The sequence below is a fragment of the Serratia rubidaea genome (assembly GCF_016026735.1).
In the GTDB taxonomy this organism is placed as follows: Bacteria; Pseudomonadota; Gammaproteobacteria; order Enterobacterales; family Enterobacteriaceae; genus Serratia_B; species Serratia_B rubidaea.
Genome location: NZ_CP065640.1, coordinates 2,977,446 through 3,034,095, shown reverse-complemented (window position 1 = coordinate 3,034,095; position 56,650 = coordinate 2,977,446). Strand labels below are relative to the sequence as shown.

General features: G+C 59.2%; 51 protein-coding genes (2 of these 51 only partly in view). 25 read left to right on the top strand and 26 right to left on the bottom strand.

From position 1 onward, the window contains the following. The 4 genes in view from I6G83_RS14255 to I6G83_RS14240 are tightly spaced (at most 57 nt apart) and all read right to left on the bottom strand, a layout consistent with a single transcriptional unit that may run on beyond the window. A protein-coding gene (locus I6G83_RS14255) for a fimbrial protein (RefSeq protein ID WP_054304915.1) crosses the window boundary here: on the bottom strand, nucleotides 1-73 show its 5' end (the start). The gene continues 917 nt to the left of window position 1, outside the view; 73 of the gene's 990 nt are visible here — the first part of the coding sequence; it begins with the start codon at nucleotides 71-73; its stop codon lies beyond the left edge, outside the window. Beyond that, complete coding sequence (locus tag I6G83_RS14250; protein ID WP_054304916.1) at nucleotides 64-2,556, bottom strand: fimbria/pilus outer membrane usher protein; 2,493 nt, start codon at nucleotides 2,554-2,556, stop codon at nucleotides 64-66. Before I6G83_RS14250 ends, I6G83_RS14255 begins: the two co-directional genes overlap by 10 nt. 11 nt (nucleotides 2,557-2,567) lie before the next feature. Then, on the bottom strand, nucleotides 2,568-3,269 hold the full coding sequence (locus I6G83_RS14245) for a fimbrial biogenesis chaperone (protein WP_054304987.1): 702 nt from the start codon (nucleotides 3,267-3,269) through the stop codon (nucleotides 2,568-2,570). Nucleotides 3,270-3,326: 57 nt separating this feature from the next. Continuing rightward, nucleotides 3,327-3,923 (bottom strand): fimbrial protein, encoded by a 597-nt coding sequence (locus tag I6G83_RS14240; protein WP_054304917.1) that lies wholly within the window; start codon nucleotides 3,921-3,923, stop codon nucleotides 3,327-3,329. Between the two features lie 638 nt (nucleotides 3,924-4,561). Between I6G83_RS14240 and I6G83_RS14235 the strand changes: the two genes are divergently transcribed. From I6G83_RS14235 to I6G83_RS14225, 3 genes are all read left to right on the top strand, one after another. Further along, the gene (locus I6G83_RS14235) at nucleotides 4,562-5,278 is read left to right on the top strand and encodes an EAL domain-containing protein (RefSeq protein WP_015671591.1); all 717 of its coding nucleotides are present in this window, start codon (nucleotides 4,562-4,564) and stop codon (nucleotides 5,276-5,278) included. Between the two features lie 22 nt (nucleotides 5,279-5,300). Further along, on the top strand, nucleotides 5,301-5,891 hold the full coding sequence (locus I6G83_RS14230) for a helix-turn-helix transcriptional regulator (RefSeq protein ID WP_054304918.1): 591 nt from the start codon (nucleotides 5,301-5,303) through the stop codon (nucleotides 5,889-5,891). A 247-nt stretch (nucleotides 5,892-6,138) separates the two neighbouring features. After that, nucleotides 6,139-7,761: an FMN-binding glutamate synthase family protein gene (locus I6G83_RS14225; protein WP_054304919.1), complete on the top strand. Its 1,623-nt coding sequence runs from the start codon at nucleotides 6,139-6,141 to the stop codon at nucleotides 7,759-7,761. Nucleotides 7,762-7,818: 57 nt separating this feature from the next. On the opposite strand, the gene betA is transcribed toward I6G83_RS14225, so the two are convergent. From betA to betI, 3 genes are all read right to left on the bottom strand, one after another. After that, nucleotides 7,819-9,486: a choline dehydrogenase gene (gene betA / locus I6G83_RS14220; RefSeq protein WP_054304920.1), complete on the bottom strand. Its 1,668-nt coding sequence runs from the start codon at nucleotides 9,484-9,486 to the stop codon at nucleotides 7,819-7,821. Nucleotides 9,487-9,635: 149 nt separating this feature from the next. Continuing rightward, nucleotides 9,636-11,108: a betaine-aldehyde dehydrogenase gene (gene betB, locus I6G83_RS14215; protein WP_015671587.1), complete on the bottom strand. Its 1,473-nt coding sequence runs from the start codon at nucleotides 11,106-11,108 to the stop codon at nucleotides 9,636-9,638. A gap of 23 nt (nucleotides 11,109-11,131) precedes the next feature. After that, nucleotides 11,132-11,728 (bottom strand): transcriptional regulator BetI, encoded by a 597-nt coding sequence (gene betI, locus I6G83_RS14210; protein ID WP_054304921.1) that lies wholly within the window; start codon nucleotides 11,726-11,728, stop codon nucleotides 11,132-11,134. Nucleotides 11,729-12,130: 402 nt separating this feature from the next. Here betI and I6G83_RS14205 point away from each other — a divergent pair, with 402 nt between their 5' ends. Next, the gene (locus tag I6G83_RS14205; protein WP_054304922.1) at nucleotides 12,131-14,170 is read left to right on the top strand and encodes a choline transporter; all 2,040 of its coding nucleotides are present in this window, start codon (nucleotides 12,131-12,133) and stop codon (nucleotides 14,168-14,170) included. Between the two features lie 46 nt (nucleotides 14,171-14,216). On the opposite strand, the gene I6G83_RS14200 is transcribed toward I6G83_RS14205, so the two are convergent. The 8 genes from I6G83_RS14200 to ygbI all read right to left on the bottom strand — a co-directional run bounded on the left by I6G83_RS14200 (nucleotide 14,217) and on the right by ygbI (nucleotide 23,723). After that, nucleotides 14,217-14,948 (bottom strand): fimbrial biogenesis chaperone, encoded by a 732-nt coding sequence (locus I6G83_RS14200; RefSeq protein ID WP_054304923.1) that lies wholly within the window; start codon nucleotides 14,946-14,948, stop codon nucleotides 14,217-14,219. Further along, a complete protein-coding gene (locus I6G83_RS14195; protein ID WP_225365466.1) occupies nucleotides 14,948-16,303 on the bottom strand; it encodes a fimbrial protein in 1,356 nt (451 codons plus the stop codon). Before I6G83_RS14195 ends, I6G83_RS14200 begins: the two co-directional genes overlap by 1 nt. A gap of 10 nt (nucleotides 16,304-16,313) precedes the next feature. Continuing rightward, a complete protein-coding gene (locus I6G83_RS14190) occupies nucleotides 16,314-18,911 on the bottom strand; it encodes a fimbria/pilus outer membrane usher protein (protein ID WP_054304924.1) in 2,598 nt (865 codons plus the stop codon). 38 nt (nucleotides 18,912-18,949) lie between these two features. Continuing rightward, complete coding sequence (locus I6G83_RS14185; protein ID WP_054304925.1) at nucleotides 18,950-19,684, bottom strand: fimbrial biogenesis chaperone; 735 nt, start codon at nucleotides 19,682-19,684, stop codon at nucleotides 18,950-18,952. Between the two features lie 51 nt (nucleotides 19,685-19,735). Continuing rightward, nucleotides 19,736-20,266, bottom strand: coding sequence for a fimbrial protein (locus tag I6G83_RS14180; protein ID WP_054304989.1), 531 nt, complete (start codon nucleotides 20,264-20,266; stop codon nucleotides 19,736-19,738). Between the two features lie 623 nt (nucleotides 20,267-20,889). Next, nucleotides 20,890-21,534: a response regulator transcription factor gene (locus I6G83_RS14175; RefSeq protein WP_054304926.1), complete on the bottom strand. Its 645-nt coding sequence runs from the start codon at nucleotides 21,532-21,534 to the stop codon at nucleotides 20,890-20,892. A 199-nt stretch (nucleotides 21,535-21,733) separates the two neighbouring features. Next, nucleotides 21,734-22,504 carry a winged helix-turn-helix domain-containing protein gene (locus I6G83_RS14170; protein ID WP_054304927.1) on the bottom strand — a complete coding sequence of 257 codons (771 nt, stop codon included), beginning with the start codon at nucleotides 22,502-22,504 and terminating at the stop codon, nucleotides 21,734-21,736. 454 nt (nucleotides 22,505-22,958) lie between these two features. Next, the gene (gene ygbI, locus I6G83_RS14165; RefSeq protein WP_054304928.1) at nucleotides 22,959-23,723 is read right to left on the bottom strand and encodes a DNA-binding transcriptional repressor YgbI; all 765 of its coding nucleotides are present in this window, start codon (nucleotides 23,721-23,723) and stop codon (nucleotides 22,959-22,961) included. A gap of 266 nt (nucleotides 23,724-23,989) precedes the next feature. Between ygbI and ltnD the strand changes: the two genes are divergently transcribed. From ltnD to I6G83_RS14135, 6 genes are all read left to right on the top strand, one after another. Further along, nucleotides 23,990-24,904 (top strand): L-threonate dehydrogenase, encoded by a 915-nt coding sequence (gene ltnD, locus I6G83_RS14160; protein WP_054304929.1) that lies wholly within the window; start codon nucleotides 23,990-23,992, stop codon nucleotides 24,902-24,904. Further along, a complete protein-coding gene (otnK, locus tag I6G83_RS14155) occupies nucleotides 24,904-26,163 on the top strand; it encodes a 3-oxo-tetronate kinase (RefSeq protein WP_082394630.1) in 1,260 nt (419 codons plus the stop codon). Before ltnD ends, otnK begins: the two co-directional genes overlap by 1 nt. Further along, on the top strand, nucleotides 26,160-26,792 hold the full coding sequence (gene otnC / locus I6G83_RS14150; RefSeq protein ID WP_015671574.1) for a 3-oxo-tetronate 4-phosphate decarboxylase: 633 nt from the start codon (nucleotides 26,160-26,162) through the stop codon (nucleotides 26,790-26,792). Before otnK ends, otnC begins: the two co-directional genes overlap by 4 nt. Nucleotides 26,793-26,794: 2 nt before the next feature. After that, complete coding sequence (locus I6G83_RS14145) at nucleotides 26,795-27,571, top strand: HPr family phosphocarrier protein (RefSeq protein ID WP_054304931.1); 777 nt, start codon at nucleotides 26,795-26,797, stop codon at nucleotides 27,569-27,571. A gap of 121 nt (nucleotides 27,572-27,692) precedes the next feature. Next, on the top strand, nucleotides 27,693-29,051 hold the full coding sequence (locus tag I6G83_RS14140; protein ID WP_054304932.1) for a GntP family transporter: 1,359 nt from the start codon (nucleotides 27,693-27,695) through the stop codon (nucleotides 29,049-29,051). Between the two features lie 72 nt (nucleotides 29,052-29,123). Further along, a complete protein-coding gene (locus tag I6G83_RS14135; protein WP_054304933.1) occupies nucleotides 29,124-29,663 on the top strand; it encodes a GNAT family N-acetyltransferase in 540 nt (179 codons plus the stop codon). Between the two features lie 84 nt (nucleotides 29,664-29,747). Here I6G83_RS14135 and ompX read toward each other — a convergent pair whose 3' ends face one another. Then, the gene (gene ompX / locus I6G83_RS14130; protein ID WP_015671570.1) at nucleotides 29,748-30,266 is read right to left on the bottom strand and encodes an outer membrane protein OmpX; all 519 of its coding nucleotides are present in this window, start codon (nucleotides 30,264-30,266) and stop codon (nucleotides 29,748-29,750) included. A 398-nt stretch (nucleotides 30,267-30,664) separates the two neighbouring features. On the opposite strand from ompX, the gene rhtA reads away from it, so the two are divergent. Together rhtA and nanQ are read left to right on the top strand one after the other, a co-directional pair. After that, complete coding sequence (gene rhtA, locus I6G83_RS14125) at nucleotides 30,665-31,552, top strand: threonine/homoserine exporter RhtA (RefSeq protein ID WP_054304934.1); 888 nt, start codon at nucleotides 30,665-30,667, stop codon at nucleotides 31,550-31,552. Between the two features lie 91 nt (nucleotides 31,553-31,643). Next, nucleotides 31,644-32,117, top strand: a complete 474-nt coding sequence (gene nanQ, locus I6G83_RS14120; protein WP_054304935.1) for an N-acetylneuraminate anomerase — start codon at nucleotides 31,644-31,646, stop codon at nucleotides 32,115-32,117. 47 nt (nucleotides 32,118-32,164) lie between these two features. On the opposite strand, the gene I6G83_RS14115 is transcribed toward nanQ, so the two are convergent. Then, nucleotides 32,165-33,373, bottom strand: a complete 1,209-nt coding sequence (locus I6G83_RS14115; protein WP_054304936.1) for an aldose 1-epimerase family protein — start codon at nucleotides 33,371-33,373, stop codon at nucleotides 32,165-32,167. A gap of 603 nt (nucleotides 33,374-33,976) precedes the next feature. Here I6G83_RS14115 and dps point away from each other — a divergent pair. From dps to glnQ, 5 genes are all read left to right on the top strand, one after another. Continuing rightward, nucleotides 33,977-34,480 carry a DNA starvation/stationary phase protection protein Dps gene (dps, locus tag I6G83_RS14110; RefSeq protein WP_054304937.1) on the top strand — a complete coding sequence of 168 codons (504 nt, stop codon included), beginning with the start codon at nucleotides 33,977-33,979 and terminating at the stop codon, nucleotides 34,478-34,480. An 88-nt stretch (nucleotides 34,481-34,568) separates the two neighbouring features. Next, entirely contained in the window at nucleotides 34,569-34,835 is a 267-nt protein-coding gene (locus I6G83_RS14105) for a DksA/TraR family C4-type zinc finger protein (protein WP_015671565.1), read from the top strand. Nucleotides 34,836-35,178: 343 nt separating this feature from the next. Continuing rightward, nucleotides 35,179-35,919 carry a glutamine ABC transporter substrate-binding protein GlnH gene (gene glnH, locus I6G83_RS14100; protein ID WP_015671564.1) on the top strand — a complete coding sequence of 247 codons (741 nt, stop codon included), beginning with the start codon at nucleotides 35,179-35,181 and terminating at the stop codon, nucleotides 35,917-35,919. 106 nt (nucleotides 35,920-36,025) lie between these two features. Then, complete coding sequence (glnP, locus tag I6G83_RS14095) at nucleotides 36,026-36,685, top strand: glutamine ABC transporter permease GlnP (protein ID WP_015671563.1); 660 nt, start codon at nucleotides 36,026-36,028, stop codon at nucleotides 36,683-36,685. After that, nucleotides 36,682-37,404: a glutamine ABC transporter ATP-binding protein GlnQ gene (glnQ, locus tag I6G83_RS14090; RefSeq protein WP_015671562.1), complete on the top strand. Its 723-nt coding sequence runs from the start codon at nucleotides 36,682-36,684 to the stop codon at nucleotides 37,402-37,404. Before glnP ends, glnQ begins: the two co-directional genes overlap by 4 nt. 50 nt (nucleotides 37,405-37,454) lie before the next feature. On the opposite strand, the gene I6G83_RS14085 is transcribed toward glnQ, so the two are convergent. Next, nucleotides 37,455-38,330 (bottom strand): LysR family transcriptional regulator, encoded by an 876-nt coding sequence (locus tag I6G83_RS14085; protein WP_054304938.1) that lies wholly within the window; start codon nucleotides 38,328-38,330, stop codon nucleotides 37,455-37,457. A gap of 89 nt (nucleotides 38,331-38,419) precedes the next feature. Here I6G83_RS14085 and I6G83_RS14080 point away from each other — a divergent pair, with 89 nt between their 5' ends. Next, complete coding sequence (locus I6G83_RS14080; RefSeq protein ID WP_054304939.1) at nucleotides 38,420-39,478, top strand: NAD(P)H-dependent flavin oxidoreductase; 1,059 nt, start codon at nucleotides 38,420-38,422, stop codon at nucleotides 39,476-39,478. A 19-nt stretch (nucleotides 39,479-39,497) separates the two neighbouring features. On the opposite strand, the gene I6G83_RS14075 is transcribed toward I6G83_RS14080, so the two are convergent. Together I6G83_RS14075 and rlmF are read right to left on the bottom strand one after the other, a co-directional pair. Then, nucleotides 39,498-40,811 carry a methyl-accepting chemotaxis protein gene (locus tag I6G83_RS14075; RefSeq protein ID WP_054304940.1) on the bottom strand — a complete coding sequence of 438 codons (1,314 nt, stop codon included), beginning with the start codon at nucleotides 40,809-40,811 and terminating at the stop codon, nucleotides 39,498-39,500. A 293-nt stretch (nucleotides 40,812-41,104) separates the two neighbouring features. Further along, nucleotides 41,105-42,070 (bottom strand): 23S rRNA (adenine(1618)-N(6))-methyltransferase RlmF, encoded by a 966-nt coding sequence (gene rlmF / locus I6G83_RS14070; protein WP_174545393.1) that lies wholly within the window; start codon nucleotides 42,068-42,070, stop codon nucleotides 41,105-41,107. 130 nt (nucleotides 42,071-42,200) lie between these two features. Between rlmF and I6G83_RS14065 the strand changes: the two genes are divergently transcribed. Further along, a complete protein-coding gene (locus I6G83_RS14065; RefSeq protein WP_054304942.1) occupies nucleotides 42,201-42,836 on the top strand; it encodes a flavin reductase family protein in 636 nt (211 codons plus the stop codon). Nucleotides 42,837-42,853: 17 nt separating this feature from the next. Here the strand turns inward: I6G83_RS14065 and I6G83_RS14060 are convergent, their stop codons facing one another. Then, nucleotides 42,854-44,707: a M3 family metallopeptidase gene (locus I6G83_RS14060; RefSeq protein ID WP_054304943.1), complete on the bottom strand. Its 1,854-nt coding sequence runs from the start codon at nucleotides 44,705-44,707 to the stop codon at nucleotides 42,854-42,856. A gap of 62 nt (nucleotides 44,708-44,769) precedes the next feature. Beyond that, the gene (gene ybiB / locus I6G83_RS14055; protein WP_054304944.1) at nucleotides 44,770-45,723 is read right to left on the bottom strand and encodes a DNA-binding protein YbiB; all 954 of its coding nucleotides are present in this window, start codon (nucleotides 45,721-45,723) and stop codon (nucleotides 44,770-44,772) included. 296 nt (nucleotides 45,724-46,019) lie between these two features. Here ybiB and I6G83_RS14050 point away from each other — a divergent pair, with 296 nt between their 5' ends. The 3 genes from I6G83_RS14050 to I6G83_RS14040 all read left to right on the top strand — a co-directional run bounded on the left by I6G83_RS14050 (nucleotide 46,020) and on the right by I6G83_RS14040 (nucleotide 49,357). Then, nucleotides 46,020-46,997, top strand: coding sequence for a DUF1852 domain-containing protein (locus tag I6G83_RS14050; protein WP_054304945.1), 978 nt, complete (start codon nucleotides 46,020-46,022; stop codon nucleotides 46,995-46,997). A gap of 29 nt (nucleotides 46,998-47,026) precedes the next feature. Next, nucleotides 47,027-48,049 (top strand): methionine synthase, encoded by a 1,023-nt coding sequence (locus I6G83_RS14045; protein WP_054304946.1) that lies wholly within the window; start codon nucleotides 47,027-47,029, stop codon nucleotides 48,047-48,049. 513 nt (nucleotides 48,050-48,562) lie between these two features. Then, entirely contained in the window at nucleotides 48,563-49,357 is a 795-nt protein-coding gene (locus tag I6G83_RS14040; protein ID WP_054304947.1) for a hypothetical protein, read from the top strand. A gap of 201 nt (nucleotides 49,358-49,558) precedes the next feature. Here the strand turns inward: I6G83_RS14040 and I6G83_RS14035 are convergent, their stop codons facing one another. Then, complete coding sequence (locus I6G83_RS14035; protein WP_054304948.1) at nucleotides 49,559-50,617, bottom strand: SDR family oxidoreductase; 1,059 nt, start codon at nucleotides 50,615-50,617, stop codon at nucleotides 49,559-49,561. A 97-nt stretch (nucleotides 50,618-50,714) separates the two neighbouring features. Between I6G83_RS14035 and I6G83_RS14030 the strand changes: the two genes are divergently transcribed. Next, nucleotides 50,715-51,602 carry a LysR family transcriptional regulator gene (locus I6G83_RS14030; protein WP_054304949.1) on the top strand — a complete coding sequence of 296 codons (888 nt, stop codon included), beginning with the start codon at nucleotides 50,715-50,717 and terminating at the stop codon, nucleotides 51,600-51,602. 8 nt (nucleotides 51,603-51,610) lie between these two features. On the opposite strand, the gene I6G83_RS14025 is transcribed toward I6G83_RS14030, so the two are convergent. Next, nucleotides 51,611-52,867 (bottom strand): alpha/beta fold hydrolase, encoded by a 1,257-nt coding sequence (locus tag I6G83_RS14025; protein ID WP_054304950.1) that lies wholly within the window; start codon nucleotides 52,865-52,867, stop codon nucleotides 51,611-51,613. Between the two features lie 111 nt (nucleotides 52,868-52,978). Between I6G83_RS14025 and I6G83_RS14020 the strand changes: the two genes are divergently transcribed. Continuing rightward, the gene (locus I6G83_RS14020) at nucleotides 52,979-53,869 is read left to right on the top strand and encodes a LysR family transcriptional regulator (RefSeq protein ID WP_054304951.1); all 891 of its coding nucleotides are present in this window, start codon (nucleotides 52,979-52,981) and stop codon (nucleotides 53,867-53,869) included. Between the two features lie 10 nt (nucleotides 53,870-53,879). On the opposite strand, the gene I6G83_RS14015 is transcribed toward I6G83_RS14020, so the two are convergent. Continuing rightward, complete coding sequence (locus I6G83_RS14015; RefSeq protein ID WP_054304952.1) at nucleotides 53,880-54,872, bottom strand: alpha/beta hydrolase; 993 nt, start codon at nucleotides 54,870-54,872, stop codon at nucleotides 53,880-53,882. A 14-nt stretch (nucleotides 54,873-54,886) separates the two neighbouring features. Continuing rightward, nucleotides 54,887-55,771 (bottom strand): MBL fold metallo-hydrolase, encoded by an 885-nt coding sequence (locus tag I6G83_RS14010; protein WP_054304953.1) that lies wholly within the window; start codon nucleotides 55,769-55,771, stop codon nucleotides 54,887-54,889. 141 nt (nucleotides 55,772-55,912) lie between these two features. Between I6G83_RS14010 and I6G83_RS14005 the strand changes: the two genes are divergently transcribed. Further along, nucleotides 55,913-56,650 carry the 5' portion of a LysR family transcriptional regulator gene (locus I6G83_RS14005; protein WP_152972169.1) on the top strand. The gene runs 147 nt beyond the window's last position, so only the first 738 of its 885 coding nucleotides appear in the window; its start codon is at nucleotides 55,913-55,915; its stop codon lies beyond the right edge, outside the window.

Below are 56,650 nucleotides of genomic sequence, written 5' to 3'. Positions count from 1 at the left end.
AGGCGGCATAGGCCTGCCCGGCGGCCAGGGCGGCGATCACCACCAGCCAACGACAGAGATTTTTTACTGACATACCGCATCCTTAGTTGAGGCCGGGCTCAGGGCGATGGCGCACTGGCCGTTGCTCCATGTGATCACCGCCCGCTTCGCGGTGTCCGAGGAGATAAACAGCGTGCTGCCCTGGCCGACCACGCCAATATATTTACCGTTTTCGTCGACGATATCCGCGCCGAACGGCAGCGGTTCGCCATTGCTCTGCCGCGCGCGCAGAGTCAGGTTCTTCTCAACGGTGGTGTTGAATTTCACCTTCACGACGCTGCCCTCATACGGCACCACCTGCGCGACGGTCTTATCAAAGTTGATGTCTTCCGAGCTGCCTTTCGGGTTGATTTCCACCGCGTTGATGCGGTACGGCCGCAGGTAAGGCAGCACCGCATAGCCGTTGCCGTCCACCCGGGTGCCCGGCGAGCCGGGCAGCATCGCGCCCTTGGCGTCTTTGGCTTCGATCAGCGCCATGGTGGTGCCGGTTTCCGGCGACAGCGTCACCCCACCGCTGTGCGCAATCAGCGAGCCGCTGGCGCCCAGACCGCTCTGACGGTAGCCCTCGCCCTGGCTGTAGCTGGCGGACAGCGTCGAATAAGGCGCACGATAGCTGCCGTTCAGGCCGACGTTGTGGTCGCCGCCGCGCGCCACCGAGGTGGTCACGCCGTAGCTCAGGTTGTTCTCTTCCCCGAAGGAGCCGTTCAGGCCCAGCTGCGAGTTGCCGAAGCGCGAGTTGTTAAAGACGGTGTTCGAATTCAGGTTCGCCCGGCGGTTTTCGCCGAAGTACAGCGGATAGCTGAAGTTCAGTGAAATACGGTCGTCTTTATTGTTGCCGCCGTTACTGGCCGAGTAGACGCGCTGCACGCCGAGGTTGTAGGTCATGCGGCCCCACATGTTGTTGTAGCTCAGCTGATACTGCTTCTCGGTGCCGCTGCGGTTCCAGTAGTCGGAGATGCGCCCGGTAAAGTAGAAGCCGCCCCAGCCCTCCGGCAGATCCTGGTTGACGGTGTAGCTGAAGCCGTTCTTCTCCCGCCAGATCTCGCGGTTATTGCCGCTCTTCTCCCGGTCGATGGTGTACAGCGCATCGCTCAGGTTGTAATAATCCTTGGTGGAGTAGCGGTACGCCGCCAGCACGATGCTGGTCTGCGTGCTGGAGAACATGCGGTTAAAGCTCAGGCGGAAGCTCTGGCCGGTTTTATCCTCATCCTTCAGCTTCAGGCGCGACTGCGTCATATCCAGCGACAGCGCGCCGATGCCGGTATTGATACCGCTGCCCAGCAGCACCGACTGATAGTCGTTAAAGCCGCTGACGCCGAAGTAGCCGGTGAACAGGTTATTTACGCCGTACTGATAGGTGCCCTGCACAATCGCCGGCTTGTTGCGCAGATCGTCGGCGTCGGCCTTACCGACGGCGAAGGTGTAGCGCATCATGCCCGGGCGCAGCAGCTGCGTTACCGACGAGTAAGGCACGTTGAACTTCTGCTCGGAGCCGTCGGCCTCTTTGATTGTCACTTCCAGATCGTTGCCATAACCGGACGGATAGACATCGTTGATGTTAAACGGCCCGGGCGGCACCGAGGTCTGATAAATGATATTGCCGCTCTGGCGCACGGTGACCAGGGCGTTGCTCTGCGCCACGCCGCGGATTTCTGGCGCATAGGAGCGCATGCCGTCCGGGAACATGTTGTCGTCGGTCGCCAGGTTCACCCCGCGCAGCCCGACGCTGTCGAAGAACTCGCCGTTGGTAAAGAACTGGCCGCCGGTAAAGATCGACTTCATCTGCGGGATCGGCCGCTGCAGGTAGGTCTGGTTGGAGTTCCAACGCGCACTGCCCCGCTGCTGCTGCCAGTTCAGGTTGCCGATATGTTTCAGCAGCCAGCCGTCGTAGGAGAAGCCCGCATTGATGCCCAGGTAAGCGCTGGAGTCATCCGAGCCCTGCGCGGCGGAAACATGGTTGTTGTAGTAGTTGGCGGTATAGGCCAAGTTCAGCGCCGGGATACCTTCATCCCAGAACTCCGGCGCGACGTAACCTTTGTACATGCGGTTTTCATAGATCTGCGGCACCGACAGATCCAGACGCAGCGAAGACTGATTAAAGCTGTCTTTCAGGTTGTCGTCCTGACGCCACTCGCTCAGGCGGCCGCAAAACTTCGGGTCTTTGCTCAGCGCCTCGTTGAGCTTCTCCACCGCCACGCCGAACTGCGACAGCATGCTGGCGGTGTAGCAGACGCCCAGTTTGGACTGCTTATCGCGGGTGATCTGCAGGTCATAGCGCCCGCGCCACTCGTCGTTGGTATAGACATCGACAGAGTAGGTGCCTTCGCTGATCGCCACGGTGCTAAAGCGCGTCAGGTCGACCTTTTCCTTGCTGCCGACGATAAAGCCATCGTTAAACTGATACAGCGGCTGTTGATTTTCCTGCGGCTCCGCCGCGCCGGCCGGAGCAATACAGGCCGAAACCACGATCGTCACAGAGAGCTTGCAACCCAATGCTTTTGGCACCCACTGTTTCATCTGAAATATCCCTATTTTACTGCGAGTTTAATGGCAACGTCTGAGCCGTAATCATTGATATTATTGATAACCAGGGTTTCGCCCGCGTTAAACGCCGATTTGGCTTTCAGCGTGTCGCTGCTTTGCGGCGCCAGCATCAGGGTGCGGTCATTCAGCGCCGTTTTGCCATCGCGTGAAACCTTGGTCACAGTGATATAAAACGGCGTCGGGTTAGTCAGCGTCAGGCCGTTGCCCGTCGCTTTCAGCACCAGCTGCTGCGGCGCGGCATCGCGGTTGCCCAGCCCGCTCGGGCGGTAGAAGAACTTGAAGCGTGAGCGAATCGCCAGCTGCAGGACGTTCTGCCCTTCCTGCTGGCGGCCGGCATTGCTTGGCGGGATCTCCAGAATATTCAGCCACCACAGGCTCTCTTTATTCGTCGCCAGGCCGGATTTATTCGCCAGCTTAATACGCAGGGTCTGGCCGCTTTTCGCGTCCACGCGGGAAATCGGCGGCGTAATTAAAAAAGGCGTGACGATAGTATCCGGCGTAGCGTTCGGGTCGCCGTTATCCAGCCAGGCTTGCGCCAGCGCCGGCCGATCAGCTGAGTTGGACAGCTGCACCGTTATTTCTCTTTCATTTCCCGGATAAATAAACCGCGTACCGTTAGCGATAATATTGTTGGCCGATGCAGAGAAACTGAAAATGAAACAGAAAAAAAGGGCAATAAATTTCATCATAACCTCAGAAATGAAAGCGGCAGACTCGCTGCCGCTTTTGTTCAGCAAAAATGATTACTGATAGGTAATTTCGTAAGTCGCGTAGCTGTTGACCACACCGCTGGTTACGGTGTCTGGGGTCGCAGTGGCGTAGCCTACGTAGTAGGTGAAGCGCTTGCCGCTGTCCAGGTCAGCAACGCTGGTGGCCGCTTTCTGGTTGGCATCGCCCGGGATGATTTTGTTGGTCAGGTTTTTCGCATCGTCAGCAGACAGCACCAGCTGGATGTTCTGCGCGCCGGTACCTTCGGTGTTAGCCAGGTAGCCAGCGGTGGTGCCGCTTGCGCCGGTCAGCAGGTTGCCGCCGGTCCAGTTAACGCCCAGTTTGTCTGCGCTAACGGCGGTATCGGCCGCCTGGCAGTTGGTCACGTCGATGGTGAAAGATTTTGGTTTCAGGTAAGTGTTGGCACCTGCGTTTTTCACTTCGTTCAGGCTTACCGGTGACAGGTAAACGCTGGCATCGCTGCCTTGACCGTTAACAGAAACAGTACAAGATACGTCGGTTACTTTACCGTAGAAGTCAACCTGACCGCCGCCAACATTTTCGGATGCAGCGTGTGCGGCAGACATTCCCAGAAAAGCGGTTGCTACTGCGGAGAGTAATACTTTGTTCATTGTAATATCCTATGTCGGAATTTATCGAAAATGATTGATATAGTCGTTAGTCCGCACAGAAGATTAAGGAATACAATCTTGCCGTCCCGTCACTATGCGTTAACTAAAATGGAAATGCTGACAGTCACCCGGGAAATACATTAAATATCCATATTTACAGGCAATATTTGTCACTACATAGGTAGAATTCCGAAGTTATAAACAACAGAATTACGAGGAATAGATTTAATTCCTTCGCTAACATGTTCCATTTCGGAAGTATCCTAGTCTCACAGCCCCAATAAATTAAAATCGTTTATAACATTCATAAACGCCCTCTTGATAGGAAAAATCTATCAACGATTAGCCATCGATCGATATTGACGATTCTAAAAGATAGGAATAGTCTGTATTTTCCGCGTGAGATAAACACAACTCACGACAAGTTAACGGTAAATCAGTGCATTATGGCAGGCGACCAAATGCGTACTTTTCTGATTTTAGCTGCACGTTAAAAAACAGGCATACATTTTGACACCCGTTTCAACAAGGGAAAGCCAAAGGCGGTAATAAATAAGAATCTTACTAATAAAATTGACCGCATTAATTATTAACCAGTTAAAAAACAATGAACTGTAATTCAATCCAAGGATTGGGAAATGAGTACTTCTTTTATAGAGAGAAATAACGGCATCTATTTTACCTTTCAGCCGATGTTCGCCAGAACGGGGCAGCTGATCGCCGTTGAATGCCTGTCGCGCTTTAGCCTCGACAGCGCGTTTGCTCATTTCTCGCCGGAACAGTTTTTCAAAAGTGCGGACGGCCTGACCCGCATTGAAATCCTGCTGGAGCAGGTCAGCCTGATTGAGAAATACCAGGCCTGGTTTCATCAGCATCAGGTGATCGTCACGCTGAACGTTGACGATCATTCACTGGCGTCATTAGCCAACAGCCAGTTCGCAGAAAGAATAAAGGCCATCCGCTGTATCCATTTTGAAATCAGCGAAAGCGCAACGCGCCTGATAAAAAACCGCGTCCATCTCGACCCGACGCTGGAGGGATATTCGTTTTGGCTGGATGATTTTGGTTCCGGCTATGCGGGCTTTTCCGCGCTTTATAACAGCCGTTTCCGTTTCGTTAAACTCGACCGTTTCCTGCTGTGGAACTTTATGCAAAGGCCGGGCGGCGAGGGTTTAATGCGCGCATTGCTGCGCTTCTTTTACCTGAATAATTATAAGGTCATTATCGAAGGCGTAGAAACGCCCGACCATAAAAGGTGGTTGAACGAAATGCCCTATTACGCACTGCAAGGAAAGCTGTGGAAAGAGTCCGACATCGGGGACTTGAATTCGCTTCTGACAGCTGAATACTTCTAACTTATTGTTGGGGTTAGCCCTTATGCCTAAAAATAATGTCCTGGTCATCAGCGAGTGTAAATACAGCTATGTCGGCCTGTCCGTGCTGTTGAAGAAGCATTACGGTCAATATGATATCCGCCTGTTTTCTGACTTTATGCACGGCGGCGCCAAGGCGGAGAAGATCGTCAAGCATGATATCGCGCTGATCTTCACCTCACAGAACCTGGAACAGAGCGTCAATGTTATCGAGAGCCTGGTCGCGATGCACAACGGCTATCGCAGCAACACGCGCATTGTGGTGTTCTATGACGATGAGCGGGTGGTGAACCTGTTGTCGGTGCTGGGGATCACGGTCGAACTGATCCCCGCGCGCATGCCGCTTTATTCGCTGCAAGAAAAATTGCAGCAGCTGTTTGAAAGCCGCACGCCCGGCGGCATCCGGGTGCAGAAAACCCGGGAACTCAGCCCGGCGGAAAGCGATGTGTTGTTCAATCTGCTGCGCGGCGACAGTCTGTTGCGCATCGCGCAAAAGCGCGGCACCCATCCCAAAACCATCTTTTCACAGAAATACAGCGCCATGCGCAAGCTGCGCCTGCGCAGCATGAGCAGCATTTTTGTTGCCGCCAAATAATCTGAAGGGGCGTTCCCGCGCCCCCTTCCTTCCTGCCCGCCCGTCTGATAAACGCGTCTTCTCCGCCGCCGACTAGGTTAAATTAATGTAACAACAGGTAAACAAGCAGTAACAGCCACATCCTGCCGCCGCAATTTGGTTACTCTTCCACCACGGGATTTCCCGCTGGCATGATGGCGCTTTCCGCTTTCTTCGCCGCTTCTATCAGCATTGTCGTCTGGATTAAAAATAAACATCAGGAGATGTTATGAAATCATCCTTATTCAGCCGTTATACCTGCTTTATGCTGAGCATTATCTTGGCGCTGGCCTTCTTTTTTATGGCCCTGGAGCAGCCCTGGTTCTGGCTGCCCGCCCTGTTTTTCATTGCCCTGACCGCGCTGGGCCTGTACGACCTCAGCCAGCAGCGCCACGCCATCTGCCGCAACTACCCGATCATTGGCCGGCTGCGTTTCTTCTTTGAATTTGTCCGCCCGGAACTGCGTCAGTATCTGCTGGAAGAAGATGACGAACAGATCCCCTTCTCACGCACCCAGCGTTCGCTGGTCTACCGCCGGGCGAAAAACCAGATGGGGGATAAACCCTTCGGCACCATTATCGACGTGTACAAAACCGGCTATGAGTGCATCGGCCACTCCATGTGCCCGGTGCCGGCCGCCGACCCTACCAGCTACCGCATCACCATCGGCGGCCCGGACTGCACCCAGCCCTATTCGGCCTCCATCTTCAATATTTCCGCCATGAGCTTCGGCGCGCTGTCCGCCAACGCCATCCGCGCGTTAAACCTTGGGGCGGCCAAAGGCAACTTCTACCACGACACCGGCGAAGGCAGTATCAGCCGCTACCACCGTGAGCACGGCGGCGATCTGGTCTGGGAGCTGGGCAGCGGCTATTTCGGCTGCCGCACCGCCGACGGCCAGTTCGATCCGCAGCGCTTCGCCGAGCAGGCCGCCAGCCCGCAGGTGCGCATGATTGAAATCAAGCTCAGCCAGGGCGCCAAGCCGGGTCACGGCGGCATTCTGCCGGCGAAAAAGGTAGATGCGGAAATCGCCGCCACCCGCGGCGTGCCGGAAGGACAGGACTGTATTTCCCCTTCATCACACAGCGCCTTCCGCACGCCGATCGAAATGATGCACTTTATCCAGCAGCTGCGGCAGCTCTCCGGCGGCAAACCGGTCGGCTTCAAGCTGTGCATCGGCCACCCGTGGGAGTTTGTCGCCATTGTTAAAGCGATGCTGCACACCGGCATTCTGCCGGACTTTATCGTGGTCGACGGCAAAGAGGGCGGCACCGGCGCGGCGCCGCTGGAACTGTCCAACTATATGGGCATGCCGCTGCGCGAGGGACTGCTGTTTGTGCACAATACGCTGGTCGGCTGCGGCCTGCGCGACCGCATCAAGATCGGCGCCAGCGGTAAAATCATCAGCGCCTTTGATATCGCCAGCGTGATGGCGCTCGGCGCCGACTGGGTGAACTCGGCGCGCGGCTTTATGTTCGCCGTGGGCTGCATTCAATCCCAGAGCTGCCACACCAACCACTGCCCGACCGGCGTCGCCACGCAGGATCCGCTGCGCCAGAAAGCGCTGGTGGTGCCGAATAAGGCGGAGCGGGTGTACCACTTCCACCAGAATACGGTGAAAGCGCTGGCCGAAATGCTGGCGGCGGCGGGCATCAGTCGTCCGGAACAGCTGACCGCGCACCATATGCTGCGCCGCATCACCTCGACGGAAATCAAGGTCTACGCCGATATCTACTACTACCTGGAGCCGGGGGCGCTGCTGGAGAAAGAGATTAAAAGTGAGTTTTACGCCCGCATGTGGCGCATGGCGACGCCGAGCAGCTTCGATCAGGCGGTCGCCCTGCCGGCCTAGCGTCAATACTGCGGGAGATAAAACCCGGCGCAGGGCGCGCCGGGTTAGGAGAGAGGATTACTGCTTGCGCACCGGCGCGTCGCCGGCCACGTAGTAATCCGCCGTACTGCGCGGCAGCGGCGTACGCTGACGGATGCGGTCGGCGATTTTCTCGGCGATCATAATGGTGGTGGCGTTCAGGTTGCCGGTGATGATCTGCGGCATAATGGAGGCATCCACCACGCGCAGCCCTTCCATACCGTGCACCCGTCCCTGACCGTCAACCACCGCCATCTCATCCTCACCCATTTTGCACGAGCAGGACGGGTGGAAGGCGGTTTCCGCATGTTCACGCACAAAGGCGTCCAACTGCTCGTCGGTCTGCACCTCCGGCCCCGGGCTGATTTCACGGCCGCGGTACTCATCCAGCGCCGGCTGCGCCATGATTTCGCGCGTGATGCGGATTGCATCGCGGAACTCCTGCCAGTCCTGTTCGGTCGCCATATAGTTGAACAGAATGCTCGGGTGCTGGCGCGGATCTTTCGACTTCACCTGCACCCGGCCGCGGCTCGGCGAACGCATGGAGCCGACGTGCGCCTGGAAGCCGTGCTCTTTCACCGCGTTGCTGCCGTTGTAGTTAATCGCCACCGGCAGGAAGTGGTACTGAATATTCGGCCACTCGAACTCTTTGCGGCTGCGGATAAAGCCGCCGGCCTCAAACTGGTTGCTGGCGCCGACGCCGGTGCCGTTGAACAGCCATTCCGCGCCGATTTTCGGCTGGTTGAACCATTGCAGCGCCGGGTACAGCGATACCGGTTTTTTACAGGCGTACTGCAGATACATCTCCAGGTGGTCCTGCAGGTTCTCGCCGACGCCCGGCAGATCGTGCACCACGTCGATATCCAGCTGTTTCAGCAACGCCGCCGGGCCGACGCCGGAGCGCTGCAGAATTTGCGGCGAGGCAATGGCGCCGGCGCACAGCAGCACTTCTTTACGCGCGCGCGCCGTATGCAGGTCGTTGCCGTCGCCCTTCAGGTAGCTGACGCCCACCGCGCGCTTACCGGCGAAATCGATACGATCGGTCAGCGCATGGGTGACAATGGTCAGGTTCGGCCGCGAACGCGCCTGGTCCAGGTAACCGCGCGCGGTGCTGGCGCGGCGCCCTTTCGGCGTGACGGTGCGGTCCATCGGCCCGAAGCCCTCCTGCTGATAGCCGTTCAGGTCGTCGGTGCGCGGATAGCCGGCCTGTACGCCCGCCTCCACCATCGCGTGGAACAGCTCGTTATTGCCGGCCTTCGGCGTGGTGACGCTGACCGGGCCGTCGCCGCCGTGGTAGTCGTTCGGCCCGATATCGCGGGTTTCCGCCTTGCGGAAGTACGGCAGACAGTCCAGGTAGCTCCAGTCTTCCAGACCCGGCGCCTTCGCCCAGTTGTCAAAATCCATCGCGTTGCCGCGAATGTAGCACATGCCGTTAATCAGCGAGGAGCCGCCCAGCCCCTTGCCGCGCCCGCACTCCATGCGGCGGTTGTTCATGTGCGGTTCCGGATCGGTTTCATACGCCCAGTTATAACGTCGCCCCTGCAACGGGAAGGCCAGCGCCGCGGGCATCTGCGTACGAAAATCCATCCGGTAATCCGGGCCGCCGGCTTCCAGCAGCAGGACGCTCACGTCGGCGTCTTCGGTTAAACGGGTGGCTAATACGTTACCGGCGGAACCGGCCCCGATAATGATGTAATCGTATTCCATCAATTATCTCCTTTCATTGATATAGCTGAGTGATGCAAACGGCCTGCCGGCCCGCATACTGTGCGGTCAAAATGGTGTTGCTTGACGTAAAAAGACGGGCATAGCCCGGGCATTCAGGCCGCAGCGCAGCCTGAATGCGACGGTGGGGATCAGAACACGGAACCGAAATCGCCCAGTTCAACCTGTACCGATTTGATTTGCGTGTAGTGTTCCAGCGTGGTCAGGCCGTTTTCACGACCGACGCCGGAGTGCTTGTAGCCGCCGACCGGCATTTCGGCCGGCGATTCGCCCCAGGTGTTAATCCAGCAGATGCCGGCTTCCAGCTGGTGGATCACCCGGTGGGCGCGCGCCAGATCGCGGGTCACCAGACCGGCCGCCAGGCCGTAGGTGGTGTCGTTGGCGCGCTTGATCACTTCCTCTTCGCTGTCGTAGCTGAGGATGCTCATCACCGGCCCGAAGATCTCTTCGCGCACGATTTCCATCTCGTCGCTGCAGTCGGTAAATACCGTCGGCGCCACGTAGGCGCCCTTGGCGAACTCGCCGTCGGTAACGCGTTCGCCGCCGCACAGCAGGCGCGCGCCGCTGTTTTTGCCGCTTTCAATAAAGCGCAGCACGGATTCCATATGCGGGAAGCTGACCAGCGGGCCGAAGTTGGTGTCCGGGTTGGTCGGGTCGCCCAGGCGGATGCGCTGCACGCGCTCGAGGATTTTGCTTTCAAACTGCGCCTTCAGCGCCGCCGGCACGAATACGCGCGTGCCGTTGGTGCACACCTGGCCGGAGCTGTAGAAGTTGGCCATCATGGCGATGTCCGCCGCGCGGTCCAGATCGGCATCGTCAAACACGATCAGCGGCGACTTGCCGCCCAGCTCCATGGTGACCTCTTTCAGCGTCGAGCTGGAAGCGTTGGCCATCACCTTTTTGCCGGTTTTCACCCCGCCGGTGAAGGAGACTTTGGCGATGCCCGGATGGTCGGTCAGGTACTGGCCCACTTCCGCGCCGCTGCCGGTCACCACGTTGAACACGCCGTCCGGCAGGCCGGCTTCGGTGTAGATTTCCGCCAGCTTCAGCGCCGTCAGCGAGGTGACTTCGCTCGGTTTGAAGATCATCGCGTTACCGGCGGCCAGCGCCGGCGCCGATTTCCACAGGGCGATCTGAATCGGATAGTTCCAGGCGCCGATGCCGGCCACCACGCCCAGCGGTTCGCGGCGGGTGTAAACAAATGAGGAATCGCGCAGCGGGATCTGCTGGCCTTCGATCGCCGGGATCAGGCCGGCGTAGTACTCCAGCACGTCGGCGCCGGTGACGATATCCACCGCGGTGGTTTCCGACAGCGCCTTCCCGGTATCGAGGGTTTCCAGCGCCGCCAGTTCATCGTTGCGCTCGCGCAGGATATCCACCGCGCGGCGCAGGATGCGCGAACGCTCCATCGCCGTCATCGCCGCCCAAACCTGCTGTCCGCTGGCTGCGCTCGCCACCGCACGGTTGACGTCTTCAGCGCTGGCGGCCTGCACTTCGGCAATCACTTCGCCGTTGGCCGGGTTCACTGCGTTGAAAGTTTTACCCTCGGTACTGTCTACATAGGCGCCATGGATATAGAGCTTCTGTAAGCCAAAACGGGACATAGGTTCTCCTTTTATTGCTGTCCTCAGGGCGGCGTATGCCCCCGGAGCTGAAACATAATGTATTCGTTGGTCAGCGCGATGGCCTTGGCCTGATTAAACTCGCTGCCGCGCAGCGCGCTGCGCAGCCACAGGCCGTCAATCAGGGCCGCCAGCCCTTTCGCCGCCAACCGCGCCTGCGCTTTAGGCAGTGCGCGCTGAAACTCGGCGCTCAGGTTGGAATACAGCCGGCGTCCGTTAACCTGCTGTAACCGGTTGAGCTGCGGCTGATGCAGGCTGCTGGCCCAAAAAGCCAGCCAGGTTTTCATCGCCGCGCTGTTGATCTGGCTGTCGTCAAAGTTGCCGGCGACAATCGCCTGCAGACGCGCAGCCGGACTCTGGTCGGTCTGTGCCTGTAACCGCCGCCGGACCGCTTCGCCCAGGTGGCTGATCAGATAGCGCATCGTCGCTTCCAGCAGGCCGTTCTTATCCTTGAAGTAATGACTGATGATGCCGTTCGACACGCCGGCCCGGCGCGCAATCTGCGCGATGGTGGCGTCGTGCATTCCGACATCGTTTACTGCGGCCAACGTGGCATCAATCAACTGCTGCCTTCTTATTGGCTGCATTCCTACTTTTGGCATGGCTCCGACTCTCAAAACAGGTCTTCTGTAAGGCGACGTTTCCTGAGCCAGTATGGCAGTTTTTAGCAAAAATTCAGAAACGCCGCAGGTCTATTAAACTTTTTTTTGATTGAACGTTCAATAAAAATTGCATATATTTTATTACCGCTTGGTTACTAAAATGTACTTTTCGGTTGTGGAACTGGCTGATTTTTGTGAGGTATTTAACAAACCTGACCAAAATCAGTGGCTGTAAGCGGTTCCCGCCGCGCAGTGTTTTTTGCTGCGCTAATAGTTGCGGCGGTAATTTTAAGAAAGCAAAGGTAATGATTGCCGTCGGGCTGTCTGCCGTATTTCGCCGGAGGTGAACGCCGCCGGCGGAAGGCTCGATTCTACTCAGTTGTTAAACACCAGAGGAAGACGATGACAACACACGACACCTCCTCAAAACCACAGCAGGACCGACTCAACCCTGTGGTTTTCTTCATCTCCGCGGGGCTGATCCTGGCCTTCTCGCTGATGACGATTTTCTTCACCGATCTATCCGGAACCTGGCTTACCCGCACCCTGAACTGGGTGTCCAAAACCTTTGGCTGGTACTACCTGCTGGCCGCCACCCTGTATATCGTCTTTGTGGTCTGTATCGCCGCCTCGCGTTTTGGCTCGATCAAACTCGGGCCGGAACAGTCCAAACCGGAATTCAGCCTGATGAGCTGGGCGGCGATGCTGTTTGCCGCCGGCATCGGTATCGACCTGATGTTCTTCTCGGTCGCCGAACCGGTGACGCAATATATGATGCCGCCGGAAGGCCAGGGCCAGACGCTGGAAGCCGCGCGCCAGGCGATGGTCTGGACGCTATTCCACTACGGCCTGACCGGCTGGGCGATGTACGCCCTGATGGGGATAGCGCTCGGCTACTTCAGCTACCGCTATAACCTGCCGCTGACCATCCGCTCGGCGCTGTACCCGATCTTCGGCAAGCGCATCAACGGCCCGATCGGCCACAGCGTGGATATCGCCGCGGTGGTCGGTACCATCTTCGGCATCGCCACCACCCTCGGCATCGGCGTGGTGCAGCTGAACTACGGGCTGAAGGTGCTGTTCGACCTGCCGGAAAACCTGACGGTGCAGGGCGCGCTGATCCTGCTGTCGGTGGTGATGGCTACCATCTCGGTCACCTCCGGGGTAAATAAAGGCATCCGCATTCTGTCGGAGCTGAACGTCTGGCTGGCGGTCGGCCTGATGGCGTTCGTCTTGTTCTTCGGCGACACCGAGTTCCTGCTCAACGCGCTAGTGCTCAACGTCGGCGATTACATCAACCGCTTTATGGGCATGACGCTCAACAGCTTCGCCTTTGACCGTCCGGTGGAGTGGATGAACAACTGGACGCTGTTCTTCTGGGCTTGGTGGGTCGCCTGGTCGCCGTTTGTCGGCCTGTTCCTGGCGCGTATCTCCCGCGGCCGCACCATCCGCCAGTTTGTGTTCGGTACGCTGATTATCCCGTTCGTGTTTACCCTGCTGTGGCTGTCAATCTTCGGCAACAGCGCGCTGTACCAGATTATCCACGGCAACACCGCGTTCGCTCAGGAAGTGATGCAGTATCCGGCGCACGGCTTCTACAGCCTGCTGGCGGAGTACCCGGCCTTCACCTTCAGCGCCTCGGTCGCCACCATCACCGGCCTGCTGTTTTACGTCACCTCGGCGGACTCCGGCTCGCTGGTGCTCGGCAACTTCACCTCGCGCCTGAGCGATATCAATAACGATGCGCCGAACTGGCTGCGTATTTTCTGGTCGATCACCATCGGCCTGCTGACCATCGGCATGCTGATGACCAACGGCGTCTCCGCACTGCAAAACGCCACGGTGATTATGGGGCTGCCGTTCAGCTTTGTGATCTTCTTCGTGATGGCCGGGCTGTATAAATCGCTGAAGGTCGAGGATTACCGCAAGGCCGGCGCGCTGAGCACCTCGGCGCCGACGCCGGCCTCCAGCAATGAAGTGCTGAACTGGAAGCAGCGCCTGTCGCGCGTGATGAACTACCCGGGCACCAAGTACACGCAGAAAATGCTGGACCGCGTCTGCCGCCCGGCAATGCAGGAAGTGGCGCGCGAGCTGGAGCTGCGCGGCGCGAAAGTGGAGTTCAGCGAAGTGCCGCCGGCGGAAGAGGAGCGCCTGCCGCACCTGGAGCTGCTGGTGCATCTGGGGGAAGAGCAGAACTTTATCTACCAGATCTGGCCGCGGCGCTATTCGGTGCCGGGCTTTACCTACCGCGCCCGCTCCGGTAAATCGCACTACTACCGGCTGGAAACCTTCCTGATGGAAGGCACCCGAGGCAACGACCTGATGGACTACAGCAAAGAGCAGGTGATTGGCGATATTCTCGACCAGTACGAAAAACACCTGAACTTCCTGCATATTCACCGCGAAGCGCCGGGTAATACCCTGACCTTCCCGGATATGTAACGCCGCCGCAGCGGCAACGATCCAAAGGCGCCGCAAGGCGCCTTTTTTATGGCTTCAGCACCGCGCTGCCGGTAACGCCCTGGCCATCGTCGTCGATCAACATATAGCTGACGCTCTCCGGCCGGCCGATGCTGCGCTCATCCACATCCAGCGTTTTGCTGGCGAACGGCGCCAGCATGCCGATCGCCAGCGCCGTCTGCCGGCAGCCGCCGTTCAGCTGCGCCTGGCCGTAGGTGGCGTACAGCGGCGTCGGGTTGCTTACCGTCAGCATCAGCCTGCCCGGCTGCCGCGCCAGGCTGAAACGCTGGTTGGCCGCCAGCCGCGCCGCCTTTTTCTGCAGCCCGTCCGGCCGGTAGAACAACTTCAGCTGCAACCGCACCGCCACCTTGAGCGCCGATACGGACGGCGGCAGACGCGCATCGGTCGGCGGGATCTCATACACGTTCAGCCAGTACAGCGATTCGCGATCCGCCGGCTGCGCCGCCTGCGTCGCCAGCAGGCGCAGGTTTTTCTTCTCGCCCGGCTCCAGCCGGAAAATACCCGGCAGCGGCATCACCGGCACCTCGCCCGCCGTTTCCGGCGTGCCGTCCGGCGCGCCGTCATCCACCCAGGTCTGCACCACCACCGGATAGTCATTGCCGTTGACCAGCAGCAGCGCACGCTCGCGGTCGCCGCCGGCAAACACCACCCGCGACGACTCGACAATCACCCCGGCACAGGCATCACCGGCCAGGCCGAGCAGCGCGCAAAGACAGAACGTCAGAGATTTCATCATCATTATTGCACCTGAATGATCACCTGCGCGCTGGCGCTGACGCTGCCGGCGGTGACCGTTTTCCCCGGCAGCGCCCGCAGCGTGGCGGTTAAGGTTTTACTGTAACTGGTCACCCCGTTGGTGACCGCGCCGGCGCTGGCGTCATCCAACACCGGATACCAGCCGGCGCGGTTGCCGGCGGCCACCGCGCCGCTCAGGGTGCTCAACAGGTTTAGCGTGGCGCCGCCGGGGCGGGAAATCTGAATGCCGACGCCGGTGGCGACGTTCCGATCGACGCCGTAGCCGTCCGACAGCAGATAGCTGACGCCGGAGCCGGCGGTGCCGACGCCTTCCGCCACCGCCGCGGCGGCGTTCGCCGGATTGACCAGAATCCCCATCGCCGTCTGGTTGGCGGCGATGCCGCTGGCAAACGCGCCGACGCCGGTGGTCGCCGGCGTGCCGGTCTGGCAATCGAACTGGATGGTGATCGGCATCTGGCGGGTTTCACCGGCGCGCAGCTGGGTGGCGGTAATCGGCGTAAAGCGCACCAGCGGCGTCACGTTGGTTACCGAGCAGGTGGCGGAGCGGCGAATATACAGCCGGTTATACAGGTTCACCGCACCGGGCCAGGCGGCGTACCAGCCGCTATAGTTAGAGAGTGAATCCGCGCCGACGCTCAGGGACGGCGACAGACCGCCGCCCTGAAAGGCGATATAGGTCGCCGGCTGCGACTGCGGATAAACGCCGGTGGCGGTCATCGGCCCGGTCGAGTTGCTCAGGCGAAACAGCTCCACCTTGGTGTCGCTGAAGTCCCTGGCCTTCACCAGGATCCAGCCCTGCGAGTCCGTCTCCAGATTGGTTAACGGCCGCGCCTTCCAGTAGCGGGAGTAATATTCGCCGGTCGCCAGATTGGTGGCCCGCAGCGCCATGCCGTTGGCGTAGGTGCGGTAGGTTTCCGGCAGGCCGGCCGCCGCCCCGACCTCCACCTTGCCGGCCCACTCCGAGTCGCCGTTGGTGGCATAGTATTCATACAGTTTGCCGGCCTCATCGGCGGTGCAGCGGAACAGGATCTGATCGGCGCTGTAGCTGCCGGAGCCGGCCTCCAGCGCGCTGACGGTGCCGCTGGCGATCAGCGTGCCGTCCGGCTGGAACAGGCTGTTATTGATATTCACCGTCGTCGGCAGCGTGCCGATCGAGCCGGAGGTGTCGGTCGAACCGCTCCAGGCGGCGCCGATGCCCTTGCTCGGATCGGTGTAATAGTTCGAACTGGCATTGGTGTTGGTGGCGGTGATCCGGTAGCAGGTCGCCTGCGCCTGACCGAGCCACAGGCTGCCGGCCAGCGTCAGCAGCACGGCGCGCGAGAGTATGTTCATCATCATTCTCCGTTCTTCACTGGCTCACGCAGGGCAGCGCCAGACGATAAAGCGACTGTTTCACAGCCTGACCGCGTAAATCGTACCGCAACGTGCACTGCGCGCCGGCCGACTCACCCCATTTCACCCGCAGCACGCCGCGTTGCTTCAGCGCCCGGGCATAGATCTGATTCCCCTGGCCGACCAGGCCGACCACCGCGTTACCCTCATCGTAAACGTTGGCGCCGAGCGGCAGCGCGCCGCCGGACGGGCTGAGTTTGATCAGCAGCGGGTAGCCTTCCAGCGTTTTGAAGCGCACTTTCACCGCCGCCCCGGCGTACGGCGCGATGCGCTGCTGATTCTCCGTCAGCTCGGCATTGACGTTCTCCGCCCCTTTGGCGTCCAGCGTGACGTCGTTATAACGGTAAGGCACCAGCGACGGCACAATGGCATAGCCGAACCGGTCGATCTTCGCCCCCATGCCGTTCATCACCTCCGCGCCGCTGACGCCTTCCGCCTCCACCAGCGCAAAGGTATCGCTCAGGTACGGCCCGAGGGTCACGCCGCCGGCATGCGCCACCAGCGCGCCGCGCGCGCTCAGGCCGCCCTGGGTGTAATGTTTGCCGTGGGACAGATTGGCCCCCAGCGTGGCGACCGCGGTCTGCTTGGTCAGATTGGCGCCGAAGCTGCTGCCGGCGCCGCCCGTGTCATAAGCGCCGTTCAGCGCGTAGCTCAGGCTCTGGTCATCACCCAGCGTGCCGGACAACGCCGACTGATAATGGCTATAGCCGCGATCGCCGCTCTGATGGCTGACGCCGGCCGACAGGATCGGCGGACGCGAGCCGCCGCCCAGCGGCAGCGACACCGACAGCATCACCACGTTCTGCGTCGTGCCGCCCGCCACGTAGCTCGCATCCTGCAGGCCATAGCGGGTGCTGCCGGTCTGCTGACGGCTGAGCGACAGGTTATAGCTCAGGCTGCGGTAGCTGTGCGAGTATGCCAGCTGGTATTGCGTGTCGCGCCCGCGGCCGCCGCGGTAGCTGCTGGTCGAGCCGGAAAAATAGAGCTGGCCGTACGCCCCCAGCCCCTGGCTGACGGTGGCGACAAACTGCTCGCTCTGCTGGTAGGTGCTGGAGCTCCAGACCGCATCGCGGTCACGCGCATTGCGCAGCCCCAGCACGTCGCCCAAATCGCGGTAGCCTTCGGTGGAATAGCGGTAGCCCGCCAGCGCCAGCGTGGTGTTGGTCGGGGTAAAGGTGCGGCTGTAGGTGGCGCCGACGCGCCAGCCGTCCAGCGTATCGCCCCACATATCGGCGCGCGAATACACCGCGTTGACGCCCAGCGCGCCGAAGCGGCTGGCGAGCACCGCGCCGCCGAGCAGCGCCTGATAGCCGTCGGCGATGCGCACGCCGCTGTTGGCGGTCAGCGCGTTGCTCAACCCGCTCTGGTAGCTGAGCTCGGCAAACAGATCGTCATTGTCGCCAAGGTTTCGCACCTGCCCGGCCGACAGATTGAAGCGCGCACGCCCCGGGCGCAGCGAATCCGGCACCGCCGAAAACGGTACGGTAAATGACGATACCCGGCCGTCGGCCTCCTGAATCTCCACCACCAGATCGCCCTGGTAACTGGTGGGATAGAGGTCATCAATCACAAAGGCGCCCGGCGCCACCGTGGTCTGATAAATCTGCGTGCCGGCCTGCGTAACGCTCACTTTGGCGGTGGTGGCGGCCACTCCGCGGATGGTCGGCGCATAGCCGCGCTGCGACTCCGGCAGCATGCGGTCGTCGGTTTCCAGCCGGACGCCGCGAAAGCCGAGGCTGCTGAACAGGCTGCCGGAGGTAAAGCTGTCCCCCAGCGTCAGCTGACTGTTGATCGCGGGCAGCGGCCGCTGCAGGTAGGTGCGCACCGATTTCCAGCTGCTGAGCGCGGCGCTGTGATCGCTGGTATAGCGGGTATAGCTCGACTGCTGACGCAGCTGCCACAGCCCCAGATTAAAGCCGCTGTTCAGCCCGAGATAGGTCGAGTCGCTGGTCGTGCCGCTGTTCTTGCTGCGGTAATAGTTGCTGTCGTAGTTGACGAACCCCAGCGTTTCGCCGGCGGACAGCTCGGCAAGCGGCACCGAGCCGCGCGCCGCACGCTTCATCAGCGCCTGCGGCACGGACACATCCAGCCGCAGACGGGCAAAATCAAAGCGGCTGCCGGCGCCAGCGACCTGCTGCTCCAGAGGCAGACAGGCATTGGCGGCCGTCGGGGCGGCGCGGCTTTTGATGCTGTCCGGTAAAATGCCGGCGGCGATCAGCGCGTCGCGGCTGAAACAGGGAACCACCGCATCCTGACCGGGCAACGCGGCAAACCTCAACGTCTGGCGGGAAAGAAAAGCGCCGTTGATAAAAATATCGACCTGATAGTCGCCCGGCGCCACCGTATGCGCGCGGTTAAAGCGGGCCAGGCTCTGCTGCCCGGCGCTGCCCACCAGCATACTGTCGTCAAATTCATACTGGCTGGCGGCGGCGGCCAGCGGCGTCAGCAGCCCGAGCGCCAACGCCAGCGGTTTCAGGCGCGCGCCGCAGCCGGGCATCACGCCTGGCGACGCACTCTCCCGTGCGCTGCCGGAATATGTGATTGTTGTTTGCATCCCTTCAGTCCCTTACGTGCAACACCGCAGCGCGCGTTTTACTGACTCAGGCGCGCTTCCGCCTTGATATGACCACCGTAGTCATTGACCAGGGTAAACGTGACTTTCTGCGCACCGGCCGGCGACAGCGTACGCTGCAACAGCGGCCAGCTGGCCTGCGACCTGGGGGCGATCATATCCGTCTTGAACGGCACGGACTGGTTGCCGACCTGCACCGCTGCGCCGATCACCGAGGCGTAATAGCTGGAATCGTTATAGGCGTTAAGCCGCCACTGCCCGCCCTGCTGACGCAGGGAAAAACGCAGCTGTCCGCCGACGCCGTCGGCGCTGCCCGGCAGGTTCTTCGGCCGATAGAAAATTTTCACCCGGTTGCGCAGCACCACCAGCATCTGGTTCTCCGCGCCGCTGACGGCGTTTTTCGGCGGGATCTGCGCCGAGTTCAGATAGAACACCGACTCGCGATCCTGCGGCAGATCCTTACCGGTAAACACCAGCCGGACCGACTGGCCGCTCTTCGGCTCGACGCGAAACAGCGCCGGCACCGTGACAAACGGCCCGTCGGCATTTTCCGGCGTCGACGACGGGTTATTCACGTCGGTCCACATCTGCATGACATAGGGGATATCCCCCTGATTGGTGAACTGCACGGTCTGCGACTGGGCGTCCGCCGGATAAATCACCCGGGTGTTCAGCATAACCACGCTGGCCATGGCCGATCCGGCCAGCAGCGCGCCGGTGAGACACAGCGACAAACAAAATCCCTTGATCGTCATATAAACTGCCTCGCAAAACCCCCTTCCGCACCGGCGGAAGGGGAAACACCATTACTGATACGATACGGCGTACTGCACGCTGCCCAGAACCGAACCGGCGGTCGCACCGCCTTCAGAGTAGTAACGCACGGCATAGTCGTAGGAGGCAGAGGTGGCGCCGGCCGCCAGGTTCAGCCCCGGCGCCCCCGCCTGGCCGCTCAGATCCAGCGGCGTAGCAGGGGTCGCCGGGTCAATCAGCTCCAGCGAAACGTTGGTCGCGCTGCCGGTATTGCCCATCCGGCCGTCGCTGGTCAGGTTGTTGGCCACGAATACCGTTTTAACGGCGGTGGCGTTTGCCGCATCGGCGGTACAGCCGGTCAGGCCAATGGTAAACGGCGTCTGGCCCGCGGTGGCGCCGGCGGTCGCCAGGTCAGCCTTGGATACCGTCGGCAGCAGCACCACCGGGGTGGAGGCATTGCCGTTAATGCTTACGGTACAGGTTTGGTCTGAGACTTCGCCCTGAAACTGAATGGTATTATTGGCTGCGGCGACGCCGGACAGGGTCATGGCGGCAACGGCGAGAGCGATTTTGGTGATAGTCATAGAATATAATTTCCCTTCAAGTTGAATATAAGGCGGGTCGTTGAACAATGTTCCCTTCCGCCGGTTCCTGGGGTCGTGCACTTTCCTTTGGCGACAGGCGGTTTATCCCCGCAACAGCACGCTGTACAGCGGGAAAAAACTGACTACATCGCGGCCGGCCAATCCTTGAAAATGCGTCAGGCGCCTTCGGTTGATTGGCCCGACTTGACGAGAAAAATCTTATATCGGAATCAGCCAAATAGATTCATTAACTATTAAATGGCAAATATTTAGTTTTAAACTCTAACATTAATGAAATTAACCCATTAATTAATAAATAAATGCTACCAATCGCATTTTCACCGTAGATTAATCTTCTGCTGTTTAGGTTTAATTAGCCGGTATATTGACCGTTTATCCGCCGCCTGCGGGCAGAGCCGCCCCCCGTGAATAACGCGCCTAAAATTCGGAGAACACTGGCATCATGACCAGATAACACTGGGCTACGACCGGTGTCAGAATGGTGATGTGGCGATACGGGATACGGGATACGGGATACGGGATACGGGATACGCAGAGGAAATTGCAGACGGCGGGGGAAACAAGATTAAACGGGGCTGCCAGCCCCGCACATTACCGGCCGCTCAGCACGGCCAGCGGGTACGCAGCGAGAGCAGCAGGTGGAGAAAGCCGCTTTGATTAAGGCCAAGCTTATGCATGATGTTCAGTTTATGCGTGCTCACCGTTTTATAGGAGCGGTAGGTGGCGGTCGCAATGCTTTTGGCGGAGAAGCCCGCCGCCATCAACGCCAGGATGCGCCATTCACAGCCGGACAAATGCCTGAACGCCCCGCTCCCCTGTTGGCCGGCAATACCGCGCCGGATGGTCGGGCTGAGATAGTGCATGGCATGGTGCGCCGCAGAGATACCGTCGAGGATCGCATCCAAACCGTCACGTTTGGACACCAGCACGCTATCCGCTATCGACGACAGCAGACGTAATACGCTGTAATTCTCAATATCCGTCAGTACTACCCAGGGCGTGTTCGGCCAAAAGGCTTTCTCGTGCAGGATAAAATAGAGGCCGTCATAGAGGCACTCCTGCGCGCCATACAGCTCCATAATCACCGTTTTCCTGGGTTGCTGCGACAGCGCCGCCTTCAGCTCGCTGAGGCTGGCAACCGGCTGCGTCGCCGCGCTCAACGGACGTAAAAATGCCTCCAGTCCCATGCCGACCCACGGCATCGCATCATATAAAATAAAATGATGGCCACATTCTTTATTTTTCATTTTTCCCTCGCGCGATAAAATTTATCGACTATGCTGCGGCGTCCTATTTTCACATAATAAATAAAGCATCTAAGAACAAATAACATATACCTGCAAAATTATTTGCCGTTTACGGCAGCCGCAATGTTAATTAATCGTTATGGTGTAATAATGAAAGAACGGCCGGTATGCTATTGCACCGCACAGGCTAAAACAGCAGCTACTCTTTTTGACTGTGGCAAATCTCAACGCGGTATTCACGTGCCACCCGGCATTTCAAAATAAACAGCCGGGAAACGCCTTTAATGTAGGTGCCCACCCGACTACTGCTGAGCAGCAGTAAATACTCGTCATTGCGGCACTGCTGCGGATGGGCGTTAATATACGCCAGCATATCGTTAACCTGCTCCGCATTGCCATTCATCGCGACGCGCGGCGCCGATAAAAACACCTTGCAGTTATTCACCTCGCCAATTAAACGTTCCTGTCTGACCGCACTGTTGCGATAGATCAGCCAGGTGCCGATGCAGATAACCAGCAACAGCAGCGCACCCAGCGCCACGCCGGGATGCCAACGCCGTCCGGCGGCCCACCGGAACAAGGCGCGCCCCCCATCCCGTTCCCCGGCTACGCTCTGGGGCGGCGTGATGGCCGCCTCTTCCTTCTCCAGCGTGATATTATGCGCCAGCATAAAGCCGACTTTGGGGACGGTAATAATGACCTCGTCATCAATACCCAACGTTTTTAACACCCGCCGTAATTTGCTCACGCACTGGTTGAGGTTATTATTGCTGGACACCATGCCATAATCATCCCACACCTTGCGGAATATCAGTTCCCGACTGACCTGCTCGCCGTGGTGGGCAATAAGTAAAAGCAATAGCCGCTTTGACGGGTTTGAAATAGCCAGGGATTCTTCCGGAAAATCCTCTAATCCCAGGCTGCCGCTGTCCGTATCGAAAAGAATCTGTCCATTAATTCTGTATTTCATATTGCCTACTATATTCAAGCATTCGCCGTTAGCAAAGAATGCTATACGGATGTTAACCAGAAACCACGTTAAATGCGTAACCTGCAGCGTTGATTATAAAATAAAAGGTTGCGTTCAAAATGAATAAAAGCGTGAATCCAATACCTTTTCTCGCCGTCGGTAACAATAGGAATTTTCTTGTCATTTTCGGTTAGAGTATACAAAGGCTGTCAGAATGGATATATTCAAAAGCCAATATCGGTAAAGTTAGTTTTTTATAGGGTATTTAATAAAATTTAAGCTAAAAAGTAAGGCAAACACCCGATTAACCATAAAGTTTAATGTAAATATCACGCACGACTTCACCAATTCAGCCCCGTACACAGCAGGAAAATGCGGCCGCGCCGGCCCGTATCCGCGCTGCCGCCGGCAGCGCGCCAAAGGTCGGGCCAGAAAGCACCAGGATATTGCCCGGCTATTCGCCGGTCATATGCAGAGTAATATTTGCCTGCTGAATAGCAGTCTGGGCGGCATCGGGCAGATAACTATCGGTAATAATGGCGTCAAACACCGCGATCGGCAGCGCCAGATAGGTGGCCACCTTGCCGTATTTAGAGGTGTCGCTCAGCAGAATGCGCCGCCGGCTGGCGTCGACAATGGCTTTTTTCACCGCCACCTTATCCTCGCTCGGCGTTGACAGGCCGCGCATGCTCCAGGATGAGGCGGAAATAAAGGCCAGATCGATAAACAGCTGGCGCAGCGCCTGCGCCGCAGCCTCGCCCACGCAGGAGCGGTTTTCCCGGCACACCGTGCCGCCGGTGTGGATCAGTTCGCACTGGCTGTTTTCCAGCAGGTAGGCCGCAATCACAAAATCATTGGTGACCACCGTTAAATCGCCGCGCTCGCCGATCTGCTTCGCCAGCGCCAGCGTGGTGGTGCCGGCATCCAGATAAATGCAGCTGTTGGCCGGGATCAGGCTGGCCGCCAGCGCGCCGATCGCCGCCTTCTGCTGGCTGAACATCCCTTCCTTATCCTGATGCGACGGCTCAATCGCCAGCCGCTCCGCCGCCTGCACCCCGCCGGATACCGCGATCACCGCCCCCTGCTCTTCCAGCTTCTGCAGATCGCGCCGGATGGTCATATGCGACACCGCCAGCCGTTCCGTCAGTTCGGCGATGCTGACCACGCCGCGCTCGGCAACCAGAGCCAGAATTTGTTGATGGCGTTCTACCGGGATCACAGGACTTCTCCTTACTGCTGATAATTATTGTGATTTTACGTCAATTTTCGTGCGCTGACAGCAAACGCCGCACAGAGGGTAAAAGTAGGTAAAAGCGATAACTTGTCAAATAAACAAATAATTAGCGCTTTTCCCCTGCAAATCCGTCGTTACTCACACAGTATTCATCGTTAATTTTTGTGAAGACGGTCACCTTACAGGCGCTTAAAAACGCTTACATTTAACACATGAGAACAAAATATCACTAAAATTAACACGGAGTCAGTATGACACAATCCGCCAACTACGCCGTCTGCATCGTGGGCCTCGGTTCCATGGGCATGGGCGCCGCACAGTCTTGCATCAACGCCGGCTTAACCACCTACGGCGTCGATCTCAATCCACAGGCACGCGCCGCCCTGGAGCAGGCGGGTGCCAAACAGGTGGCCGCCAGCGCCGATGCGTTTGCCGCCGAGCTGGACGCGGTGATGCTGCTGGTGGTGAATGCCGCCCAGGTCAAACAGATCCTGTTTGGCGAGCGCGGCCTGGCCGGCCAGCTGAAGCCCGGCACGCCGGTGATGGTCTCCTCAACCATTTCCGCCGCCGACGCCGCCGATATCGCCGAGCGGCTGGCCGCGCAGGGGCTGAGCATGCTGGACGCGCCGGTGTCCGGCGGTGCGGTGAAAGCCGCCGCCGGCGAGATGACGGTGATGGCCGCCGGCAGTGACGCCACCTTCGCCCGGCTGCAGCCGCTGCTCGACGCCGTGGCGGGGAAAGTGTACCGCGTCGGCGACGAAATCGGCCTCGGCGCAACGGTGAAAATCATTCACCAGCTGCTGGCCGGGGTGCATATCGCCGCCGGCGCCGAAGCGATGGCGCTGGCCGCCCGCGCCGGCATTCCGCTGGATGTGATGTACGACGTGGTCACCCACGCCGCCGGCAACTCCTGGATGTTTGAAAACCGCATGCGCCACGTGGTCGACGGTGACTATACGCCGAAATCGGCGGTGGATATCTTCGTCAAGGATCTGGGACTGGTGGCCGACACCGCCAAAGCGCTGCACTTCCCGCTGCCGCTGGCCTCCACCGCGCTGAATATGTTTACCTCCGCCAGCAACGCCGGCTACGGTAAAGAAGACGACAGCGCAGTGATCAAAATCTTCACCGGCATTGAACTGCCGCAAAAACAGGAGTTGCCATAATGTTGCTTGGCGTAATTGCTGATGATTTTACCGGCGCCACCGATATCGCCAGCTTTCTGGTGGAAAATGGCCTGTCGACGGTACAGCTGAACGGCGTACCGGACAGCGACGCCGCCGTCGACGCGCAGGCGGTGGTGATAAGCCTTAAATCGCGATCCTGCCCGGCAGAGCAGGCGGTCGCGCAGTCGCTGCAGGCGCTGGCCTGGCTGCAGCGCCAGGGCTGCCAACGGTTTTACTTCAAATATTGTTCCACCTTCGACAGCACCGCCCGCGGCAATATCGGTCCGGTGACCGATGCGCTGCTTGATGCGCTGGGGGAAAGCCAGACGGTGATTTCACCGGCGCTGCCGATCAACGGCCGCACCGTGTATCAGGGCTACCTGTTTGTGATGGATCAGCTGCTGTCCGAATCCGGCATGCGCAACCACCCGGTCACGCCGATGACCGACAGCAATCTGCTGCGGCTGATGGAAGCGCAGGCCGCCGGCCGCTGCGGGCTGATTGACGCCACCGTCATGGACGCCGGCGCCGACGGCGTACGCGCCCGCCTGCAGCAGCTGGCGCAGCAGGGCGTACGCTATGTGGTGCTCGATACGCTGAATGAACAACACCTGCTGACCCAGGGCGCGGCGCTGAAGGCGATGAAACTGGTCACCGGCGGCTCCGGCCTGGCGATCGGTCTGGCCCGCCAGTGGGCGCAGCCGGGCCAGACGCAGGCTCAGGCCGCCGGCGCGCCGCAGGGGGAGAAGGCCGTGGTGCTCTCCGGCTCCTGCTCCACCATGACCAATAAGCAGGTGGCCCGCTATCGCCAGCAGGCGGCAGCGCAGGCCATCGACGTGGCGCGCTGCATCGGCGAGGACGAACGCGCGCGCTATGCCCGCGAGCTGAGCGACTGGGTGCAGGCGCAGCGCGGCGATCTCGCGCCGCTGCTGTACGCCACCGCCGAGCCGGAGGCGCTGCGGCAGACGCAGCAGCAATACGGCGTGGACATCGCCAGTCAGGCGGTCGAGGCGCTGTTCGCCGCGCTGGTGCAGTTGCTGCATCAGGCCGGTTTCCGGCGCTTTATCGTCGCCGGCGGCGAAACCTCCGGCGTGGTGACGCAGGCGCTGGCTATCCGCGGCTTCCATATCGGCCCGTGCATTTCTCCCGGCGTACCCTGGGTGCGCGCCATTGAACAGCCGGTCTCTCTGGCGCTGAAATCCGGCAATTTCGGCGACGAAAACTTCTTTGCCCGAGCACAAACGGAGTTCCCGCTATGACGCATACCACCGAACAACAGGCGCGCGAAGAGATGGTGCGCCTCGGCGCCTCATTCTTCCAGCGCGGCTACGCCACCGGCTCGGCGGGCAACCTGTCGCTGCTGCTGCCGGACGGCAACCTGCTGGCCACGCCGACCGGCTCTTGCCTCGGCGAGCTGCAGGCGGAACGCCTGTCCAAGGTCAGCCTGCACGGCGAGTGGATCTCCGGCGACAAACCGTCAAAAGAGATCAGCTTCCACCGTGCGCTGTACCTGAATAACCCGGAGTGCAAAGCGGTGGTGCATCTGCACTGCACCTATCTGACCGCCCTCTCCTGCCTGCAGGGGCTGGACACCCGCAACGCCATCAAGCCTTTCACCCCTTATGTGGTGATGCGCGTCGGCCAGGTGCCGGTGGTGCCTTACTACCGGCCCGGCGACGAGCGGCTGGCCGAGGATCTGGCGCGGCTGGCGCCGTCCTACCGCGCCTTCCTGCTGGCTAACCACGGGCCGGTCGTTACCGGTAAGGACCTGCGCGCCGCCGCAGACAACACCGAAGAGATGGAGGACGCGGCGAAGCTGATTTTCACCCTCGGCGACCGCCCGATCCGCTATTTGACCGATGATGAAATTGCCGAGTTACGGAGCTGATGATGCCTAAATTTGCCGCCAATTTATCGATGATGTTTACCGAACTGCCGTTTCTGGAGCGCTTTGCCGCCGCGGCCGACGCCGGCTTTAAAGCGGTCGAGTACCTGTTCCCTTATGACTATCCCGCCGACCTGCTGGCGGAAAAGCTGCGCCGGCACGGTCTGCAGCAGGTGCTGTTCAACACCGCGCCGGGCGATGCCGCCGCCGGCGAGTGGGGTTTGGCGGCGCTGCCGGGGCGTGAAGCCGAGGCGCGCGCCGATATCGATCGCGCGCTGGAGTATGCGCTGGCGCTGGGCTGCCCCAGCGTGCACGTGATGGCCGGCGTGGTGCCCGCCGGCGCGGATCCGGCGGCCTATCGCACGGCCTTTATCAGCAACCTGCGCTATGCCGCCGACGCTTTCGCCCCGCACGGCATTAACGTGATGATTGAGGCGCTCAGCCCGCAGGTGAAACCGAACTACCTGTTTTCCAGCCAGCATCAGGCGGCGGCGCTGCAGGCGGAGGTCGACCGCCCTAACCTGTTTATCCAGTTCGACTTTTTCCACGCGCAACTGGTGGACGGCAATATCAGCGGCCTGCTGCAGGCGCTGGCCGGACGCTACGGCCATATCCAGATCGCCGGGGTGCCGGATCGTCACGAGCCGGACGACGGCGAGCTGAATTACCCCTGGCTGTTCGCCCAGCTGGACCGTCTCGGCTACGACGGCTGGATCGGCTGTGAATACCAGCCGCGCGCGGCCACCGACGCCGGGCTGGCGTGGGTCAGGCCCTATCTGTAACCGTTAACGCCAACCACACCCTATAACAATACGCGCGCCCGTATCGCCGGCTTCCCCGGCGAGCGCGGCGCCTGGACTTCTGTACCCCGCACAGACGGGGAACCTGCTTAAAGGCAACACCATGTCTACCACAATGTTACTGTTTATAGCGCTGGCCGGAGTGATGCTGCTCCTGCTGCTGGTCATCAAGGCCAAAGTCCAGCCGTTTATCGCGCTGCTGGCGGTCAGCCTGCTGGTGGCGCTGGCCGCCGGCATTCCGACTGGCGAAGTGATGGGCGTTATGACCGCCGGTATGGGTGGCGTGCTCGGTTCGGTCACCATTATTATCGGCCTCGGGGCGATGCTGGGCCGCATGATCGAGCATTCCGGCGGCGCGGAATCGCTGGCGCAGCGCTTCAGCCAGGCGCTGGGGCCAAAACGCACCGTCGCCGCGCTGACCATGGCGGCCTTTATTCTCGGCATCCCGGTGTTCTTCGACGTCGGCTTTATTATTCTGGCGCCTATTATTTACGGCTTCGCCAAGGTGGCGAAAGTGTCGCCGCTCAAATTCGGCCTGCCGATGGCCGGCGTGATGCTGACGGTGCACGTGGCGCTGCCGCCGCATCCCGGTCCGGTCGCGGCCGCCGGCCTGCTCGGCAGCGATATCGGCTGGCTGACCATTATCGGCCTGGCGATCTGCGTGCCGGTCGGCATTATCGGTTACTTCGTCGCCGGCTACCTGAACCGCAAGGCCTACCCGCTGTCGATCGAGGTGCTGGAGCAGCTGCAGCTGGCCGCGCCAGAGAGCAACGCGCCGATCAGCGATCGCCTCAACCCGCCGAGCGCCGGACTGATCGCCGCGCTGATTATCATCCCTATCGCCATTATCATGTCCGGCACCGTTTCCGCCACGCTGCTGGAACCCGGCTCCGGCCTGCGCGACACACTGTCGCTGCTGGGCGCGCCGGCGGTGGCGTTGATGATAGCGCTGGCGCTGGCCTATTACTTCCTGGCCGTGCGCCGCGGCTGGAGCCTGCAGCATACCAGCGACGTGATGGGCGCGGCGCTGCCGACCGCCGCGGTGGTGATTCTGGTGACCGGCGCCGGCGGGGTATTCGGCAAGGTGCTGGTGGAGTCCGGCGTCGGCAAGGCGCTGGCCGAGGTGCTGACCACCATCGGCCTGCCGCTGATCCCGGCGGCGTTTATCATCTCGCTGGCGCTGCGCGCCTCGCAGGGTTCGGCCACGGTGGCGATCCTGACCACCGGCGGGCTGCTGTCAGAGGCGGTCGGCGGGCTTAATCATCTCCAGCTGGTGCTGGTGACGCTGGCCACCTGTTTCGGCGGGCTGGGGCTGTCGCACGTTAACGACTCCGGTTTCTGGATCGTCACCAAATACCTCGGCCTGTCGGTCGCCGACGGACTGAAAACCTGGACGGTGCTGACCACCGTGCTCAGCGTCAGCGGCTTCCTGTTTACCTGGCTTTTGTGGCTGCTGATATAGCATACTGAATTCCTATTCTTTCCCCTGCGGACGCGCCGCGCGTGCGTCCGCACATTGCAGAGAGCAGGAACAATGAATTCACCCTTAGTGACCACCGCCCCCCGCCTCACCACCGAACGCCTGATTCTGGACGCTTACACCCTGGATGATTTCGACGCCATCGCGACGATGAGCGCCGATCCGCAGGTGATGCGCTATATTGGCGGCGGCGCCGGGCGCGACCGCGAAGAGAGCTGGGGACGCCTGCTGCGCTACCTCGGCCACTGGCAGCTGCTGGGTTATGGTTACTGGGCGGTGCGCGAGAAACACAGCGGCCAATTTATCGGCAGCCTCGGCTTCGCCAACTATCAGCGCGAGATCTCACCGCCGCTGGAGGCTCCGGAAATGGGCTGGCTATTGTGCAGCGCGGCCCAGGGCAAAGGCTACGCCACGGAGGCCCTGCGGGCGGCGCTGGCCTGGGGGAAGGACGCGCTGCCGGGCGGCAGAACGCAGTGCATTATCTCACCGCATAACCAGCCTTCAATCAGGGTGGCGCACAAGATTGGTTTTCGTGAAACCCACCGCGCCGAGTACCATCAGCGGACGGTGCTGGTGATGGAGCAGACGCTCTGAGCCGGATCGCAGGCAAAAAAAATCCGCCCGAGGGCGGATTTTTTGTCGTAAACGGCCGCCGGGGCGGGCCGCTAACGATAATTCTTAGAAACGGTAGCCTACGCCAACGCTCCAGATACCGATGTCGGTGTTGCGGATACGGCTCTGCTCGTAACCAACATCCAGAGCAACTTCCTGGATTGGGTTGAACTGCAGGCCAGCACCGTAGCTGAAGCCGTAGTCGCTGCTGCCGCCGCGACGAGAACCGTCTTGTGCGTTAGCAACGTTTTTACCGTAGCCCACACCGATCACGCCGTAGATGCTAGCCCAGTCGTTGAAACGGTAAGCAGGACCTGCAGTGATAGAGTTGTACTGAGCTTTGTTGTAAGTACCGTTCTCAGCGCGATCTTTCTCTACGTGAGTGAAAGAGCCGATCACACCCAGTGGGTTGTTGTCGAACTCGTAACGGTATTTCAGGTTGAAGCCGTCAGCTTTGTTAGCAACGCCTTGGAAATCGCCCTGAGCGTAGCCACCGGTTACGGTGCTCTGACCAGCGAACGCAGTACCTGCGGTCACTGCTAATACACAAGCTGCTACTGCTGAAAGACATGCAATTTTTTTCATAACCACCTCAAACGCGTTTTATTATTAAGTACATCCATTTGTCTATACGATGAAAATATAACAAAAATTAGCGTGAAACTCTGCCCCGATTTGAGTGTCTAACACTTGATATCGTGTAACAGAAGATTACAAGAACATTGTATCCGCTTCATTTCGCTTAATTTTCGGACGTATTCTATCCTCTAGCGTGACAAAAATCACCTATTTAATATCCAGATTTTTCTTAATAAAATGCGCACTTTTTGTGCTAACGCACCAGATTTACTTAAACAAACCGTTTAAAAATCGCCTCCGCACGCTTTTCGCAGACAGAACGTCGGCGATTCATTACACTGCAATCTGTCTCATTTTTCTCCGATCTCCCCCGTTGCGGGAATGCATAATTAAGGCTTAAAAGGATGTCTTCGTCGGTTTCTGCAAAAGCGTCTTCTATATTACTGCCGGTCTGTTTGCTGCTGGTCGCCATGGTGTCGATTCAGAGCGGCGCATCGTTGGCGAAAAGCCTGTTTCCCCTGGTCGGCGCCGAAGGGATCACCACGCTGCGTCTGTGCATCGGCACGCTGATTCTGTTTATCATCTTCCGCCCGTGGCGCATGCGTTTTTCCGCCGGCACCCGCCTGCCGCTGCTGGTTTACGGCCTGGCGCTGGGGGCGATGAACTATCTGTTTTATCTGTCGCTGCGCACCGTGCCGCTGGGCATTGCCGTGGCGCTGGAGTTCACCGGCCCGCTGGCGGTGGCGATGTTCTCATCCCGCCGGGCGATCGACTTCGTCTGGGTGGTGCTGGCCATCACCGGGCTGGTCTTTCTGCTGCCGCTCGGCGACGGCGTCAACAGCATCGATCCCCTTGGCGCCGCCTGTGCGCTGGGCGCCGGCGCCTGCTGGGCGGTGTATATTATTTTTGGTCAGAAAGCCGGCGGCGATCACGGTCCGGGCACCGTGGCGGTCGGTTCGCTAATCGCCACGCTGGTGTTCGCCCCTATCGGCGCCTGGCACACCGGCGCGGCGCTGCTTAATGTGGATATCCTGCCGCTGGCGCTGGGCGTCGCCATTTTATCCACCGCGCTGCCCTACTCGCTGGAGATTATTGCCCTGCCGAAGATTCCGGCGCGCACCTTCGGCACCCTGATGAGCCTGGAGCCGGCGATGGCGGCCTTTTCCGGCATGATTTTCCTTGGCGAACACCTGACGCAGGTGCAATGGCTGGCGCTGAGCGCCATTATTATCGCCTCCATGGGCGCAACGCTGACCATCAGGCCGAAACCACGTATTGAAAGCCTGCCTTAGATCATCGGATTGCGGACGGCTTAACTGTTTTTCGTCGATAAAATAGCCACAATAAGTATAGGAATTTTTATCGACGGAACGGAGAAGCTGAATGATCTTAAATAGTTTATTTAATCCCCGCTATGGACAGGGACTGTCTTCAGATCTGGCTGACATTCTGACTCAGGTGCGTCAGCAAGATCTGCCTAACCTGCCCCTGGGACGCCACGACATTGACGGCGATCGCATCTTTATGGAGGTGGTCGAACTGACCACCGAACCTGCCGAACAAAAACGCGCCGAGCTGCACTACCAGTATCTGGATATCCAGATACTGCTGAGCGGCGAAGAGCGCATCGACTACGGCCTGCCGGGCAGCGAGATCCACTGTGAGGCCTATCAACAGCAGCAGGATTACCAGCGGGCCGATATTCGCCGCCCGTGGCAGACGCTGCATATGACGCCCGGCATGTTCGTGCTGTTTTTCCCGTTTGAGCCCCACAAAACCGGCTGCCTGCTGCGCAGCCCGCAGCTGATTAAAAAAGCGATCGTCAAAGTTCACTATGAACAGCCGTATGATTTCTAACCCCCTCGCGTCAGGCCGGCCGTCACGCCGGCCTGACGCCGTCCTGCCTATTCCTCCGCAATCGGCTGTTCCCGCAGTTTGACCTCGCGGTCGCCCTGCAGCGCACTAACGCGCTCTGCGGCCTGCTTAACCTGCCGGGCGTTCTGCAGCAGGGTGTAGGTCAGCGTGAACTGCGTGCTCTGCCCCGGCGACAGCTGTTTGATACGCCCCTGCTCGCGCTCGATATGTACCGGATAGGCGTAATTGGTGCCGGGTTCGATGCCGGTGACATAGCCCTGCCGCTCGGTGTCGGTATTTTTCCACAGCGTCAGCAGCGGCAGCTGCCGGGTATTAAAGTCAATGGAGACGCCGCGATCGCCCTGACGATTGCTGAGCATCGCCAGCGTTTTTCCCTCGGCGTCGGCATAGGGCACAATATTGAACACCATCTCATCGAAGCCCTGGGTCGGCCCCTGATACTGCGACCAGTTCTTCAGCCCGGCGCGGGCATAGGCATTAAACGGTGAAATCTCCTTGATCGGCGCATTGAAGCGCGCCCCCTCTTCCAGCAGCGGTTTACCAAAATTGCTGTGGTAGATAATCTGGTAGTCCCGCGGATAGTCCGCACGGTTGGTCAGGCGGTCCTCAATGGTAAAGGCGCTGCTTCCCGGCACGTAGCGCAGCTCGGTCCAGGTTTCCAGATTGCTTTTCTTAAAGGTATTTTCCTTCAGCAAACCGCGGATGCGCACCGTATGCGGCGCCTGGTCATCAATCTCCACCAGCACTTTGGAAGCCGGCGTGTTGCCGGCGCGGCCGTGCAGCGTATAGAGCGTGCCGTCTTCAACGCCCGGGTGTCCGGTCCACTCAAAGCCGCAGCGCACCAGCATTTCATTAAAGCCGTCCAGCCAGCCCAGGCCGTTGCGGCTTTCCAGATTGATATAGGCCGGGTTCACCACCTCATCGACCGGCGAATCCCAGCCCAACCGCACGCCGCCGCCGTTAACATGCAAAATATCCATGCCGCGCGTCGGACTAAGCGCGATGGTCAGGCCGCCGGGACTGGTCAGGGTAATCACCTTGGAGCCTTCCTGTTTGCCGCCGTGCAGCACCTGCTGACGCAGGCTGAAGTCGGCGCCCGCCAGCTTCAGCTTGTGGCTGTCGGTTTGCCAGTTGCCCTGTTCAATGCCTTTTTCACTGTCGGTCAATACGATGGTTTGCGCGTTGGCATAGCCGGAAATCAAAGAGATAGCGACTGAAACTGCGGTTAGCGTCTTCATTATTCTGCCCTTGTGGTTAGCTGAAAGGTTTTAGCTAAAGCAGTGACAAAGTAGATTTTCACCGGCGCTGAAAATGCGAAGCGAGTCACTGTTCCAATCATGAGCCGTCGCCAAGGTTGCCAGACGTTATCTTCCGCAAACTTTATTGTGTATGTAAGTAGCCTGTTGCAGGTAAAGCGTGTCAAAAATCACTATCAAGCTGAACGGTGTCAGCGCGGTGTCACAGCCTGAGGTTGCCGCCGCACGCGGCACATAGAAAAGACCATCTCGAGGCATAAAAGCCCGCCCCAAGGGAGGCTTAAAAAACATCACCAGGGCGGTTAAAGACGGTGGAGAAATTTATCCGTTAATTATCAATACGTAATTAAACGCCGCCTCAAAGCGATGATTGAAGAAATAATCCCACGCCAGCAGAGTAAAAATAAAAATCCTTAATTATCAAACAATAACACCAACCTAAAAATTAACATTAATTTAACCTGCCCGCCTGCCACATAGCCCATACCTATTTAATCCATAGCCTTTATCAGCCAGTAAAATAACCCGGCGCTGCTATAATTATTTCGTAATAAATTTGGGACAACAATTTAAGAGGATATCTTTATGAGTACCGCAAAACTGGTGAAAACGAAATCTTCTGATCTGCTGTACACCCGCAATGATATGGATGAAAAAACCAAGCTGGCGACCATCAGCATCCTGAACCACCAGCTTACGCAGTTTATCGACCTGTCGCTGATCACCAAGCAGGCGCACTGGAACATGCGCGGCGCCAACTTTATCGCCGTGCATGAAATGCTTGACGGCTTCCGCACCGCGATTACCGATCACCTGGATATCTTCGCCGAGCGCGTAGTCCAGCTGGGCGGCACAGCGCTGGGCACCGTGCAGACCGTCAATGCGGCCACGCCGCTGCAAAGCTACCCGACGCATATCCACAGCGTGCAGGAACACCTGAAAGCGCTGGCCGACCGCTACGGCGTGGTGGCGAACGACATCCGCCAGGCCATCAGCGTCGTGGATGACGAAGATACCGCGGATATCTTTACCGCCGCCTCGCGCGATCTGGATAAATTCCTGTGGTTTATCGAGGCCAATCTCGAATAACCCCGGCCGCCTCCGGCGCACAACGCTTGAAATCGGCGAAAAAAACGCCATATTCTGTTGAGAAGCGTTTCACTGCAGGAGGTGGCTTATGGCAAGCGGATGGGCGGCAGACGGCGCGGTTCAGGATCAAATCGATTCCACCGTTGACGATGCCGTACAGCGCGCCCGGCAGGCGCTGGGGCACGGCGAAAGCGAGCATTACTGTCAGGAGTGCGGGGAAGAGATCCCGCTGGCGCGCCGCCAGGCGTTACAAGGCGTGCGCTACTGTCTGAACTGCCAGAGCGCGCTGGATAAAAAACACGCCGCCGGCAGTTTATACAACCGCCGCGGCAGCAAAGACAGCCAACTACGTTAATACCCGCCGGTCAGGGCCTCCTGACCGGTTTTTTTTGCGCTGCGACATCCCCTGCGTTGCGCCAAAAAGTTAGATTTAGTTATCAATATTGATGCCAAATTGTTAACTTTCGGTTGTTTTCTCACCAGTTTTTAGTTAATCATAAACCAACGCACCGATTGCAAGCGCCTGCACCTTAACGGGGCGCCGCGTGAGGGCGTACACATAATAACTCGCCGTAACGGCACAACATCACATCTTAACCCTTTGTTTTTATAGAAATCGCAGACGTGGCACGATTATTTCATAGCGATAATGCAATAAAAAAATGGGTCAACCACAACCTGTACAGGAAATTCCTCTCATGAAGTCACTGTTTAAAACCTCGCTGGCCGCCCTGTCGCTGGCCTTTGCCGTAAGTTCTCACGCAGCAGACAAACTGGTGGTCGCCACCGACACCGCCTTCGTTCCTTTCGAGTTCAAGCAGGGTAATCAGTACGTCGGTTTCGATATCGACCTGTGGGCCGCCATCGCCAAAGAGCTGAAGCTGGACTACACCCTGAAGCCGATGGACTTCGGCGGCATTATCCCGGCGCTGCAGACCAAAAACGTCGATCTGGCGCTGGCCGGCATCACCATTACCGAAGAGCGCCAGAAGGCCATCGACTTCTCCGACGGCTACTACCAAAGCGGCCTGCTGGTGATGGTCAACGCCGACAATAACGACGTGAAGAACGTCAACGACCTGAACGGCAAAGTGGTGGCGGTGAAGAGCGGCACCGGTTCGGTGGATTACGTGAAGGAGCATGTAAAAACCAAGGACCTGCGTCAGTTCCCGAATATTGACAACGCCTATATGGAGCTGGGCACCAAGCGCGCCGACGCGGTGCTGCACGATACGCCGAACATTCTGTACTTCATCAAGACCGCCGGCGCCGGCAAATTCAAAACGGTAGGCGACTCGCTGGAAGCGCAGCAGTACGGCATCGCCTTCCCGAAAGGCAGCGAGCTGCGCGAGAAGGTCAACGGCGCGCTGAAAACGCTGCGTGAAAACGGCACCTACAACCAAATCTATAAAAAATGGTTCGGTACCGAACCCAAATAATCACGTCTGACCGCGTGTTCATCGCACACGGCGCCGCCACCGCGCGGTCCGCCGTGTGCGGCTGTGTCTGATCCCCACCGTTGGGGAACACCGGGAGTAAAACACCATGCAGTTCGACTGGAGCGCCATCTGGCCCGCCCTGCCCATTCTGTTAGAAGGCGCCAAGATGACCCTGTGGATTTCGGTCCTCGGTCTGATCGGCGGCCTGATTATCGGCCTTGTCGCCGGTTTTGCCCGCACCTACGGCGGTTGGATCGCCAACCATATCGCCCTGGTGTTTATCGAAGTGATCCGCGGTACGCCGATCGTGGTGCAGGTGATGTTTATCTACTTCGCGCTGCCCATGGCCTTTACCGATCTGCGCATCGATCCGTTCACCGCCGCGGTGGTGACCATTATGATCAACTCCGGCGCCTACATTGCCGAGATCACCCGCGGTGCGGTGCTGTCGATCCATAACGGCTTTCGCGAGGCCGGTCTGGCGCTCGGCCTGTCGCGGCGTGAAACCATCCGCCATGTGATCATGCCGCTGGCGCTGCGCCGCATGCTGCCGCCGCTGGGCAACCAGTGGATTATCAGCATTAAGGACACCTCGCTGTTTATCGTTATCGGCGTCGCCGAGCTGACCCGTCAGGGGCAGGAAATCATCGCCGGCAACTTCCGCGCGCTGGAAATCTGGAGCGCCGTCGCCGTCATTTATCTGATCATCACGCTGGTGCTGAGCTTTGTGCTGCGTCGTCTGGAAAGAAGGATGAAAATCCTGTGATTGAATTTAACAACGTCTCCAAGCACTTCGGCCAAACCCAGGTGCTGCACGATATCGACCTGAAGATTAATCAGGGGGAAGTGGTGGTGATTATCGGGCCGTCCGGCTCCGGCAAATCCACCCTGCTGCGCTGCATCAATAAACTGGAGGAGATCACCCGCGGCGATCTGATCGTCGACGGTCTAAAGGTCAACGATCCGAACGTTGACGAGCGGCTGATCCGCCAGGAGGCGGGGATGGTGTTCCAGCAGTTCTACCTGTTCCCGCACCTGACGGCGCTGGAAAACGTCGCCTTCGGGCCGATCCGCGTACGCGGCCTGAGTAAAACCGACGCCGACCGGCTGGCGCGCGAGCTGCTGGCGAAAGTGGGACTGGCGGAGCGCGCGCATCACTACCCGTCCGAGCTGTCCGGCGGCCAGCAGCAGCGCGTGGCCATCGCCCGCGCGCTGGCGGTGAAGCCGAAAATGATGCTGTTTGATGAACCCACCTCCGCGCTCGATCCCGAGCTGCGCCACGAGGTGCTGAAGGTGATGCAGGATCTGGCCGAGGAAGGCATGACCATGGTGATCGTCACCCACGAGGTCGGCTTTGCCGAGAAGGTGGCCTCGCGGCTGATCTTTATCGACAAAGGCCGCATCGCGCAGGACGGCGATCCGCATCAGCTGATCAACCACCCGCCGAGCCAGCGTCTACAGGAGTTCCTGCAGCACGTTTCCTGAGGCAGGCTGCCACACCCGCGGGGCCGCTTTGCGGCCCCGTTATTTTGCCGCTAACTCCCGGCCCAGTCAGAGGTTGCCAGCAGCGTGCGGCGCATACTGTCAACGGCGGGCGAATGGCTCTCCGTCCGCCAGATAAACTGGGTGACGGCGCTGCCGGCGGGCGTAGCGGACAGCCCCGGCGGCAGTTGCAGCAGCTGCAGCACGCTTTGCGGCAGCAGGCAGCAGTAGTTGCCCGACGCGACGCAGGCCAGCATCGAGTGATAAGAGCCGACCGCCTGCACCTCGGGCGGCCGCTCCCCCTTCACGCCGGCAAGCAGGCGCAGGGCGATCTCCCGGTAGGTGCAGCCGTCAACGAAGGCGGCCAGTTTTCTGCTGGGCGCGGAGCCTTCCGCCGCCGCCGCCGACTGCAGCAGCATCAGCCGTTCGACAAACATCGGCTGGCAGGACAGCCCCTCGGGGCACAGCGCCTCGCCTTCCCCGTTAACCGGCAGCGCCACCAGCGCGCAGTCCAGCTCCCGGCTTTGCACCTTTTCCGTCAACTGGCGCGTCGGCAGCGTGGTAAAACTCAGCTGCACCGCCGGGCACGCCCGGCTGAAGGCCGCCAGCGGCTGCGACAACCGGCTGGCGGCGGCGCACTCCATCGCGCCAAACGCCAGCGCGCCGCCCGGATGATGGGGATGCAGGGACTGGCGCGCTTCCTCCGCCAGACTGAGAATTTTGTTGGCATACGCCAGGAATTTCTTGCCCTGCGGCGACAGCCGCAGCGTGCGGTTCTCGCGGATAAACAGCTGAACGTCCAGCTCCTCTTCAAGATGCTGAATACGCGTCGTAACGTTGGACTGCACCCGCCCCACCCGTCGGGCGGCGCGGTTAATGCTCAGCTCTTCCGCCACCACCCTGAAGATTTCCAGTGAAGTATGGTTCATCTTTCATTCTCATTTTGAAAACGATATTGATTTTTTAGTCTCTACACGAGATTTTATCTACCTTACCGTGAACTCAGGCAGGTGTAACGATGAAAAACGCTTTGTGTACCCGGCTTAATCTGCAGTACCCGCTGGTGCAGGCGCCGATGGCGGGCGTCTCCACCCCCGAACTGGCGGCGGCGGTCAGCAACGCCGGCGCGTTAGGCTCCATCAGCGTCGGCGCCGCCACGCCGGAGCAGGCGGAAGTGATGATCGGCAAAACGCAGGCCCTGACGGCCGGGCCGATTAACGTCAATGTGTTCTGCCACCCGCCGGTACAGCGCGATGCGGCGCTGGAACAGGCGTGGATTGAACGCTTCACGCCGCTGTTCCGCCAGTACGGCGCCGAACCGCCCGCCGGATTAAGCGAAATCTACCAGACGTTTCACGACAACGCGCGCATGCTGGAAGTGCTGTTAACCCTGTGCCCGGCGGTGGTCAGCTTCCATTTCGGCATCCCCTCCGCCGCGTTTATCGGCCAGTTAAAGGCGCGCGGCATCGTCACCTTTGCCAGCGCCACCACGCCGGCAGAGGCCAGACAGATCGCCGACAGTCAGATCGATTTTATTGTGGCGCAGGGCATTGAGGCCGGCGGGCACCGCGGCCAGTTTAATCTGCAGGAGGACGACTGCCGGTTAACCACCTTTACCCTGCTGCAGGCGATACGGCAGGTCACCGACGTGCCGGTGATTGCCGCCGGCGGCATTATGGACGGCGCGGGAATGGCCGCGATGCTGAAGCTGGGCGCGGCCGGCGTCCAACTGGGCACTGCGTTTATTCTGTGCCCGGAGTCCGCCGCCAATCCGGCTTACCGCCGCACTCTGCAAAGCCCGCAGGCCGCCCATACGGTGATGACCTCCGCCATCTCCGGCCGGCCGGCCAGGTGCATCAATAATGCGTTCTGCCAGTTTGCCCGCGACATCGCGCCGGACAGCATTCCGCCCTATCCGCTGACCTATGCGCTGGGCAAAGCGCTCGCCGCCGCCGCCGGCGCACAGGGCGAAGCGGGCTTCGGCGCCCAATGGGCCGGCCAGGGCGCCGCGCTGGCGCGGGAGATGCCCGCTGCGCGGCTGGTGCAAACCCTGGTGGCCGAGTGGCAGGCCGGCTGACCTCAACGACGCCCGCCCGTCAGCGGGCGTCCGTCAGCGTTTCTTCCTGCTTGACCGTGCGGAACGCCTGCATCAGCTTCACCACGTCCTGCATGCCCAGATTGACCTGATGGATCACCGCGCCGGCGTCGCGGGTCAGCGTCACGCCGCCGCCCGCCTGCGCCACGCAGGTCGCCATGCCGTCAATCGCCGCCGCCACGCCGTGCTGGATCGCCTTGGTCATGCCTTCAATCTCCACCGCCGCCTTGCGCGACTGTTCCGCCAGCGCACGCACCTCGCCGGCCACCACCGCAAAGCCGCGCCCGTGCTCCGCGGCGTGCGCCGCCTCAATCGCCGCGTTGATCGCCAGCAGGTTGGTCTGGGCGGCAATTTTCCGCATCGCCGCCACCAGCGTATCGATCTGCTGTGAATAGTCCCCCAGCTCGCCGATCAGCTGCGAGGTGTGCTGCGCCGCCGTTTCCACCTGCTGCATGCCGTCCACCGCCCGCTGCACGATGTCCGCCCCCTGCGCCGCGCTGCGGTCGGTATCCAGCGACAGCTGATGCACGTCGCGCATCAGCGCCTCCTCCTGCTGTTGCTGCTGCATCACACGGGTAATGTCCTGCGCGATCTTCACCACCTTCACCACCCGCCCTTCGTTATCCAGAATCGGGTTATAGCTGGCTTCCAGCCAGACCCGCGCGCCCTGCCGGTTCACCCGCTCAAACCGGCCGGTAATATACTCGCCGCGCGCCAGCCGCTGCCAATGCTGCTGATAGTCGGCGCTGGCGACATATTCGGCCGGGCACAGCATACGGTGCGACTGCCCGCGTGCCTCCGCCAGGCTATAGCCCATCAGCGCCAGCATATTGTCGTTGGCGTCTAAAATAACGCCCTGCGGGCTGAAGGTGATCATCGCCATCGAGCGGCTCAGCGCGGTCAGCAGGCTGACATGCTCCTGGTCACGCACGATGCGCGCGCTGACGTCGCTGGCAATCTTGATAATCTCGCACACCCGGCCGCGGCGGTCGAACACCGGCGTATAGGTGCCCTGCAGCCACAGCGGCTCGCCGTTTTTCCGTCGCCGCTGCACCGTGTCGCTAATCGCCTGCCCCTCGGCAAGCCGCTGCCAGTGCCGCCGGTAGTCCGCGCTGGCGGCATACGCCGCCTCACAAAAAATACGGTGCGGCTGGCCGACCACCTCCTGATGCGTATAACCCATCAGCTGTAGAAACAGATCGTTGGCGCGCAGTATCGTGCCGTCGGGAGTAAACGCGATGGTGGCAACGGCGCGTTCAATGGCGGCCAGCTCGGCAGCCTTGCGGGTGGTTAACTGTGTAAAACGTAACGGCATAAGTGGGACCCTTATTTTGCGGAATGATGAATATTCAGAACGCATTGCTATTTCCGCGCGTCGTTCCCACCACAACGCGCGCTGCCGGACGGAGAACACACCGTGTCGCCGCCGGCAGGGGAATCACCGGAAGTTGAATAATTGACAAAAGTTATTATTTAATAAGGAATTAGGCTGTCGCCTTTGTTATTTTTACCGATCGCGCTGAGCATAACGCAAGCCGGAAAAAAAGGAAGGAAAGTCAGGAAATTTCTTTGCGCCAGCGCGGCTGCCGGCGCATCAACAGGACGGGATCAGCGCCAGCGCTCGGCGGCCCAGGCGGCCTGCTGCTCCGCGGTGTGGAACGTCCAGGCGACAAAGCGGCTGATTTTTTGCCCCTGCGCCATCTCAACGGTGCGCACCTCCGCCGCCCCCGCCTGCCGCAGCGCCTGATACACCGCCGGCAGCGTGCTGCTTTTGGAGATCAGCGAGGTGAACCACAGGCAGTTTTGCGCCTTGCTGACGCTCTCCGCCACCATCGCGCAGACAAAAGCCTCTTCGCCCCCATCGCACCACAGTTCATTATTCTTACCGCCGAAGTTCTGCACCGGCTGCGCCGCCGGCTCGCCCTTGCCCAGCTTATGCAGCTTGCGCCGGGTGCTGGCGCGCGCCTCTTCGGCGGAGGCGTGGAACGGCGGGTTGCACAGCGTAGCGTCAAAGCGCTCGGCGGGGCCGATAATGCCGTCAAAGATCCGCGTCGGCTGCTTTTGCTGCCGCAGACGCACGCTGTTTTTCAGCGACGGGTTCATCGCAACGATCATTTTGGCCGACTGCAGCGCCCCGCTTTCCACCTCGGAGCCGGTAAAACGCCAGCCGTATTCACGTACGCCGACGATCGGGTAAATACAGTTGGCCCCGACGCCGATATCCAGGATCGCCACGCCCTTGCCGCGCGGGATCGCGCCGCCGTTGCCGGTCGCCAAGAGATCGGCTAGGTGATGCAGGTAGTCGGCGCGGCCGGGGATCGGCGGGCACAAATAGCCGGCCGGAATATCCCAGTGTTCAATGCCGTAAAAATGCTGCAGCAGGGCGCGGTTAAGCATTTTCACCGCCGCCGGATCGGCGAAGTCTATCGACAGGTCGCCCCACTGATTCGGCGCGACAAACGGCGCCAATGCCGGGCAGCTGGCGATAAGCTGCGGGAAATCATAGCGGGAACGGTGGCGGTTGCGGGGATGCAGGCCGTTTTTCTGCTGCGGAAAAGTTTTCTTTTTTTGCACCTGACGTACTCTTACTGGCGTGAACTGCGGCATAAGATAGCATATTCGCCGGGCAAACTTGCAGCCGGCGGGAAACGCGCCAGAATAAAGGGGTTTTAGCCGCCACTCAGCCCGGGAGAACACCGACAGTATGAGCAGTGAATCACGTTATTACTATGAACCCGCCGCCGGCCACGGCCTGCCGCACGATCCGCTGAACGCGATTGTCGGGCCGCGCCCGATCGGCTGGATCTCCTCCGTCAGCGCCGACGGGCAGCGCAACCTGGCGCCCTACAGCTTCTTTAACTGTTTTAACTACCGGCCGCCGATCATCGGCTTCGCCAGCTCCGGCTGGAAAGACAGCGTGGCCAATATTGTCGAAACCGGCGAATTCGTCTGGAACCTGGCGACCCGTCCGCTGGCCGAGGCGATGAACAACAGCTCGGCGTCGCTGCCGCGCCACGAGGATGAGTTCGCCTTCGCCGGTCTGACACCGCTGGCCGGCCGCAAGGTCAGGGCCGAACGGGTGGCGGAAAGTCCGGTGCACTTTGAGTGCCGGCTGAGCCAGTGCATCCAGCTGCAGAGCGCGGCCGGCGACAAGGTCGATACCTGGCTGGTGCTGGGGGAAGTGGTGGCGGTGCATATCGAGCGCTCGCTGCTGGATGAGCACGGCGTCTATCAGACCGCCGCCGCACAGCCGATCCTGCGCGCCGGCGGGCCGACGGCGTACTACGCCATCTCTGACAGCCACCGTTTTGATCTGGTGCGGCCGGACGCGCTGAAGTAGCGCGCCCGCCGCGCCGCTTACTGCCGCGCCTCTATCGCCGCGGCAAAGTCGCGGCACATCTGCGCATCGCCGTCGGCGTTGTCCGCCAGCACGCGATCGCCGTCCACCACGCGGATATGCGCCTCCAGGTTAAAATCCGCCGCCGGCTGCGGGCGCGCCGCCGCGGCCGCCATGCTCTGCTGCGCCGTCTGCCAGGCCTGCTCCACCGTCTGGTTGCAGGCCGCCGCCAGATAGTCCGAGTTAAAGCCTTCGCCGGTCAGGCTGCGCAGGGTGTCGTCGTGGCTGACGCCGTTGCCCGGCAGCCAGTAGTGATGCGCCAGATCGGGGCCGATAGCCGGGTTATCGGTCAGGTAGCCGTCGCGCTGCAGGAAGAAGTGCCGCGTCTGCTCCACCGCCATCAGCGCCAGCAGATAACCCTGATACGAACAGGCGGACTCCAGCGACAGCAGGTGCGGGATCGCCAGCGTCGGTCGCGGGCTGCCGCTGACGCCGAGGATCCGCTGCTCAACGTCGCGCGCCAGCTGCGTTATCGCCTGCGGCGTACGCTGCTCGTCATCCCACTGATACAGCGCCCACTCAAAGTACGGCACCAGCAGAATATGGCGCTCGTTAAAGGCGCGCATCGGCTGACGCGCATCGATGCCGGCCTTGATCAACGCGTCCGGCACCGCCTCGCCGGCGGCGTTTTTGGCATAGCGCTTCAGCCAGTCGGCGTCGTCCAGCAGGCTGTCGCAGAACATTGACTGGGTTTCCGCATAGGCCATCGAGGTGGGCGGGAACTCCTGCGAAAAGCACGGCGCGTTCTGGGCGATATTGGCAAAGTGCGCCGCGTGGCCGCCCTCGTGGAACAGGGTGTTCAGGCCGGAGGCGCCGCTGCCCACCTGCCCCGGCTGCGCCAGGCTGGTGAAGTTAATCTGCGCCGGCAGCCACTGCCCCTGCTGCACAAACGGCGGCACCGGGCCGTGCATAAAGCCGTTTTCATATTTGCCCGGCCGCACCAGCAGATCCAGATTTAACGCTGCGCCGCGGAAGCTGATATGCAGCCGCTTGAAGCTGTTGACCCAGCGCTCCAGCGACTGCGAGAACGGGAAGTACGGGTCGAGCTGGCGCGTGACGTCGCCGGCGCTGGCATAGCGGATATTCCACGGCTGCAGCGCCTGCTCGCCCTGCCGCTCCGCCAGCTGCCGCAGGCTGTTTGCGTTGGCCTCGCGGGTCTGCTGCTCGAAGCGATCGAGGATGGCGAACAACTGTTCCGGCGTCATACGCTCGGTTTTATTCACCTTGTAATCGAAGTAGTTGCGGTAGCCCATCTGGCGTGCAAAGCGGTTGCGCAGACCAATCAATTCCGGCAGGCCGTTGTGCAGCAGCCACTGCTCCAGATCGCGCAGCGCGTCTTGCGAACTGCGCCGGTACGCTTCATTTTCGTTGGTCGCCTGATTGGTCAGCAGCTCGCCCAGCGACGCCGCCACCCGCTCGCCCTGCGCGTTGAGGTGGGTGACCGGATAAGCTTTGCGGCGATCGAACAGATCGGACTCGGCGGCGATGATCTGATCCAGCAGCTGCTGCGCAGCGGGATCTTCCACCGCGTTGCAGTCAAAAAAGCGCAGCCAGCCGTTCAGGCCGTGCTGCAGCGCGCGCAGCGCCTCACTCGGCGTCTGGTTTTCCAGCTGCGCCAGCAGCTGACGGATCTCCGCCAGACGGCGCGGCTCGCCGATAAACCGCTTATAGGCGCTTTCCGCCGCGGTAAAGCGCGCCGACACGTCGTCCGCGCCGGTGCCCATATACTGCTGCCAGAACAGCTCTTCCTTGGTCTGGTGCACCCGCAGATAGTCCTGATTTAACTGATTAAAGTAATCGAGAGCCTGTTGCATAGCCGTCCTTCCTGTAGCGGAGCGGCGCCAATCCGCCCCGGAGGTGAAAAGTAAAATGGCCCTTACGCCAGCCGCGCCAGCCCCTGTTCCAGCGTTGCCGCCTGACCGGTGGCCACCAGACAGCAGGCCACCTGCAGCGCCAGTGCCTGCGGGATCGCCACCTCGCCAGCCAGGCAGCGCTCAATCCAGCGTGCGGTGGTCTCGGCGTCTTTCGCCGCCGGTAAGTCCGGCGTTTCATTCAGCGCCGGACGTTCCAGCAGCACGCGCTGTTCGCCGTCGGCGATAAAGTGAATCTGCGGGCAACGCTGCGGGTTGGCGTAGGCTTCGCCTTCGGTGCCGTGCATCAGCAGACCACGCGCGCCGATCTGGCGGAAAAACGACCCGACGCGGTCCACGTATTCCGGGTGGGAGACGCTGGCCAGACGCAGCACATCATGCTCGCCGAACGGCGTCGCCAGCTTGGCCAGCGTATGGGCGCTGTTGCGCACCCCCATGCGCCAGCGCAGGCCGAGCTGACGCTCCAGCGCCGGCGACAGCGCGGTGACCGGCATATACACCGCTTCACCGCCGTCGAGCCGTCGCTGCGCCGCGGCCGCATCTGCGGCTTCTTCAATCCCCAGCGCCCGGAAGATTTCCCCGCTGGTGACGCGGGTGGCGTCGTCCACCACGCCATGCACCACCACCGGCAGCCCGACCCGCGCCAGCAGCAGCGCCAGCAGCGGCGTCAGGTTGGCCTGCTTACGCGCGCCGTTGTAACTCGGCAGCACCACCGGCATCGGCCGCCCCGCCGGCGGCTGCAGCTGCGCCACCTGCTGCTGCATCGCCTGGTAGAAACCGATCATCTCTTCTTCCGCTTCGCCCTTGATGCGCAAAGCGATCAGCACGCCGCCCAGCTCCAGCTCCGGCACCTCACCGGCCAGCATCGCCTGGTACAGCTGACGCGCCGTTTCCCGGTCCAGACTGCGCGCGTGCAGCTTGCCGCGCCCTATTTCTTTGATAATTTTGCTGTAATCCATAAGGCTTTCCTTCAATGCGATGCTAATTAGCATACGCTATCTGCCGTGGCGCTCAACCTCCTCCATGCGCTGCGCGCGCGGTAAGAAAATGCCGGCTGCCAACGTGCGCCGGAACATGAAGATGACTCATGTTGTTATGAAATTAACTCGCTTTCACTCATCCCGGGGCTCTGGCATAAATTACTCAATATTAACGAATTGACAACATGACGGCTGATAAGCGGGAAACCAGCGCTCCCTGGCACCGCAGGCAACACCTTCAGCCCTCACGTCAGAACCCGGGATGCCAGATCACCATGAAGCAACAGTTTACCTTTACGATTAAGCGCAGCCAGTTTGATGAAAACTACAACCCTGCCGAAAGCACGCGTATTACCACCAACTTCGCCAATCTGGCCAGAGGGAAAAATCGTCAGGAAAACCTGCGCAATACGCTCACCATGATGAACAACCGTTGCAATAATCTGGCCTATTGGGATAACCCGAAAAGCGACCGCTATGCTATCGAGCTGGACATTATCTCCGTTGAGATGCACGTAGAGGGGAGCAGTGCGCCCTTCCCGGTGATTGAAATATTGCAAACCCATATCGTCGACAAGCAAACCAGCCAGCGTATTGCAGGCATTGTCGGCAATAATTTCTCGTCCTACGTGCGCGATTATGACTTCAGCGTGCTGCTGCTGGATCACAACAAAAACAAGGCTGACTTCAACATTCCGGAGAATTTCGGCGCGCTGCACGGGAACATCTTCAAATACTTCGTCAACTCACGCGAATATCAGGAAAACTTTAAAAAATCGCCGGTGATCTGTTTAAGTATCTCAAACAAAGACACCTATCACCGGACGGGCAATCAGCACCCGATATTGGGCATCGAGTACCGACAGGATCGCTCTTCGCTGACCGACCAATATTTCAACAAAATGGGCCTGCAGGTGCGCTATTTTATGCCGCCAAACAGCGTGGCGCCGTTGGCCTTCTACTTCTCCGGCGATTTGCTGAGTGATTACACCGATCTGGAGTTGATCGGCACCATCAGCACGATGGAGACGTTCCAAAAGATTTACCGCCCCGAGATTTACAATGCCAACTCAGCGGCCGGGCTGTGCTATCAGCCGAGCCTGAATAATCAGGATCATTCGCTGACCAAAATTGTCTATGACCGGGAAGAGCGCAGCCGACTGGCTATCGAGCAGGGAAAATTTACCGAAGAGCACTTTATCAAACCATACCAGAATATTCTTGAGCAATGGTCTGCTAACTACGCGCTTTGATTAACTGAAAATATAAAGGCTATCTGATTATGAAAACATTGCTCCCTACTTCCACCGCCGGCAGCCTGCCTAAACCTTCCTGGCTGGCGCAGCCGGAGACGCTGTGGTCCCCTTGGAAGCTGCAGAATGAAGAGTTGATTGAAGGCAAACAGGATGCGCTGCGCCTGTCCCTGGAAGACCAGCTGCGGGCCGGTATTGATATCGTCAGCGACGGCGAACAGACGCGTCAGCACTTTGTGACCACCTTTATTGAACATCTGAACGGGGTGGATTTTGAACAGCGTCAGGTGGTTAAAATCCGTAACCGCTATGACGCCAGCGTGCCGACCGTGGTGGGCGCCGTGGAACGTCAAAAGCCCGTTTTTGTGGATGACGCCAAATTTTTACGCCAGCTCACCACACAGCCGATTAAATGGGCCCTGCCCGGCCCGATGACCATGATCGACACGCTGTATGACAACCACTATAAAAGCCGTGAAAAGCTGGCCTGGGAGTTCGCCAAGATCCTCAATCAGGAAGCCAAAGAGCTGGAGGCGGCAGGCGTCGACATTATCCAGTTTGATGAGCCGGCCTTTAACGTGTTCTTTGATGAGGTGAACGACTGGGGCATCGCCGCGCTGGAAAGGGCCACCGAAGGCCTGAAGTGTGAAACGGCGGTGCATATCTGCTACGGATACGGCATCAAAGCCAATACCGACTGGAAAAAGACGCTGGGCTCCGAGTGGCGCCAATATGAAGAGGCGTTTCCCAAGCTGCAGAAATCCAATATCGATATCATCTCGCTGGAATGCCATAACTCACGCGTTCCTATGGATCTGCTGGAACTGATCCGCGGTAAAAAAGTGATGGTCGGCGCCATTGACGTGGCAACCAACGTTATCGAAACGCCCGAAGAAGTGGCCGACACCTTGCGTAAAGCGCTGCAGTTTGTCGATGCCGACAAACTCTACCCGTCGACCAACTGCGGCATGGCGCCTCTGGCCCGCCAGGTCGCCAGCGGCAAGCTGCGTGCGTTAAGCGCCGGCGCGGAAATCATCCGCCGCGAGCTGTAAGCCGGCACGCGTTTACAGGCGCACCCCATATCAGGCGATCGACAGCGATCGCCTGATTTTTCTGTTTTAGGGTGCCGGCAGCCGGCACGTCATTCCCCCCCGAGAACAAAAGGGAGGAACTGATAACAATTGCAACGATAATCATAAGAAGCACTTGACCATTTAACGTCCATTCCCCTGCCAATTTCCCCGGTTCGCGACCTGATGTATCGCGTGTTCAACGCAATCGCCGATCGCCATCCCCCGGCGATGACCTAGACACCATGCCAGCCGCCAGCGTATGGCGTCAGTCAGGTCAAAACTAGCCATACCGGCGATGCTTTACTATAGTTAAAATAATCTTAACATTTGTGTGATATACCTTCCCTTATTGAAGGCCTTTTCTATGCGGATTAGGGCAAACAAGAACGGGACAATCAGAAAATAATAATAATCAAGTTGATGACATTATTAGCACCATTAAGAAGATTGCGTTTAATTGATGTACTATTTAAATATTAAGATGGGGGTTGCATGCTACACGTAAAGATTTTCGAAAAAAATGAAGTTTATGGCAAACATGTGGTCAACTTACTCAGCGATCTGCACGAAAAAATATTCCTTCCTCCCAATAATATCACGTCAGATGACATCATCTCGGCGTATATTCACCCCGGTGCGGCCATCAGCAAAATTGCCATTTATTATGATGATAACATCCCCGTTGGCTTTATGTGCATGCAGAGATACGAAACAGAAATAAATAACAAAAAGTCAAACATTTTCCGCAGTCAGGTTGGGTTATTGAAAGACTATAGAAATAAAAATATCGTTAAATTAACCTATTTAAAATTTGTGATTTCAGAAATGTTACTCACCCCAAGAAAATCCCTCTTCTTTGAGCTATGCGTCCATCCCTCCAGCTATTGTTCAATGCTCAAGAAAGGTTGCAACAGAAATAAAGTATGGCCGACCAAGGAAAATGCACAGCAAAATACTCCGATGAAGGATCTATGCGAGACATTGCTCAATAAGTTTGATCTGGAGATAAAAAGAGAAAATGGCGTATTCATTCATAACGATGGACTAGGGCCAACCCGCGTTGAAAAAAAACCGCAAGGTGGGATAAGTAGCGACGCTCAATTTTTTATAGAGACAAACCCCGGCTATGTAAACGGCGATGGACTGGCCATCATTGTAAGCCTTTCCGTGAAAGATATACTGGTTAACATCTTCCACCAGATGCTGAGTAAAATAAATCGTAGCTTGATGACGAGGCCGCTGCATGGCCGAGAGGAATCCCCGCAAGAGAAACCGAATGAAATATAACGATCGCTGCCGCTTTTGCGATAGGCAGAAATACATGACGGGAAAGCATGCCGCTCGCCGCCATGGGGTTTGATGATCGGGCGCTCAATCAGCAGCGATTGAGCGCCCCTCATTATTGATAAACCACAATGCCCCAAAGCAGGCTCACCGTGGCGATTCAGTACCGCCTACATATTGCTCAATTTCTGCTGTAACGCTTTATCAGGGGATAATGCGCGCCGCCCGCAGCTGCGCGAACAGGCTGAAGAACATCTCGTCGGTTGCCTGCATGCGGGTGAAGCCTGCCCGGCGCAGCTTGCTGCCATCGCCAAACATGTCGTAATCCCAGCCAAAGACAAAATCGGCAAAACTCCCGTCGCTCAGCCGTAAAATATCCGCCTGCGCCAGTTGCTGTCCTGCGGCAAGTTCACGCCACGCCGCACGGTAGTCCTGAAACAGCTGGCTAAATGACAGCCTGACCGGCGGCGCGCACTCCAGCTCAAACCACTGCGCGATGCGCGGCCACAGTTCGCTCCAGCGCCAGACGTCGCCGTTATTGACGTTAAACGCCTGATTCTCCGCCATCGGCGAAGTAGCCGCCCACTGCGTGGCTTCCGCCAACAGCACGGCGTCGGTATGATCAACGATGCTGTGCCAGGTGTGCTCTGAAGCGGGAAAGCGCAGCGGTAAGCCCTGCGCCTTACACAGCGACGCATACAGCGCGATGCTCAGCACCAGATTCATCGTGTTGCCGGGCAGCGTGCTCCCCACCACGCCCGGCCTGATGGCATTCCAATGCCACGCTTTCCCGCGCTGAAACTGGCTGAGCCAGGCGAGCTGGGCGGCGTTGAACTCTGCGCCGGGCACGCCCGGGTCGCTTTCACGCGCCGGGGTTTTGAATGGCCCGAGATGCGCGCCATATACCTTGTAGCCCTGCATCAGGCTGACGGTCTGCAGCGGTGCGATATTCTCCATATTCGTCACCAGGTTGCGCAGCATGGTGACGTTCGGCTCCACCATCTCTGTCCAGTTCGCGGCGTTCACCCAGGCGCTGTAAAAGATATGGCTGACGTTACCAAGCGGCTGCAACGCCTGCGCGCTGTGCTGCGCATCCAGCAAATCGACGTTAACCAGCGGAATGCCGGCTGGATGGGAGGAAGCATGACGGCTCAGGCCAATGACTTCCCATCCGCTCTGCAAAAGCGTACTGACCAGTTGGCTACCGACCACACCGCCGGCGCCGGCGACCAGCGCGACCTTCTGTTGCTGCATCTTGTTCATGGTATTTCTCCGGGAAAGGTGACGGATCCAGTGTGATATATTATTTTTTCCACACATAGCCCATGAAACTGATGGCACTTATAAGCAGAATCATTAAATGAATAATAAGCTCAACGCCATTGCTACCTTTTTACGTGTCGCAGACGCGGGCTCTTTTTCCGCCGCGGCCCGCCAGCTCGGCATGAAACAGTCGGCGGTCAGCCAGCAGATTGCCGCCCTTGAGGCGGAGCTCGGCGTGGTATTGCTGCGCCGCACCACCCGCGTGATGGCGCTCACCGAACAGGGCGAGCGTTACCGACGCGATATGACGCTGGTGCTGGACGCCATGCGCGAAGCGGAAAGCCGTCTGAACCCGGCCGATCATCAATGGCAAGGCAGCGTGCATCTGCAGTTGCCGAGCGGTCTGGGGACGCTTTTTTTACCGCATCTGCTGGCGCTGCAGAACATGCATGCGGGATTGCACCTGACGCTGTCGCTGGATGACCGTATTGCCGATCTGGTCAGTGAAGGCGTGGACGTCGCGCTGCGGCTGGGCACCGAGCCGCCGGAACCCCACGCGGCGCGCATGCTGGCGCGTATTGAAACGGCGCTGTTTGCCGCCCCCGGTTTTGCCGCGGTGCATACTCTGAGCGAGCTGGCGGCGCATCCGCACGTGCGGTTCAGCGGCATCGCGCCGGATGCCCCGCTGCGCCTGGTCAGCGCTGGTGAAACTGTCGATGTGAAAGTGAATACCGTGTTCCGGGCCAACACCAGCGAAGCGCTGCTGCAGGCGATAAAGTCCGGCGTCGGCATCGGCGGCATGCAGCTGCCGCTGGCGGCCAGGGCGCTGCAGTCTGGCGAGCTGGTCAGCGTATTGCCGGACTACCGGTTGCCTGACCGCTTCCTCTATGCCGTCTATCCCGACGCGCGCTTTATCCCGCAGCGGGTCAGAAGCCTCATCCGCGCGATCGAGCAATTGCTGCCTGAAATAACGGGGAATGGCTGAAGGGAAGATCAGTCAGAATCAGCGCGTTTCACTGCCAGGAATTCTGCAATCGCCGCCGTTACCGCCTGCGCCGCTTCGGTCGGCGGATGATGACCCACGCCGGCCAGGATCAGCAGGCGAGCTGCAGGGATCAGGCCCGCCATCTCCTGACTCAGTGCAACGGGGGTGGCCGTGTCCTGTTCACCACAGATAATCAATGTCGGCGCCGTGATATCTGGCAGTAGCGCGGTGATATCCCCGCGTTCAAACACCGCGGCATCCAATGCAAGCGCTAACCCTGCGCGATCGTGCGACAGCATGATGCGGCGCTCCCGGGCGGCCTCTGCCTGATGATTCTGCAGCCACCGTTCGCTGTTGATATAACCCTGAAGGCATTTAAATAAATCGCCACGCTCAGCGTCTGAACCGCTGAGCAGAATGCCGCGCTGCCTGCGCCAGTTTGGCAGACGTTCCGGGTATTCCGCTCTGGCGCTGGTGCCGATCAGCACCAAACCGGACACCCGCTGCGGATAGCGTGCGGCGAGTCTGATGGCGACCATGCCGCCCTGACTCTGGCCAACCACGGTCACTTTGCCCAGCGACAGCTCCTGAATCATTAACGCCAAATCGCTGCTCAGGTCGTCAAGCGTCCAGCCGGCGGGATGGTACTCGCTCTGGCCGTGTCCCGGCATATCCAAAACAATACAGCGGTACGACTGACTCAGGGCCGCAACCTGTGCAGAGAAAATTTCATGGTTGGCGAACAGCCCGTGGGCAAACAGCAGCGTCGGCCCTTCGCCGATATCGCGGTAACGATACAGCGTGCCGTTAATTCTCACCTGCTGAAGCTGCCATTCATCGTCAGCGTCAAACGCCCTGCCAAGCAGCGCAGAATCTTCAAACATTTGATAACGGGTGATTTTCGACGCCGATACCTTAAAATGAATGATCATATCGCTGCCCACCGCATTTCCCGTACTCAGTACGATATGACGAAAGCGACCCAGCACCAGCACGCTGTCATGATGGGCAATCATGTCACTGATGGCGAAATCCAGCGACCTGAAGTGCTGCGGAAAAGCGTGCAGCCAGCGCCTGACCTGCTCCGGCCCCTGCAACAACCCGACGGTGGATACCTCCGGCACGCCGTCAATATGCCACACGACATCGTCATCAAGCAGGCTGACCATATCCTCCACCTTGCCTGCGGCAAAGGCCGCCAGATAGGCCTCTACGGTCTTTTTTGCGCTCAGCGCCTGTGCGTCATGGCTATGGGTTGTTTCCATCTGATTGTTCCTCGTGAAAAAGCATGAATACCACGATGAAAGTTTATTTTTTCCATATTTTGAAAACTACAGATAAAATCAGCCAATTATTTTCCAAAAATAGAAAATTGCATGCGTGGAATAAATATGGACTGGAACGACTTACGCTTCTTTTTAGCCGTCGCGCGCACCAACAGCCTCACCAAAACGGCCGCTAAGCTGAACGTCAGCCAGTCGACGGTGTCACGCAGGATTAGCGCGCTTGAAAGCAGCTTACAGACCTGCCTGTTCCTCCATCATCAGACCGGCTACTTTCTTACCGATGCCGGGCAGGAGGTGCTCCGATATGCCGAAGAGGTGGAAGGCAAGGTCATAACGCTGGAGAAAAAAATCTCCGGCCGGGATCTGACGCCGGCCGGAACCGTACGCCTGGCGACGGCGGTGACGCTGGCAAACCACCTGATTATTCCGGCGCTGCCGCGCTTTCAGGCCCGCTATCCCGGCATCACGCTGGAACTGATCACCGGGGTCAATACCGTATCGGTGGTGCGCAATGATGCCGATATCGCACTGCGGCTGGTTCGTCCCGAGCAGAACAGCTTAAAAATACGCAGGGCCGGCGTTATCGCCTCTGCGGTGTACGGCGCCGAGGCCTATCTGCGCGCGCATCCTGCGCCCGCCGATAACCCAGCGGCAGGCCGCAGCTTTATCACCTGGGACAGGTCATTCAGCCACCTTCCCGCCGCCAGATGGCTTAATGAACGCTTCCCCGATCGGACGTCGGCATTAGCCTTAACCAGCCTGGTCACCCAGATCGGCGCCGTAAAAGCGGGCCTGGGACTGGCGGTATTGCCCTGCTTTATTGCCGCGCAGAACCACGATCTGGTGGAGGTCATCCCCACGCAACAGGTGTTTGCCGAGGAACTGTGGCTGGTCAGTCATACCGACCTGGTCGCCCCGTCGCGGATCAGGGTCGTCGCCGACTTTTTAATGGAGATTATCGCCGAGGCGCATCTGGCATAAGCCGGCCGGCTCACCTATCCGCGTCTGCTGTAGATGAACGTGATGCCGACATAAAATCCGTCAGGGCGTGGATTGCCGCTAACCGATTTTTTTCCAATACCAGCATGTGTGTCGCTTCACCAATTTCCAACCAGCGTTTTTCTGGTGAACCCGTTGCACGCAGGAACCACGCCTGCATCAAATCAATGGGAACATCAATATCCCATTCGCCGTGCATCAGAATGACGGGAACCCGTATATCCTCCGGCCGGTAGTAAGGCTTATCGGCCGTCCAATATTCCCGGATATCCTGAATCGGGCCATTACCTGATTTAAATGAGGTATCCGCACGTAATTCGGCGTCCGGTTCCGCAGCCAGGGTATGCGCGACCCATGCGTCAAAAGCGCCTTCAGGGATCAGGCCGTCACGTTTGTCGGCAGGCGCCCCGCTAAGCCAGTGCCGCTGCGCCGCATGCATATTAACGATGCGCCAGGCGCCCAACGCTTCCCCGCTATCAATGGGCACCGGTTTATTGCTGAGCCACTGCGGCGCGAGCAGGCCAAGACTGCGCACTTTTTCATTATTTTTCGCCGTATAGGTTGCAGCAATGGTGCCTCCCCAGGACATGCCAAAAATATTAAGCCGTTTCAGTTGCCTGGTGCGCAACAGAAAGTCCGCGGCATAGGTGAAATCACGCAGCGCCGTCTCGGTACGCCCCAGCGGTAAACCCGGCAGTGCCGGCTCTGCCATCGCCTGCGGACGGGTTGAGCCGCCATAGCCCCGCACATCGACGGCGTACACATCGAATCCGGCGTCAGCCAGATGATCCATAAAGGACTTTCCCGCAACCGGCGTATCATAAAGACTGCCGGACGAATATGTCGCGCCGTGCACCATTAATAAGGTGTTTGACTCATCATAGCTCCGGTTTTTATCCGGACATTTTCTGATAACGTTCAGAGCGATACCGGCAGTATCAGAAGGGATCAAAAAGCGTTCGCTGAAAATTTCCTGCTTAGACATGATTGCGCCTCACCTTATAACGATAACCACTGTAATTGGCCTTCGGCATTCGTTTCGATCCTGCCCGCTGAAGCGCCGGGGAAATGGGCCGTGAAGACGGTTGCCCGCGTCGCAACGGCGAACTCCAGCGCCTTGCGGCGCGAATGCAGGGACTGTTCGGGAAATTCACAAAAAACCGAATTCCACTGCGGGAGCGCTATTTGTAGCGGATGATGCATAACGTCGCCCCAGAAAAAGGCCGTTTCTCCTTCCGAGGTAAAACTCAGCGACAGGTGATCGTAACTATGTCCCGGTGTTGAATGGAGCTGAAAACCCGCCAGTGGAAAATCGTCATCGCCGTTTATCAGCGTCCCCATACCGGCGGCAACAATCGGAGCTACGCTGTCTTCATGGACGAACTCGCTCGGCTGACGTACGTTGTCAGGATCGGCGTAATAAACAAACTCTTTCTGCGAAAAGATATAGCGGGCGTTCGGAAAGGTAGGCACCCAGCGTCCCCCGCTCAGCACCGTATTCCAGCCAACGTGATCGACGTGCAGATGGGTATTGAAGACATAATCCACCTGCTCCGGCTCGACGCCCGCTTCACGCAGCCGGGCGAGATACGGCACGTCCAACTGGTGGAACAGCGGGTTGCGCGGCCGCGATTTCCCGTTGCCGGACGCCGTATCAATCAGCAGGGTAAGACCGTCGACCTGCAGCAACCAGCTGTGGGTGCTTTGGGCCAGAGAAGAAAACTCGCCGGAAAAACAGTATGCCGGCAATGCCTTGGCCGCATCTTGCGCGATATCATCCTGCCATTGCGGATAGAGAAACGATCCCGCTACGTTTTCCAACGCCAGCTCCGGGATTTTACTTATCCGCGCGCGGCCGATTTTGTGCGTCGTAATAGCAGACATAACTTTACTCACCTTAGTGTTCAACCTATAACAGGCTTTATACTTGCCGGTTTATCCCCGCCGAACAAGACGGGCGGAAGGGATGGATGGTTGCTGATTTTGCAACGATAGTCTGAGGTACACAGATTGGATAGGCTTACAATGATGCGCTCTTTCGTCCGGGTGGTGGATTCCGGTTCTTTTGTCAGTGCCGCCCGGCTGCTCAATATACCGAAATCGACCGTCACCCGGCATATCCAGGCGCTGGAACATGAGCTGGGCGCAAAGCTGCTGAACCGTACTTCACGTACGCTGAACCTGACCGAACAGGGGCAGATTTACTATCAGGGGACGTTACGGCTGCTGGAAAACCTCGACATTCTGGATAGCAACGTTCAGATGTCCGCCATGCAACCGCGGGGAAAAGTCCGCGTAGAAGTGCCGAATGCCCTAGCCTATTGTCTGGTGATACCGGCGTTGCCCGATTTTCTGGCGCGTTATCCCGATATCCAACTTGAGCTTAGCGTCGGCAACCGGACGGTCAATCTGATCGAACAGAATATTGACTGCGTTATACGGATTGGAGAGTTGTATAACGATGCCCTGATTGCCCGCTCTTTAGGGGAATTGGCGCGGGTGACCTGCGCCAGCCGCAGCTATCTTGAACGCAGCGGACAGCCGGCGCATCCCGCCGATCTGGCGCAGGGGCATACGCTGATACAGATTGTTTCCCCCCGCACCGGCCAGAGGGTGGTGAATGAACTGTATCGCGACAGGCAGGTGGAAAGAATAAACGCGCAGTGGCAGTTTGCCGTTAATGATTCAATGGCCGCACGTACGGCCGCGCTTAACGGTTTAGGCGTAGTGACGACATACCGCTTTCTGGTTGAGGAATACCTG

What these genes read in the sequence shown, in the direction of transcription:
- I6G83_RS14180 (WP_054304989.1), bottom strand. Translation starts at nt 20,266, where the DNA reads ATGACTATCACCAAAATCGCTCTCGCCGTTGCCGCCATGACCCTGTCC.
- I6G83_RS14060 (WP_054304943.1), bottom strand. Translation starts at nt 44,707, where the DNA reads ATGCAACAGGCTCTCGATTACTTTAATCAGTTAAATCAGGACTATCTG.
- I6G83_RS14015 (WP_054304952.1), bottom strand. Translation starts at nt 54,872, where the DNA reads ATGTCTAAGCAGGAAATTTTCAGCGAACGCTTTTTGATCCCTTCTGAT.
- I6G83_RS14010 (WP_054304953.1), bottom strand. Translation starts at nt 55,771, where the DNA reads ATGTCTGCTATTACGACGCACAAAATCGGCCGCGCGCGGATAAGTAAA.
- I6G83_RS14040 (WP_054304947.1), top strand. Translation starts at nt 48,563, where the DNA reads ATGCTACACGTAAAGATTTTCGAAAAAAATGAAGTTTATGGCAAACAT.
- ltnD (WP_054304929.1), top strand. Translation starts at nt 23,990, where the DNA reads ATGACACAATCCGCCAACTACGCCGTCTGCATCGTGGGCCTCGGTTCC.
- glnP (WP_015671563.1), top strand. Translation starts at nt 36,026, where the DNA reads ATGCAGTTCGACTGGAGCGCCATCTGGCCCGCCCTGCCCATTCTGTTA.
- otnC (WP_015671574.1), top strand. Translation starts at nt 26,160, where the DNA reads ATGACGCATACCACCGAACAACAGGCGCGCGAAGAGATGGTGCGCCTC.
- nanQ (WP_054304935.1), top strand. Translation starts at nt 31,644, where the DNA reads ATGATCTTAAATAGTTTATTTAATCCCCGCTATGGACAGGGACTGTCT.
- I6G83_RS14085 (WP_054304938.1), bottom strand. Translation starts at nt 38,330, where the DNA reads ATGAACCATACTTCACTGGAAATCTTCAGGGTGGTGGCGGAAGAGCTG.
- I6G83_RS14025 (WP_054304950.1), bottom strand. Translation starts at nt 52,867, where the DNA reads ATGGAAACAACCCATAGCCATGACGCACAGGCGCTGAGCGCAAAAAAG.
- I6G83_RS14235 (WP_015671591.1), top strand. Translation starts at nt 4,562, where the DNA reads ATGAGTACTTCTTTTATAGAGAGAAATAACGGCATCTATTTTACCTTT.
- I6G83_RS14075 (WP_054304940.1), bottom strand. Translation starts at nt 40,811, where the DNA reads ATGCCGTTACGTTTTACACAGTTAACCACCCGCAAGGCTGCCGAGCTG.
- I6G83_RS14045 (WP_054304946.1), top strand. Translation starts at nt 47,027, where the DNA reads ATGAAAACATTGCTCCCTACTTCCACCGCCGGCAGCCTGCCTAAACCT.
- I6G83_RS14050 (WP_054304945.1), top strand. Translation starts at nt 46,020, where the DNA reads ATGAAGCAACAGTTTACCTTTACGATTAAGCGCAGCCAGTTTGATGAA.
- I6G83_RS14245 (WP_054304987.1), bottom strand. Translation starts at nt 3,269, where the DNA reads ATGAAATTTATTGCCCTTTTTTTCTGTTTCATTTTCAGTTTCTCTGCA.
- I6G83_RS14065 (WP_054304942.1), top strand. Translation starts at nt 42,201, where the DNA reads ATGAGCAGTGAATCACGTTATTACTATGAACCCGCCGCCGGCCACGGC.
- glnH (WP_015671564.1), top strand. Translation starts at nt 35,179, where the DNA reads ATGAAGTCACTGTTTAAAACCTCGCTGGCCGCCCTGTCGCTGGCCTTT.
- I6G83_RS14225 (WP_054304919.1), top strand. Translation starts at nt 6,139, where the DNA reads ATGAAATCATCCTTATTCAGCCGTTATACCTGCTTTATGCTGAGCATT.
- ompX (WP_015671570.1), bottom strand. Translation starts at nt 30,266, where the DNA reads ATGAAAAAAATTGCATGTCTTTCAGCAGTAGCAGCTTGTGTATTAGCA.
- betA (WP_054304920.1), bottom strand. Translation starts at nt 9,486, where the DNA reads ATGGAATACGATTACATCATTATCGGGGCCGGTTCCGCCGGTAACGTA.
- dps (WP_054304937.1), top strand. Translation starts at nt 33,977, where the DNA reads ATGAGTACCGCAAAACTGGTGAAAACGAAATCTTCTGATCTGCTGTAC.
- I6G83_RS14200 (WP_054304923.1), bottom strand. Translation starts at nt 14,948, where the DNA reads ATGATGATGAAATCTCTGACGTTCTGTCTTTGCGCGCTGCTCGGCCTG.
- I6G83_RS14185 (WP_054304925.1), bottom strand. Translation starts at nt 19,684, where the DNA reads ATGACGATCAAGGGATTTTGTTTGTCGCTGTGTCTCACCGGCGCGCTG.
- ybiB (WP_054304944.1), bottom strand. Translation starts at nt 45,723, where the DNA reads ATGGATTACAGCAAAATTATCAAAGAAATAGGGCGCGGCAAGCTGCAC.
- I6G83_RS14145 (WP_054304931.1), top strand. Translation starts at nt 26,795, where the DNA reads ATGCCTAAATTTGCCGCCAATTTATCGATGATGTTTACCGAACTGCCG.
- I6G83_RS14115 (WP_054304936.1), bottom strand. Translation starts at nt 33,373, where the DNA reads ATGAAGACGCTAACCGCAGTTTCAGTCGCTATCTCTTTGATTTCCGGC.
- I6G83_RS14080 (WP_054304939.1), top strand. Translation starts at nt 38,420, where the DNA reads ATGAAAAACGCTTTGTGTACCCGGCTTAATCTGCAGTACCCGCTGGTG.
- I6G83_RS14250 (WP_054304916.1), bottom strand. Translation starts at nt 2,556, where the DNA reads ATGAAACAGTGGGTGCCAAAAGCATTGGGTTGCAAGCTCTCTGTGACG.
- I6G83_RS14195 (WP_225365466.1), bottom strand. Translation starts at nt 16,303, where the DNA reads ATGATGATGAACATACTCTCGCGCGCCGTGCTGCTGACGCTGGCCGGC.
- I6G83_RS14020 (WP_054304951.1), top strand. Translation starts at nt 52,979, where the DNA reads ATGCGTGGAATAAATATGGACTGGAACGACTTACGCTTCTTTTTAGCC.
- I6G83_RS14135 (WP_054304933.1), top strand. Translation starts at nt 29,124, where the DNA reads ATGAATTCACCCTTAGTGACCACCGCCCCCCGCCTCACCACCGAACGC.
- I6G83_RS14140 (WP_054304932.1), top strand. Translation starts at nt 27,693, where the DNA reads ATGTCTACCACAATGTTACTGTTTATAGCGCTGGCCGGAGTGATGCTG.
- I6G83_RS14105 (WP_015671565.1), top strand. Translation starts at nt 34,569, where the DNA reads ATGGCAAGCGGATGGGCGGCAGACGGCGCGGTTCAGGATCAAATCGAT.
- otnK (WP_082394630.1), top strand. Translation starts at nt 24,904, where the DNA reads ATGTTGCTTGGCGTAATTGCTGATGATTTTACCGGCGCCACCGATATC.
- I6G83_RS14230 (WP_054304918.1), top strand. Translation starts at nt 5,301, where the DNA reads ATGCCTAAAAATAATGTCCTGGTCATCAGCGAGTGTAAATACAGCTAT.
- I6G83_RS14170 (WP_054304927.1), bottom strand. Translation starts at nt 22,504, where the DNA reads ATGAAATACAGAATTAATGGACAGATTCTTTTCGATACGGACAGCGGC.
- I6G83_RS14190 (WP_054304924.1), bottom strand. Translation starts at nt 18,911, where the DNA reads ATGCAAACAACAATCACATATTCCGGCAGCGCACGGGAGAGTGCGTCG.
- I6G83_RS14175 (WP_054304926.1), bottom strand. Translation starts at nt 21,534, where the DNA reads ATGAAAAATAAAGAATGTGGCCATCATTTTATTTTATATGATGCGATG.
- I6G83_RS14035 (WP_054304948.1), bottom strand. Translation starts at nt 50,617, where the DNA reads ATGAACAAGATGCAGCAACAGAAGGTCGCGCTGGTCGCCGGCGCCGGC.
- betB (WP_015671587.1), bottom strand. Translation starts at nt 11,108, where the DNA reads ATGTCCCGTTTTGGCTTACAGAAGCTCTATATCCATGGCGCCTATGTA.
- betI (WP_054304921.1), bottom strand. Translation starts at nt 11,728, where the DNA reads ATGCCAAAAGTAGGAATGCAGCCAATAAGAAGGCAGCAGTTGATTGAT.
- I6G83_RS14240 (WP_054304917.1), bottom strand. Translation starts at nt 3,923, where the DNA reads ATGAACAAAGTATTACTCTCCGCAGTAGCAACCGCTTTTCTGGGAATG.
- I6G83_RS14030 (WP_054304949.1), top strand. Translation starts at nt 50,715, where the DNA reads ATGAATAATAAGCTCAACGCCATTGCTACCTTTTTACGTGTCGCAGAC.
- I6G83_RS14205 (WP_054304922.1), top strand. Translation starts at nt 12,131, where the DNA reads ATGACAACACACGACACCTCCTCAAAACCACAGCAGGACCGACTCAAC.
- rhtA (WP_054304934.1), top strand. Translation starts at nt 30,665, where the DNA reads ATGTCTTCGTCGGTTTCTGCAAAAGCGTCTTCTATATTACTGCCGGTC.